This window comes from Parasphingorhabdus sp. W113 (genome assembly GCF_055693205.1).
Genome location: NZ_CM146328.1, coordinates 2,287,755 through 2,345,425, shown reverse-complemented (window position 1 = coordinate 2,345,425; position 57,671 = coordinate 2,287,755). Strand labels below are relative to the sequence as shown.

Sequence of the window (57,671 nt, the reverse complement as noted above, 5' to 3'; positions counted from 1 at the left end):
ATTTTCTACCGCTTCCTTGTCGGAGCTTCGCCTGGTTGTCCAGAATTGTTACGGATTGCTATTGGAAAAACGGATATCGCGACCGCGGCCAGATTACCGACGCCGGCCTTTGTTGCGCTCAAATTCGCTTTTCGCGATCAACGAGATATCCTGTGCCCGAATCCAGTCGGGCGTGTTTTCCTTGATCCCGGCCATCGCGACTTGCGAGCTGCGGATGGCTCCGCCATAATTGCGCTGCAAAAGCGCGCTTTCCGCCGTGGCGAGCTGCGCGCGGGCGGTGTCGCCGCGTTGTGAATAGACGAGTCCCAGTTGATACCAGGCGAAGGGATTGCGGTTATCCTTGATGACCGCCGATTTGAGCACCCGTTCGGCTTCCTCGAAATGGGTTTCGTCTTCCGTTGCAATCAGCGCGTGGCCGAAGAGACTGGCGATAAGCGGTTGATTGTTGGTCAGGCGAACCGCCTTGCGCAGCGAGTCCAGCGCCTTACGCGGTTGACCGGATTCGAGCAGGATCTGGCCATGAAGCTCCAGGAAATAGGGGTCGTTGGGATCGTCCTTGAGCAGGTTGTTCACTTCCATCAGCGCCCGGTCGGGATAGGCGCTCTTGTGCCATGCATAAGCGCGGGCATAGCGCGCCGGAACGGTTTGATCACGCTCCGGAAATTCCCGCAATGTCGTCGCCGGTTCGCTGGTAAAGCCGAGCAGCTTTGCCTTGACCCTTTGAAAGCGTCGCTCGATTTCAGGATCCGGGGGATTGTCCCACGCCGGATCAGCCTGATAAACGTCGCGCAGCAAGGTAACCCGTTCGCCCGACAGGGGGTGGGTTCGACCATAGCTGTCTTCCTGCGGAATGCCGAGACGGAATTCGTAATTTTGCAGCTTCTTGAAAAAATCGATGGAGCCTTTTCCGGAGATTCCGGCGGCCGACAAATAGCGCGCGCCGGCAGAGTCCGCGCTGCGTTCCTGGACTCGGCTGAAAGCGAGGAACTTGCCGGTTGCGGCCTGTTGCCCTGCCGCCAATATGCCTGCGCCGGCTTCTCCGGCACCAGCGGCAATCGCCGCCGCGCCAAGGATCAGGCTTAAAATAGTGACGCCGGTCGCGGTTTCGAGACCCTCGTTGAAACGAATGATATGGCCGCCGGTAATATGACCGAGCTCATGGGCCATAATGCCCTGTATCTCGATCGCACTGTCCGCCGCGGCGATGGTACCGGAATAGAAAAACATCCGTTGCCCGCCAGCGACAAAGGCGTTGATTTGCTTGTCGTTGATCAGGATGACTTCAACATCATCGGCATCGAGCTCGGAAACCGCCACCAGCGGGGCGACCATGTCGCTGAACAGGGCTTCGGTTTCAGCATCGCGCAAGATGGATTGCGCAGCAACCGGTTGAACGGCGATCGCAAACATCGCGAGCAATGTCGCGAATGACCGGATCAGAACCGCTGGATTGAGCCGGTTCAGGAGAGCAAATGGCAGATCAAGGGCAGGCGACATGAAGGTCCTTTAAATGTGGCTCTGTATAATCGAGACAGTGTCAGATTAAGGCTGAACCTGTGATGAAAATCCCCCTTCGGAAGGCTTCTGGCCTGTGCGACGAGGGCGGGTTTTGCTTTGCGCCAAACTCGCCCGTCTCGTCATCATCCAAATGTGCGTTGCCACCAGCCCTGCCGCGGCTTGCCGTCAGCGGTGGTCTCGGCACCTTCGGCAGCGCCATCCGCTTTTTCGGCTTTGTCAGCCTTGGCCTTGGCCGCAGGCTTTTTGGCTGCGGTCTTGCGGGCTGCCGGCTTGGCCGCTTTTTTGGGTTTGTCGTCGCTGGTCTCGGCGTCGGCATCAACCTTCTTGGTGCGGGTTCGCGGTGCCTTTTTGGCTACGGTCTTTTCCGCGGTTTCAGCATCGCCTGAAGCTGCAGTCTCGGCTTTCGCCTTGCGCGGGGCGCGGCGCCGTTTGGGTTTTTCTTCCGCATCGGCTGCTGGTTGTTCCGCGTCCGCTTCTGCTTCCGGTTCCACCTTCTTGCGCGACCGGCTGGCCCGTTTGGGTTTTTCCGCCGGTTCGTCGGCCTTTGCTTCGCCGTCAGGGCTTGCTTCGCCGTCATCAGCGGCCTTCGGCTTGCGATTGCTGCCGCCGCGAGACCGACGCTTCGGTTTGTCTTCGTCGGTCTTTTCCGCGTCGCTATTGTCATCCGGAGCGGCATTGCTGGCCGCTTTGCCGGAGTCCGCTTGGTCGGATTCGTCCGCAGCTTTTGCATTGCCGCGCTCCGTATTTTCGGAACGATCGCTGCCGCGACCCCGGCGACCACGCCGCCGCCGGCGTTTGCGGGGACGCTCTTCGCCATCGTCTTCCTGCGCAGTGTCGATGATATCATCATCGTCATCTTCATCGACAATCGGCTCGAATTTGGGTGCATTTTTGGGAGGACCGCCGGAGCCTTTGACTTCCATGCGGGCGCCTTCATCCTGGCCATCAGGAGTGATTTCAACCGAAACGGCATAGCGCTTTTCGATATCGTCAATCTCATGCCGTTTGCTGTTCAGCACGTAGATGGTTGCTTCCTGGCTGGCCGTCAATGTGATCTTGCTGGCTTTGCCCTTGGCGGCTTCTTCCTCGATCAGACGGAGCGCGGAAAGCGCAGAGGACGAAGCCGTCCGCACCAGGCCGGTGCCTTCGCAATGCGGACAAACCCGGGTCGAGGCCTCGAGAACACCGGTGCGCAGCCGCTGGCGGCTCATCTCGAGCAGCCCAAAGCTGGAGATCCGACCAACCTGAATGCGGGCACGGTCATTTTTCAACGCATCGCGCATCGCCCGTTCGACTTTGCGAATATTGCTGTGGCGATCCATGTCGATAAAGTCGATCACCACGAGCCCCGCCATGTCGCGCAAGCGCAACTGCCGAGCGATTTCCGCCGCGGCTTCAAGATTGGTTTTTACCGCAGTCGCTTCGATGCCATGTTCGCGTGTCGAGCGACCGGAGTTAATGTCGATCGAAACCAGCGCTTCGGTCGGATTGATCACCAGATAACCGCCGGATTTCAGCTGTACTTCAGGTTGATACATGGCCGATAGCTGATCTTCGACGCCATAGCGCTGGAATAGCGATACCGGATCGGCATAGCTTTTGACCCGCCGGCTGTGGCTTGGCATAAGCAGCTTCATGAAGTTCTTCGCCGCCGCATAGCCATCGGCGCCTTCGACCAGCACCTCTTCGATTTCGCGGTTGTAGATATCGCGAATGGCGCGTTTGACCAGATCGCTGTCGCTGTGGATCAGACTCGGAGCAACCGCGCCGAGAGTGTTCTCCCGAATTTCATCCCACAATCGTGCGAGATAATCGAAGTCGCGCTTGATTTCAGGCTTGGTGCGGGACAGGCCGGCGGTCCGTACGATACAGCCCATGGTGTTGGGCAGCTTGAGATCGGCGATAATCGATTTCAACCGTTTGCGGTCACCGGCATTGTTGATCTTGCGGCTGATACCCCCGCCATGGGAGGTGTTTGGCATCAGGACACAATAGCGACCGGCGAGGCTGAGATAGGTGGTGAGGGCAGCGCCTTTATTGCCGCGCTCTTCCTTGACCACCTGGACCAGCACGACTTGCCGCCGCTGGATAACGTCCTGAATCTTGTAGCGCTTGCGCAAGGCCATGCGTTTTTGCCGGGCCTGGTCGCTGGCTTTGGCTACATTGCCTTTGCCGCCACGGCCATTGCGACCACGATTGCGGCCTTTGCCGCGGCGTCCGCGGCCTTTATTGTCCGATTTGTCAGAGGCTTTGGACTCGTCGTCATCCGCTTCGGATTCGTCATTGTCGTCGTCCGCATCATCGTCGCTGTCGTCGTCGGCTTCTTCAGCCGGCACTTCGCCTTCGGTGACGTCGATCGTGTCTACGCTGTCGTCTTTCTCGACATCCTCGACGACATCGTCGAGCTCTTCCGTTGCCTCGGATGCGATGACATCGGCCGGGCCGTCGCCTTCTTCCTCTTCGCGTTCGCGCAATTCCGCCTCTTCAGCGGCATGCTCGGCCTCTTCCGCCAGCAACCGCTCGCGGTCTTCTTTCGGGATCTGATAGTAATCAGGGTGAATTTCGCTGAACGCCAAAAAGCCGTGCCGGTTGCCGCCATAGTCGACAAAGGCAGCTTGCAATGAGGGTTCTACGCGGGTGACTTTGGCAAGGTAGATATTGCCTTTTAGCTGTTTATGCTCCGAAGATTCAAAATCGAATTCCTCAATTTTGTTCCCTTTTACGACCGCCACTCGGGTTTCTTCCTGGTGGCGCGCGTCGATTAACATGCGCGTTGTCATTCAATATACTCCTGGCACGTCGCATCACCAGATTATCTGAGAGAGCATCTGGCGGGGACGTGCTATGTGAAAGGGATGACGTCTTCTTCCCGCGAAGGGCGGGCGGCGTCATCCGGTTTAATTCCAAATTATTCGAAAAAAATGCGTCTGCAGCAAATGCATGGCCCGGGCCGGTAGCCTGGGTCTTTCCGCTCAGATAATCGTTCCGCCAGATAATATGCTGGGGAACGGTTTCTGAACCGGAGATGTCATGTCTCATGCTGCTTCAACCTGTATAGTCCGGAATATGCCGGATCTTTTGTGCCGATTTGAGTATCGATTCAAACCGTAACGCGATGGTGCTAGCACCGCGAAGGCAGATCGGCAACACAAACTATCGTGCTTTCTGCAATGCGGGACACCGCGGCCCATGCTCTGCCTGTAACATGGTAAAAATGCCATTAACCCTGTCGTTTTACGCCTGCTTACGAAATTATCCTTAATAGCGTTTTTACCGTGAAGGATACCGAATTGCCGGGGGTAATGCGCTGATGAAATTTGACTGGACCGATGGCGCAGCTGCGTTGCATAAGGCGATCATGCCGTTTGCATCCCTCTTGGCGTCGTCCCTTTTGGCGTTGAATCCGGTTTCTGCCGGGTCGGTCAGTCGCATCGACGCGGGTGATCGCCAGATTACCGTCTCGTTCGACGATGTGGTCGAGGGCGCTTCGGCCTTTTCGCTGGTTGGTCCAGACCGGATTGCAGTCGACATAAAGGGCGGTAAAGCCGGGCGCGGTGGCCGGGCTTCGGGCATGATAAAATCGGTTCGCCAGGGTCAGTTCAATCCCAACACGGCGCGGATTGTGTTCGACCTTGACCGCCCCGCCATCGTGACAGGCGGCCGTTTTTCTGCTGATGGCCGAAGCCTCCAGCTCAACCTGCAAACCGTTGGAAAGCCGGGAATCAAGGCCAGCCGCAAATCCTTCTTGCCGCCAGCGCGGTTTCGGGCCGAGCCGCCCAAAAATCCTACAGCGTCAAAGTGCCGCTCGGCAAGCCGCAGGATTCAGTTGCCTTGCCCAAAATCTATGGCCCCAAGGATCCGAGCCGGCCGCTGGTCGTGATCGATGCCGGTCATGGCGGCCATGATCCCGGCTCGATATCTCCCCACGGCGGCAAATACGAGAAAAGCGTGGTTCTGGCGATCGCAAAGGAAGTGCGTGACCAGCTCGTGGCCAGTGGGCGGGTCCGGGTTGCGCTGACCCGGGAGACAGACAAATATCTGGTTCTCGAAGAGCGCTATGGCATTGCCCGGCGGCTCGATGCAGATCTGTTCATTTCGATCCATGCCGATGCGGCAGGCAATCAGTCGGCATCCGGCGCAACGGTCTATACGCTCTCCGAAGTGGCGTCCGACCGCGAAGCGGCCAAGTTGGCCGCCCGGGAGAACCGGTCGAACATCATCAATGGCGTCAACCTTGGTGGCGCCAATCAGGAGGTTTCCTCAATCCTCATCGACCTGACGCAGCGAGAAACGATGAACGTGTCCGCTGATTTTGCGAAACTGTTGATCCGCGAGGGGAGTCAGGCGATCAAGTTCCGGGCCAATCCGCATCGCTTTGCCTCGCTGGTCGTGCTCAAGGCGCCGGATACCCCTTCGGTTCTGTTCGAGAGCGGCTATCTCACCAACAAGGAAGATGTTGCGCTGCTCAGCTCGCGCGCTGGCCAATCAAGGGTGGCGATCGGAATATCCAATGCCGTTGAAGCCCATTTTGCGCGCAAGCTCGCCGCGCGATAGGCTAGCCAGCGCGTGGCTTCCCGGCGGGAGCAGGCCGATATTCGGCGCGAGATTGATGGCGCTTTGGTTGCGGGCTGTAGGATAAAAAAATTCGTCGATATTGTCTGGAATATCCGCGGGATAATGCTAGATACCCGAAGTTATGAGTGACAACATGCCAGACAGTGACGGCAACACAGCCGCAGAAAGCCTTGCCTACAAGCTTGAGCGCAACACCGGTGGATTTTTCGACCGGGTTGAGAAACTGTGGCAAAAGAAATGGTTCCGGCTGTTTCTGGCGTTGATCGCACTGGCGCTTATCGGCTGGTTGCTGATCTGGGTTATTTTCGCGCGCGACCTTCCGGATGCCAAGACGCTCCAGCAATATGAGCCGCCCTTGCCGACGATGGTGCGCGCCTATGACGGCGAGCCGGTGCACAGCTATGCCAGAGAACGGCGCGTGCAGCTGGAATTTGCCGAATTGCCACCGCTGCTGGTGCGGGCCTATCTTGCGGCTGAAGACCGCACCTTTTTCGAACATGGCGGACTCGACTATCCCGGCATTGCCACGGCCATTGTTACCAACATATCGAACAGCGGTCGCCCGGTTGGGGCATCGACGATTACCCAGCAAGTGGCCAAGAACCTGCTGCTGACCAACGAAGTGTCCTATCGCCGCAAGGTCCGGGAAGCCTTGCTGGCTTACCGGATCGAGGAAGTGCTGACCAAGGAAGAAATTCTCGAACTCTATCTCAACCAGATTTTCCTCGGCCGTAATGCCTATGGCGTACAGGCCGCCGCGCAAGCCTATTTTGGCAAGGATGTCGACGAGCTGGCTCTGCATCAGATGGCCTATCTCGCAATTCTGCCAAAGGGACCGTCCAACTATCGGCCCGAAACCAACGAGCAGCGGGCGATTAATCGCCGGGACTGGGCTTTGGGTGAAATGCTGGAAAATGACTGGATTACGCAGGAGCAGCACGACCTGGCCGTGGCGCAACCCCTGGGAGCCATTCGGTCTTCCGGTGCCCGGTTTGAACGGGTCGGCGGCTATTTTATCGAAGAAGTCCGGCGCGAATTGATTGAGCGTTTCGGCGAGAATGAAGAAGCCGGACCTTATAGCGTCTATTCCGGCGGATTGTGGGTGCGCACGTCGCTGAATCCCGAGCTGCAACGGATGACCAAGGAAGCGCTGCGGACCGGTCTGCTGCGCTATAGTCGCGGCAAAGGCTGGTCGGGACCGATTAACACCATCGAAATTGATGACCAATGGTCGAAGCGGCTGGCATCCACGTTCATCAGCACCGATCATGCCGACTGGCGCATCGCAGTGGCGCTGAGCCGCAGTGGCAATGGCGCGGAAATCGGGTTCAAGGATGGAACCACCGGCAGTCTTGGCAGTGCGCCATCCAAATTGAAGGCTGGCGATATTATCGCGGTCAGTCCTGCGGGAGGCAGCCGTTATGTGCTGCGCAACGTTCCGAAAGTATCCGGCGGCATGGTTGTGCAAAATCCGCATAATGGCCGGATATGGGCGATGCAGGGCGGGTTTGATGACCGGATGAGCGCGTTCAACCGTGCCACCCAGGCTGAACGTCAGCCAGGATCAACGATCAAACCCTTTGTTTATGCGACCGCGCTGGACCAGGGCATGACCCCGGCGACGATCATCGTCGACAGCCCGTTTTGTGTGTATCAGTCGGCCGCTTTGGGGCGCAAATGTTTCCGCAACTTCGGCGGATCGCGCGGTGCCGGACCGCAAACCTTGCGCTGGGGTGTGGAGCAATCGCGCAACCTGATGACGGTGCGCGCGGCCAATGATGCTGGCATGGATAATGTTGTCGAAACGATCAAGCGGATGGGGATTGGTGACTATAAGCCTTATCTTTCCTTCGCATTGGGCGCGGGGGATACGACCGTAGCCAAGCTGACCAATGCCTATTCAATGCTGGTCAATCATGGCCGCGAACTGGAGCCGACGGTCATTGATTTCGTCCAGGATCGCAAGGGAAAAGTGATTTTCCGCGCCGACAAACGCAATTGTGACAATTGCAATCAGGCCGAATGGAATGGCGAGCCGATGCCGCGTCCGCGTCCCGCCGGCAAGCAGCTGCTCGATCCGATGACCGCCTATCAAATGGTGAATATTCTTGAGGGTGTGATCACCCGCGGTACGGCTCAGAATTTGAAAAGCCTAGACCGGCCGCTGTTTGGCAAAACCGGGACCGCCAGCGGACCGACCAATGTCTGGTTTGTTGGGGGCTCGCCTGACCTGGTAGCGGGCGTTTACATGGGCTTTGACCAGCCCTCGAACATGGGCGGCTATGCGCAAGGCGGCACATTAGCAGCGCCGATATTTCGGCAATTTGCCCAGGAAGCCATGGCCGGCATGCCCAAAAAGCCGTTTGTCGCTCCGCGCGGTATCCGGATGGTCAAGGTGGATCGCAAGAGCGGCAAGCGGGTGTTCGGCGGCTGGCCTTCGGATGATCCCAAGGCATCGGTGATCTGGGATGTGTTCAAGCCGGAAACCGAGCCCAAACGCTCCATTCGCAAGGAAGAATTACTCGCTCGTCTGGAAGCGAAAAAAGCCCAGATCAGGGCCGCAAAAATCGCCGCACGCAATGCCGCGGCCGAACGCGCCAGTCAGCGCAACAGCGGCCCGGCGCGCAATGACAATGATTTCCTGCAGGATGAAGGTGGCATTTACTAAAGTGCTGATGGCGCAGCCCGAGCCGGCATTTTGCCGCTAACTGCCTCGGATATCGGCTCGGCAGAGGGCATTCGAACGGTCGGTCTCGATTCTGTCCACCAGCTGGCGGCGATTACCGCTGATGCCTTTCGTGAGGATCCGTTCAACGCCTGGCTGTTCGACGGGCAAACCGCCTTGCACCGGACCTTTTTCAATCTTGCACGGCATGTTTATGCGCCGCAGGGCTTTTGTCAGTTGCTGCAGGAAGACGGGCAGGATCTGGCGGCGACCATGTGGTTGATGCCGGGAGACAAGTCTGCGCCTTCGCTGAAAGGCATGCTGGCGATATATTGGGGATTGCTCGCCTCGGGTGGCGCCGGCGTGTTGCAGCGCGGGAAAGCCGCGGAGGATGCCATGGCCCGCCACCATCCGACCGAACCTCATGCGTATCTGTTCACCGTTGGCGTCAGTAGTGCCGGGCGCGGGCGGGGTCTCGGGCGGCGGTTGCTGACGCCGGTTCTGGAAGCCTGTGACCGCACGGGAACAATGGCCTATCTGGAAAATTCCAATCCTGCCAATCAGCGCTTTTACGCCAGTCTCGGTTTTGAGCGGCTCGCGCTGTTTCATGCGGTGCCGGGATGTCCGCCGCTCGAGGCGATGCGCCGCGAACCGCGCTGATTTCAGCCTCTTTACAGATATGTAAACTGGCAGAAATTCCCGCAATCCATCGCAAAGAGCCCCCCGGTCGGCTCTGTTTCTATTGAAAAATGGGCAGGGGTGATCAATTCGCTCGGCGGGGCAGCACCAAACAGGGGTTTGGAGTTGACTATGCGTAAACCTCTCATATTTTTTGCCATCACGGCGGTCGCTGCAGTGCCTTCTGTAGCCCATGCCGGTGAACCCTATGTCGGAGCCTCGGCAGGCATTGCCTTGCCCAGCGATTCCGAGAATCGCGGCGAATTTACCGAAGAAGTCGCCGCGACGGCCGATTTCCCCGCCATCCCGGTGGATACCTCACTGGACTGGACAACCGAGCTGGACAATGGCCTCGACCTCAATCTGCTGGCCGGTTACCGTTTCGACAATGGCGTTCGGCTGGAATTGCAGGGCTTTTATAACAAGGCCAATGTTGACCTGCATCGCGACCTCGCCGTTGGTGGCGCGGTGATTGATGGTCTGGATTCCGCTGTTCTGACCCGCGGCGCAGCCGACCCGGCCAATCCGCTGGTGGGTACCGTGCTCAGCACCGATGACGGTCAGATCAAGAATTTCGGGGCGCTGGCAAATGCCTATTATGATTTTCAGATCAGTGAGTCCTTTGTGCCTTATGTCGGCGCTGGTGTCGGCTTCACCCGTCAGGATGTCGAATATGCGCCGTCGGGCGTGGACGTTGTTGATGACAAAAAGACCCTGTTCACTTACCAGGCGATGGCAGGGGCGACCTATAAGCTCAGTCCGTCTTTCGAGATATTTGGTCAATATACCTATCGTCGGGCCAACCGCGGCGACTATGACGTCAATCTGTTGCCAGCCGATCTCGGTATCAGGAGCGAACAGTCACTGTTCAACGTCGGATTCCGGATACCGCTGGGCGGCTAGAGCGGCTGTTTTGCCATAGCGCATAATTCACAAGAGCATGCCGCTTGTCCTCCGGGAACAGGCGGCATGCTTTTTTGCGTGTTTCCCTGCTGACAGCGAGGGTAACCCCTGCTATCGGCGCGCATATGACTGAACGTTCCCTTATCCGAAATTTTTCCATCATTGCGCATATTGATCACGGCAAATCGACGCTGGCCGATCGCCTGATCCAATATACCGGCGGGCTGACCGAACGCGAAATGAGCGAGCAGGTGCTCGACAATATGGATATTGAGCGCGAACGCGGGATCACGATCAAGGCCCAGACCGTCCGGCTCAACTATCCCGCCAAGGACGGAAACACCTACGAGCTGAGCCTGATGGACACGCCGGGTCATGTTGACTTTGCCTATGAAGTTTCGCGCAGTCTCGCCGCCTGTGAAGGCGCGTTGCTGGTCGTTGATGCGGCGCAAGGGGTGGAAGCGCAGACGCTGGCCAATGTCTATCAGTCGATCGAGCATGATCACGAAATCGTGCCGGTCCTCAACAAGGTGGATCTTCCGGCAGCGGAACCGGAGCGGGTGCGCAACGAGATTGAAGAAATTATCGGGCTCGACGCATCCGAAGCAGTTCTGGCTTCCGCAAAATCCGGGATTGGCATCGAAGAAATCCTCGAACAGATTGTCACCAAAATCCCGCCACCGGGCGGCGACCGCGACGCACCGCTCAAGGCGATGCTGGTCGACAGCTGGTATGACCCCTATCTGGGCGTGGTGATCCTCGTGCGGGTCGTTGACGGCGTGCTGACCAAGGGCCAGCGGATCAAGTTCATGGCGCAGGGGACCGAACATCTTGTCGACCGCGTCGGGTGCATGCGTCCGAAGATCGAGCAATTGCCGGAACTGGCCGCCGGCGAGATCGGATTCATTACAGCGCAGATCAAGGAAGTCTCACAGACCGCCGTCGGTGACACGATCACCACCGTCAAGGGCGGCGCTGCGGAACCGCTGGACGGGTTCAAGGAAGTGCAATCGGTCGTCTTCTGTGGCCTGTTTCCGGTCGATGCCGCCGATTTTGAAAAATTGCGGGAAAGCATTGGAAAATTGCGGCTCAATGACGCGAGCTTTACCTATGAAATGGAGACCAGCGCTGCGCTGGGCCAGGGTTTCCGTTGTGGTTTTCTGGGGCTATTGCATCTTGAAATCATTCAGGAACGGCTCAGCCGGGAATATGATCTCGATCTCATCACCACGGCGCCGTCGGTGGTCTATCGGATGGTCATGAATGATGGCAGCGAGCAGTTTCTGCATAACCCGGCGGACATGCCGGATGTCGTCAAGATCGCCCATATCGAAGAGCCCTGGATCGAGGCGACAATCTATTGCCCGGACGAATATCTCGGCGGGATCCTGAAATTATGTCAGGATCGACGGGGGGTTCAGAAGAACCTGACCTATGTCGGGGATCGGGCGCAGGTGGTCTATGACTTGCCGCTCAACGAAGTGGTGTTCGATTTTTATGATCGGCTGAAGAGCATTTCGCGCGGCTATGCGAGTTTTGACTATCATCAAATCGGGTTGCGCACCGGTGAGCTCGTCAAGATGAACATCCTCGTCAACGGGGATCCGGTCGATGCGCTGAGCATGATCGTCCACCGGGACGCTGCCGAAGTGCGCGGCCGCCATATGTGTGAACGGCTCAAAGACCTGATCCCGCGGCACCTGTTCAAAATTCCGGTCCAGGCTGCGATTGGCGGCAAAGTCATTGCTCGTGAAACCATTGCCGCGATGCGCAAGGATGTGACCGCCAAATGCTATGGCGGTGATATCAGCCGCAAGAAAAAGCTGCTCGACAAGCAGAAAAAGGGCAAGGCGAAGATGCGCGAATATGGCAATGTCAGCATTCCCCAGGAAGCGTTTATCGCCGCCCTGAAAATGGGTGACGAAAGTTAGCGCATCCGGCTTTTTCAACGGGCGCTAAGGCTCGCCGATACGCTGAAGCTGGCGGAATGCCTCAAAATTCCGTCTGCGCATCGCAATGCCATTCTCATTCTGGCAGAAATCACCCATATGGTTCTCAGGGACGATGTTGTGGGTAGCGAGCCATGCTGTCATTTTTTGAGTCCAGATCCCGCCGCGAACGCGACGCGATGGAAGTGCGCCGGTTGTTTCGGCAATATGGCGACAAGGCCCTTGGCGTCTTGAACGCGCGCATCAGGGATCCCAGTCTTTCGCGCCGGGATCGCCGTCATTGGCGGCGGTTGCTGCGCAAGGCAAAGCATCGCAAGCATGAATCTCTAACCCAGTCGTGATCCTCGCGATTCCGGCTCGGTATCTTTCAAATGCTGGGAATTACTCGTCCATCGGGCAGGGTTCGATCTTGCCGGGCAGGGGGGCTTTGCCAACCGGGCGGAACCGTGCAAAATAGCCGCCCAGTTCCGGTCGCTCCATGAATCCGATCAGCTGATAGCCTACTGCCTCAAACTCGCAAAATAGCTGTTTCGGAGGAATGCCGTGCTGAGCGAACGGACGATCGACATCCACCACAATGACCTCTCCGCCATCATAGCTGCCGCCGTCGCGATCCGCCCGGATGGACGGCCGCAGACGCGACAGAAAAGCATAGGGTTCGCGGACTTCATGATACATGTGGACCAGGAAAATCCGGTCAAAGCTGTCTTCCGGCATGCGCGGATCATCCGGCGCGCCAAGTTTGATCGAGACATTGTCGAGCTCGTCCCGCGCTACACGATCGGCCAGGCGCTTGATCACGTCCTCGTCAATATCCTGTGCAAGAACGCGGCCGTTTTCGCCGACCCGATCCGCCAGTCTGACGGTATAATAGCCTTCGCCTGCACCGATATCCGCAACTGTCATGCCGGGCTCCAGGCCCGCCGCTTTCATGATTTCCTCCGCCTCACCACGCTTGTCGCGGGCGGTTTCGGTCGACCACTGATTGCCCGCGAGATCCGATACCGGCCGCGACGCGGGCGGATAGGCCAGCGCGGTTTCCGGTCGCCCGGCATCTTCGTCCGGCACCCGCTTGCAGGCCGTGAGCGGTGTCAGGGTGAGGCCCAGCAGGGCGGGGAACAGAATAGCTGTCTTCAGGGAAGGAATAGGATGGGCGCGCAACAGAAGTCTCATAGTGGCAAGACTAGGCGAGCGTGGCGGCAGGGGCAATGGGCTTTATCGGGTTCACCACGGTGCCGGCGCCATCAATCGACGTCGTCAACTTCGACCGTTTCGCCCGTAACCCGCTGGGCCAGAGCGGCGGCGATAAACGGATCAATGGCGCCATCCAGAACGTCCGATGGAGCGGTGGAGGTGGTCCCGGTCCGGAGATCTTTGACTTGCTGATAGGGTTGCAAGACATAGGATCGGATCTGGTGGCCCCAGCCAATTTCGGTCTTGGCCTGATATTCCCCGCTGGCCTCCGCTTCCCGGCGCTGCAGCTCGGCTTCGAACAGGCGCGCCTTCAGCATGCCCATCGCTGTTGCCCGGTTCTTGTGCTGGCTGCGATCATTTTGCGATGCCACCACAATGCCCGTTGGCTGGTGGGTGATGCGCACGGCGCTATCGGTCGTGTTGACATGCTGCCCGCCGGAACCCGAGGCGCGATAGGTATCGATCTTGAGATCCCCTTCGTTGATCTCGACCTCGAAACTGTCATCAATCACCGGATAGACCCAGACGCTGGAAAAGCTCGTGTGGCGCTTCGCGGCGCTGTCATAGGGGGAAATACGGACCAACCGGTGGACACCGCTTTCGGTCTTGGCAAATCCATAGGCATTCTCGCCCTTGATTTCCAACGTGGCGGATTTGATGCCAGCCTGATCCCCGGCCTGATAGTCGACCATCTGAACTTTATAGCCGCGCGCTTCCGCCCAGCGCTGGTACATGCGCAACAGCATTTCCGCCCAGTCCTGGCTTTCGGTGCCACCAGCGCCCGCATGAATTTCGAGATAGGCATCGAGATTGTCCGCTTCACCGGACAGCAGCGCTTGCACCTTGTCGCGATCAGCGCGATCGGCCAGTTTTTCCAGCGTTGCTACTCCTTCTTCGGCGAGGGCGTCATCACCTTCCTCGTCCGCCATCTCGATAAAATCGAGCGCGTCCTGCATTTCCTGCTGGATTTCATTCGCGGCCGTGATCGACTCGTCCAGCCGTCGCCGTTCGGTCATCACCGCCTGCGCGGAGGCCTGATCGTCCCACAGGGTCGGATCTTCAACCCGCGCGTTCAATTCGTCGAGACGCCGCAAAGCCACATCCCAGTTCAGCGATGTTTTTAGCAAATCGATGGCCGCATTGATCCGGTCGACATGCGTTTGAGCTTCCGCCCGCATTATCAGTCTCCAACTAGTCTTGCGCTGGGATTAGACGATGTGGCGGTGATGTAAATAGCCCAGAGGCGGCGAACGGCTGGAAGACGGGGAAGCCTGCGAGATTAGCGGATCAAATCGCCAGCATGATAGATAATATCTATTGAAATACCTATTTGCTTTAGTATTTCCTTTCTGTGCAAAGTCGGTAAACGACACTCATCACAACAACCGGCACAGGTTCTGTGCTGCCACGATTATTTAGGGGTTTACTGATGAAACTACGTTATTCTTCCGCCTGTATCGCTATTGCTGCCTTGATGGCGGTTCCGGCTGCTGCCGCTGATGGCCACGGGGCCTATGACTATGGCGCTGAAAAAGGCCCTGAAAAATGGGGGCAGCTGCACAGCGACTATGCGATCTGTGAAAGTGGCAACATGCAGTCGCCGATCGATCTTGCTGGTGCGAACGCAATGGGCAACGTAGCCCTCTCGGTTGACTATAAAACGGGCCCATTGACGGTTTCCAACAAGGGCCTGACGGTCCAGGCCGATTTCGCATCGGGTTCGACCATGACCAGCGGTGGAACGACGTTCAACCTGATTCAGATCCATTTTCATACCCCGTCCGAGCACGCTGTGTCCGGTAAGCGCTATCCGCTGACGGGCCATTTCGTGCACGCAACCGCTGATGGCAAGCTGGGTGTTCTGGGCGTGATGTTTGAAGAAGGCGCGGCCAATTCCGAACTGGCCAAAATTCTTGATGCAGCACCGGCTGGCAAATCTGATCCACAAACGGTTGCGGGGACGATGATCGATCCGAATGCCATGCTGCCTGCGGAAAAATCCGTATATCGCTACATGGGTTCTCTGACGACCCCGCCCTGCAGCGAAGGCGTCAACTGGCATGTGCTGAACACACCGGTGACAGCCAGCAAAGCGCAGATCGAAGCGTTTGAAAAATTGATGGGCGACAGCGCGCGTCCGGTGCGGGCCCTTAACAACCGTCTGGTTGTCGCACCAAACTAAAACCTGTCGGCGCCCTGGCGATCCTATCTCGCTGCGGCGCCGTCATTTTTACCCAAATCGATTTTTACCGGCCATGGCACGATGTGCCATGGCCATTGTCGTGAGCTGAGCATTGACGCGGATACAGCTCGGCATGACGCTGGCATCGGCCACATAGACATTGCCGGTGCCATGCACCCGCTGGTCCATATCAACCACGCCCTTGTCCGGATCCACATTAATCGCATTGCCACCATGCGGGTGAGAGCTCGACAGCACGACATCGTCCGGTTCCACGATCGCGCTCTGATAAAAGGCGTCAATTTCTGCGTCGGTCATCCCGCGGCGCAGGGTCTGCCCTTTCAGCAAGGCCGGATAGACTTCCACCGCGCCATTGAGAAAATGAACCTTGGTCATGGTCGCAAGGGCGCGGCGGAGCAGCGCCAGTTCAGGCTCGCCCACCTTTAACTTGAGCTTGCCATTTTTCATTTTGCCAAGCCGGTCAGCCGGGAACAGCACACCTGCTGACACCAGCCGGTTATAATTCAGCATGCGGCGGAAATGCTCGTCAAACCAGCCGGGTACCAGAGTTGCCATGCTCATTGGTGGCTGGAAATGGCTTTCGATCAGATAATCGCCGCGATCGACATAGGTCGCCATCTGGTCTTCGTTCCAGACATCCATGTTCTGTCCCTCGGGCATCAGCGCCACAACCGGACAAGCGATGTTCAGGGAGATGCCATCGCCGGATTTATCGATCCCGCTATTCTTCAGCAGTCGGCTGGAAGCGAGTGCGCCGGCCGCAACCACCACGCCCTTGCGGGCGGAAATGCGGCGCTCGCGGCCATCTCTCAGGCGAATATCGATTGCGGTTGCGACGCGCGGCGTGGCATCCTCGTCTTCCCAAATAATCCTGGTGACTTCCGCGCTATCCAGGATCCGCGCGGGCTTGTCCCGGTCGGGGCTGGTGGCATGGGTCAGGAAGCTTTCGGGCATCGCTTTTTTGCGGCCATAGGGACAGCCAGTATTGCAATAACCGCAATAGACGCATTCCGTCGTCGGGGTCTTGGGGCCATAATTTTTGGTGAACCATGCGGTGATCGCCTGCTGATCCATCGGATCACCCGACTGGGCCGCATATTTGTTCCAGCCATCAATCAGATGCGGACCGTTATTGCGGCCGGCGATGGTCGACATTTCCGACACTTCCAGCTTGGCTTCGACCGCGGTGTAGCTCACCGCCAGTTCGGCTTCGGTGACCGGCGCGCCGAGACTGGCCCAGGTTTCGAAAACATCCTCGGCTTGCGGATGGACCAGACCCGCCTGTTTCATTCGCAGGCAGATCCCGTTGTTGATCACGGTCGAACCACCAACAACGCGGCCCTGAAAGATAATCACATCCCGGTCGCGGGTGGACTGTAAGGCCCCATCCTTGAACAGCCGGGCGGTCATCCGCGCTTCCTGATGGGTGATCTGGGAAGACGGATAATTGGATCCGGCTTCGACAATCAGAACCTCATGCCCTTCATCAGCCACAGCCGACGCTGCAACCGCGCCGCCAGCCCCGGAGCCAATCACGATCACGTCGGTTTCTTCCGGAATGGCTTCATGTCCGACAAAAACTGTCGACTTGAGATCACGATCGGTCTGGCGACTGACCGGCAGCTCTCCGGGCGCTGACCGGTCTCTTTGTCCGGGCAGCTGATAGCGCAAGCGCTGATAGACCGGATTGGCAAAATTGCTTTCTTCGTCGCCGGGTTCCCAATGACCATAATAGCCTGCCAGAATAACGCCTTTGGTTCGCGCAATATCCTGAAACAGATCGACGCGGGAGTTTTGTAGGCGCCGGCGGATCATGGTTTGGCGCAGCTTTGGCGAAGCGAAGAAGAAAAACGGACCGCCGAGAATCAAGAACAGCCCATAGAGCGCAAAGCCGATTTCTTTGGGTTTATCGCCGTCCATATGAGAAAAATGGTCTTGCAGATTTTCCACGACCTGATCCGGCGAAATCGCCATGGGGGTGTCATGGAACAGGGCCTGGGTGAGGGCCTTCAACATCCGCGCTTGCAGCGCATTAAATGGTTTCTGCATCACAATGTTCCTCAGTGCGACCCGGGAAACTCATGTATCTATGCCCAGTATAGGCGGTCAGCCGCCGCTCATGCCATGCGATTTCGCAATACCCAGACCGTCCCCATTGGTGCCGCCGGCCAACCGGCCGATCAGCTTGCCCGAAACCATGTCAATTTCGGCGATCCTGTTTAACCCGGTTTCGGCGACATAGAGCCGGCTGCCATCCGGTGAAAATAATATCGTCACTTGCCCGGCCTGTTGCACACCGCTGACCTGGATTTCGCCCTTTGGCTCGCGCGATGCGACGTCAAACAGGCTGAGGGCTCCGTCGACAAGATTGGAGGTGACGGCGGTTTTGCCATCGGGGCTGATCGCAACACGGATCGGAAATTTGCCGGTCTTGAGAATGGCCAGTTGCTCGAAACTGGCAGTATCGAAAACATAAAGCGCATCGCTTTTGCGATCGGCCACCCATAGCGACTTGCCATCCGGTGTAATGGCAAGGCCTTCCGGTTCCGTACCGGCCGCTAGATCTGCCAATTTGGTTTGCTTCTCGAGATCGATCACACTGACCGTTCCGGACTGCATGTTGGTCACGAAGGCGCGGGTTGTATCAGGGCTGACCACCAGCATATGGCTGCCTTTTTGACCGGTTGCGATATTGGCAACCGTGCGGCTTTGCGTTTCACCGGTTGGCGGTGAAACCACCGTGATGCTGTCGCTGCCTTCGGTGGTGGCGACGATCCGACCGTCGTTCAACCAGACAATGCCGTGTGGATTCTTGCCCGGTGTCAGCGCGATGGTTTCGATTTTTTCGTGTCTCGCAATGTCGAAAATATCGATATGTTCAGCACCATAGGAAACTATGGCTGCCAGGCGCTGGTCGGGGGAAATCGCCACTTCATGCGGGTTCTTGCCAGTATTGCGTCGGGCGATTTCCCGTCCGGTTGCCAGATTGATGAAGCTTACCGTGTCTTCACCTTTGTTGCCGACAAGCAGAACGGCATCGGTCTGGGTGGCAATTTCGGTCGGCTGCTCGGCTGCCACCGAACATGACACAAATGACAATCCAAATAACAGACTCCAGGCGAATCGTTTCATCATTGTCCCTTCCAAAAAAATCCCCGACGGACCTTATCGATCAGCCGGGGATGTTCCTAAAATATTTCGCGTGCGTTTGTCACTCGGCTTGGGGCGCGGCGGCGCTTGGGTCTTCAGGAAGACCGCCGAGCTGTGTCACCATTTTGGTATAGGCGTCGAGATAGGCGAGGGCCATCACCCGGCCAATCTGTGTGTCGGTGTAACCACCACCGGCTGCACCAGCAAGAACGCCGCCAAAAAAGCCGCCACCGCCGCCGCCGAACTTCACGTCCGATTTCCGTGCATAGCCTTCGGTAATGCGTTCCATTTCCGTGGTCCGGACGTTGACCAGCGACAAGGTGACATTGGCTTCTTTCTTGTTAACGCGCAGCCCGCCGAACAGACCGCCAATGGTCCGCCCACCCAGCGCACCCGCAATACCGCCGAGCGCGCCGCCGCCGCCCGACCGGTTATTGGCCGAGATAATGTCCGGAACGATCACATAGTCAGCGGCTTTGACCTGGCGTTTGCCGATATTGGACCCGCGTTGCAATTCCCCGGAATCAGCCAGTGCGCGTTCGACCGCACGGCTCGCGAGACCGCGGCCCCGATCAACCAGTCCGAAACAGCCGGAGCGGGCAACAAATGTCTTGATCAAGGCTTCCGGTGATCCGAGCTTGTAGCTGACCCACCAGCGTTGTTCCGGTTCGACAATCGCAATCGTCCCCAGCTTCTTGTAGCAGACCGGAATTTCGGCAACGCCTCTGTCCTGGGCCTTCTGACCCTTTGATTTGCCAGCGGCCAGCGCCGTGCCACTCGATAGTGCCAATGACGAAACAGCCAATACGGCGAAAAATTTCTTCAACATGGGATTCCCTCCGGTTCGTGATTTCAAGCTGAGAACTTATTAGAACGCTTAGTTTGTTTGTGTTGTGAGCTATAGCATAATTTGGACATTTTCTGGCTAACACTTTAATTTATTGGCGAAAGGCAATGGTTGCGTTGCTCTTTCCTTTTGCAAAATTGCCGCTAGCATGACGATCTCACGAACGGCGCGGCGAGTCTGGGGAGGAAAATCGATGCGGCATATTGCAATAATCGGGTCGGGGCCTGCTGGCTATTATTCCGCCGAAGCCGCTCAGAAAAAATATGGTGATGATGTTACCGTCGACATTATCGACCGGCTGCCGGTTCCATTCGGCCTGATCAGAACCGGCGTTGCGCCCGATCATCAGTCGATCAAGGCGGTGTCCCGGCGCTACGAGAAAACTGCTCTGGGTGACCAGGTTCATTTCATTGGCAATGTCAGTGTTGGCGATGATGTCAGCGTGGCTGAACTGCAGACGCTCTATGATGCGGTCATTCTGGCGACGGGTGCGCCCAATGATCGCAAGCTGGAAATTGAAGGCAACGCACTTCCCGGTGTCATCGGCAGCGCGGCCTTTGTCGGCTGGTATAACGGCCATCCGGATTATGCCGATCTCGATCCGGATCTGAGCGGCGAATCCGTTGCGATCATCGGCAACGGCAATGTAGCGCTGGATGTTGCGCGCATTTTGGCCAAGACCGAAGCAGAATTTGTCGGAAGCGATATTGTCGCCGACGCGCTCGACCAGCTCAAGCAAAGCAACGTCAAAACGATTACTTTGCTGGGCCGCCGTGGCCCGCATCAAATAGCCATGACACCCAAAGAACTGGGCGAACTGGGGCAGCTCGAACGCGCTGGTCCGCGCGTTGATATGCGCGATTTTCCTGATGAAGGCGCCGATGCGATGCTCGAACCGGGGATGCGCAAATCGGTGACTCATTTGCGGCAGTTTTTTGCCCGCGCCGGAGAGCTGCGCACCAAGCCGGTGACGATTGATTTCGACTTTTTTGCGATGCCGGTGGCGATTGAAGGTGAGGGCAAGGTCGAAAAGCTTGTGGTTGAAAAGACCCAACTTGACAACAGCTTACGGTCCATCGGAACCGGGGAGAGCTATGATCTCGCTTGTTCTCTGGTGATCAGCTGTATCGGCTATCGCACGCCGCCGATTGAAGGCGTACCCTATGAGCATGGCCGCGGCCGTTTTGCGAATGTCGATGGCCGAATCTTGCCGGGCCTCTATTGCGTCGGTTGGGCTCGCCGCGGTCCCAGTGGGACGATTGGCACCAACAAGCCGGATGGTTTTGCTATTATCGACACGGTTGCCGAGGATATCGGGGCGGGGGACAACAAGGAAGGCCGCCGCGGTCTCGACCGACTGTTTGAACGGCGGGGTGTGGATGCGGTGACGTTCCGGGACTGGAAAAAGATCGAAGAGGCGGAAATCGCCAATGCCCGTGAAGGGGCGCCGCGCGAGAAATTTACCGATGTGGCGGATATGATCGCGGCCCGCACGCGCTGAACGCTCAGGCGCTCCGGGTCAGCCAGTCAGCCAGAATCCTATTCACCTTTTCCGGTGCTTCCTGTTGAACCCAATGGGAGACGCTGGGCAATTTGCGGAGCGTGAAATCCGAAACCCATTCTTCGGTGCCTTCGGTGCAACGGATATTGAGCGCGGTGTCTTCCTCTCCCCAGACCATCAATGTCGGAATATCCACGCGGGCATCGCCATAGTCGAAACGGTGACGCAACAACGCCCGATAATAGTTGATCATCGCGGTCAATGCTCCGGGGCGGGAGGCCGCTTTTGCATAGATGTCGAGATCCTGCTCGCGGAAATTGGTCTGGTCGACCGCCATTTTGGCGAAGGCCTGCTTGATCGGCTCGCCTTTGCGGCGCGCGAGCAGAAATTCGGGCAATTTGGGAATCTGGAAAAAGAATATGTACCAGCTCCGACGCAACTGGCGCCAATGCCGGATTTCGCGCCGGCCCACCTCAGGGTGCGGGACGTTCATGATAATGAGTTTCTTCAGCGGTCGGACCTTGCGGATGGCAAAGGCCCACGCGATGATGGCACCCCAGTCATGGGCGATAAGGGTGATCTCTTTCGCCCCGCTTGCGTCGATAAGGGCAGCGACATCCGCACAGAGCGTTTCGATCGCATAAGATGCTACGCCGTCTGGTTTGCTCGATCCGCCATAGCCGCGCAAATTCGGGGCCCAAACGCGATAGCCCTGATCGACCAGCAACGAAATCTGAAATCGCCATGAATAGTGCAACTCGGGAAAACCATGCAAACATAGCGCGAGCTTGTCGCCGCTGCCGGCCTGGGCCACTTCAAACCGTTGCCCGTTTGCTTCCACCCAATTCACGGAAATGCCGCTTTCCGGTTCGGGCTGCCAAGAAACCTGATCTGTCATGCAAATATGATAGCAGCACTGCTCTTTAATCATACAGTTAAATCTGCTATTCGGTCCGAAAGTCTAACAGGAGAGAAATCATGCATGATCTGGTCATTCGCGGAGGAACTGTCGTCGATGGAAGCGGTGGTGCGCCATTCGTTGGGGATGTCGCCATTGATGGTGACCAGATTTCCCTGGTGGGCACGGTCGCCGAACAGGGGCGCGAGGAAATTGATGCGTCTGGTCGGATCGTGACCCCGGGCTTTGTCGATATTCATACTCATTATGACGGTCAGGCAACATGGGATGATGAAATGTCGCCTTCCAGCTGGCATGGCGTTACGACGGTGGTGATGGGCAATTGCGGTGTTGGCTTTGCCCCGGCCAAACCGGACAAGCATGAATGGTTGATCGGACTGATGGAAGGGGTGGAGGACATTCCCGGCACGGCGCTGGCCGAGGGCATGACCTGGAACTGGGAAACCTTCCCCGAATATATGGATGCGCTGGAGGCCATGCCGCGGACAATTGATGTTGCCACCCATGTTCCACATGGCGCGATCCGGGCCTATGTGCTGGGTGACCGAGAAAAACCGGGCGCGGTGCCGACCGAGGATGATATCGCGCAAATGTCGCAAATTGTTGAAGATGGCCTAAAAGCGGGTGCGCTGGGATTCTCGACGTCCCGGACGATATTGCACCGATCCGTTGACGGTGAACTGGTGCCAGGCACCACGGCCACCAAGGAAGAGTTGATCGGCATTGGCCGGGCGATGGGCCGGGTCGGACACGGGGTGTTTGAAATGGCCAGCGATCTCAACCGCGAATGGGACGAATTTGGCTGGATGGGCGATCTCAGCCGCGAAACCGGCATGCCGGTAACATTCGCCGCATTGCAGTCGATCGCCAAGGATCTGCCGCTCGACGAGCAGATCGCCAATATGCGCGCAGAGAATGACAATGGTGCCAATATCGTCGCGCAGATTGCGTTGCGCGGCAATGGCATCGTCATGGCCTGGCAGGGTACGGTGCATCCGTTTGTCCGAAAGCCGAGCTGGGAGACGATTGCCGAGCTGAGCTGGGAAGAGCAGCGGGCGCATTTGCTGGATCCCGCATTCAAGGCAAAGCTGATTGCCGAGGCCAGCCTGCCGGCCGAGAATGTCGATATGGCGCCGGTCCAGTTCATCGTGACCGACGGTTGGGCAATGCAGTTCCAGATGGACGACGGGTTCAACTATGAACCCACTGCCGAGGAGAGCATTGCGAGCCGGGCTGCTGCCGCCGGAGTCAGCGCGGCCGAATATGCCTATGATCTGCTGATGGAAGACGACGGCAAAGGGTTTATCTATCTGCCGATCCTCAACTATATTGACGGCAATCTCGATTTTCTCGAGCCGCTGCAAAATGCCGATGACACGGTCAATTCACTATCGGATGGCGGTGCCCATTGCGGAACAATTTGCGATGCCGCGTCGCCAACCTTCATGCTTGAGCACTGGGTGAAAAACCGCGCGCGCGGAACCATCACGCTGGAAAATGCGATCAAGCGGCAATGCCTGGATACCGCGCGGCTCTATGGCCTGAATGATCGCGGCTTGCTCAAACCCGGCTATCTCGCCGACGTGAATATTATCGATATGGACCGGATCAAGCTGGAAAAACCATGGCTGGCCTTTGATCTGCCTGCTGGCGGCAAGCGGTTGCTGCAAAAGGCACAAGGCTATGATTACACGATCAAGTCCGGGCAGGTGACGTTCAAGGGCGGTGTGGTCACCGACAAGCGGCCGGGCGGTCTGATCCGCGGTCCGCAACATGTCGAGATGCTCGAAGCAGCGGAATAGAGCCATGCTCGATGGTGCGGGCCTGCTGCGGCTGGCCTATCTCGCCAATATCGTGATTTTGGTGCCGATCTGCTGGTCGATGCTCTTCGGGACCGGAGTCAGCGGTGTGTTTGAAGGAACGGTGACCGAGTCCGCCGGATTGCGTCTGCTGGTCGGTAGCCTTTGGCTGGCGATCCTTTTGGGATCATTTGCAGGGCTTTATGCGCCCGGATTTTTTGCCCCGATCATTCTCATCCAGATCGTTTACAAGGCCACGTGGCTGCTGGCCTTTGTGGCGCCGCTGATCCTGGCCGGCAAATCCGATGTCGTGCCCTGGGGCATAACCACAACATTCATTCTGATCGTTGCGATCTATCCAGCGCTGTTCTGGTTTTCACAGGTCGGACGACGCGCGGCTTTGGAATAGAGAACAGAACTGGCGGGCACGGGACTGGTTCTGGCCAGCCCCGCACCCGAACGCTGTTCAAAACGCCTTTTGCCATCCGATCGTGACCATCCAGTCACCGGTCATTTGCGGCCCGTTGAGGTCCTGATAGATGGGAGCGCCCAGTTCGATGCCCAACCGATGTCCGGCAAGCGGGCCATGGGTGCCCACCAGATTGACGCCGCCGATCAAATCGACACGATCTCCACCCTGAAAATCCGGATTGGCGGTCTGCACTGGACCACGGATCAGGCCATCAATGCCTTGAACGCGGCCGGTCGTTCGTCCCTTGACCCGGCCGGATAGAGCAATCCACTGGGCCGGGCTGTAGCTAATCCAGCTTGTCAGTTCATGGATATCACCAAAGCGGTAACCCTGATCATTGGTGCCGGTGCGGACGGTTCCCGCATATTGCGATCCTAGACCAAATGCGCCGTGCCAGCTTTTGTAGGTTACTGTCGGTTTGAGATCCCAGGTGCCCGAACCGATCTGCATCATATAGGGGACGCGCACGGTTGGAGTCCCGCCCATCGGGGTCAGGATCTCTGCGGTTTCGGAGGTGGAACCGGTCGGGATCGAAACCGCAGCCCGGACATTCAGTTCCCGCTGTTGGTCGCCTTTACGATCGGCAACCCCGAGAATCGGAAAAACCCCGCCAATGGTAATGTCGCCAAAACCTTCCGGGCTGGTGGTAAAATCACCGGCGACTGTCGTTCCCATACCGCCTGCAAAGGTCGTATGTTCCATTTCTTTCTGGATATAGCTGCCCATTGCAACCAGCGTGACCCAGTCGGTGGGTGCATACATGGCCCCGACCATGGTCATGTCCGTCCGCATTGATGTCGGAACGATGCGCAAGGTTGGCGGCTGACCGGGGGCACCGAAAAACCGATTGGGCACGGTGGTGACGATCTGTTCTGGCGAGACGCTGTCGGTCCCAATTTGATTGCCGCTCATCTCCATATGCATATGGCGGACCGAGACCATGATCTCCCCCTTTTTATGGGCGTGATCGGCCATGACGCCGATCGGCGCATGGTCGTCCGCCCTTACGTCGTGGGCGAGGGCAGTGGAAGCAAAGGAACAGGCGACCAGCGCCGTTCCCGCGAAGAGAATTGGTTTCATTGAATTTTCCTGTCATTGTCTGATGAACTTGGTCGGCGGGATATCCGCACCAAATCGTGGGGGTGTTCAGACGAAGGCAGGCGGGCCTGTAGCCGGCGGAATATTGATCCGGTTGCGGACCGCGAACAGGCGCGGTGCAGCAAAGCCATGCTGGGCCATCATGGGATCATTCAGCGCCAGGGTTGGCGCTGATGCCAACAGACTGATATTGCTGGAGGCGGCAAAACTACAGGCTGCGCTTTCCGCGTCCTCGTTAGGCGCATCTTGCTCTTCGGGGCCGCCATAGACCATGGCCAGCAGCGCATAGTCCGGATGATCGGGCGTGATGGCGACTTTGCTATCCGCATGGCCGGAGCAAAGGGTGATTGCAAAGCCATTGGCTGATGATGTCGGCATGAAGCCTTGCGGCGTCACAGCCATCAGAATGACCGCGAAAAACGCGATTACCTGCATGGCAAGCCTGCCGTTCAAGGGCCGAGAAGAAGAGCTTTGATCGCGCATATCTGTGGTCGCAGCCTATAATTAGGCCGTTTGGAATTGGCTATCGCAAAGCAACAGACGACGGAAAAAAGGCGAGGAAAATCGGCACGAACGCCGGGCGCCAAACGGGAATTACACCCGCATCGGCATCAGGACATAGAGAGCCGGTGACTTGTCATTCTCGCGGATCAGGGTCGGTGCGCTGGCATCGGCGAGATGCAATTCGACATTGTCGCCTTCGATCTCGCTAAGAATATCCAGCAAGTAGCGCGAGTTGAAGCCGATTTCGAACGCGTCTTCCTTATAGGCACCCGGTACTTCTTCAGCGGCGGTGCCGTTTTCCGGCGATGTCACCGAAAGCGTGATCTTGTCGTCGCCGAGCGCCATTTTGACCGCACGGGTCTTTTCCGTGGCAATGGTGGAAACCCGATCGACACCCTGCGCGAAGCTTTTCGGGTCGATTTTCAAAATCTTGTCATTGCCGGTCGGGATGACACGGGTATAATCCGGGAACGTCCCGTCGATCAGCTTGCTGGTCAGGATTGCGGTGCCCAAAGTGAACCGGACTTTGCTCGCCGAAAGGTCGATCTGGACCGAGGCCTCGATATTCTCGTCGAGCAGTTTGCGCAGCTCATTCACGCATTTGCGCGGAACAATCACATCCGGCATGCCTTCGGCGCCCGCTGGGCGGGGCAGTGTTACGCGGGCGAGACGGTGTCCGTCGGTAGCCGCCGCTTTGAGAACCGGCTTGTCCTCATCCTGCACGTGTAGGAAGATACCGTTGAGATAATAACGGGTTTCTTCGGTGGAAATCGCGAATTTGGTCTTGTCGATAATCTGCACGAGCGAGGCGGCAGGCAATTCAAAACTGGTGGGCAGATCGCCTTCAGCGATGATCGGAAAATCATCACGGGGCAGCGTCTGCAAATTGAACCGCGCGCGGCCGGCATTGACTTTCATCTTGCCGTCAGCGGCATCCAGCTGCACTTGCGCTCCATCGGGCAATTTGCGGGCAATGTCGAACAGGGTGTGGGCCGATACGGTAATCGATCCGGCGGTCTCGACCTGCGCATCAACGGTCTCGACAACCTGCAGATCAAGGTCGGTGGCCATCAACTTGATGCCGCCGCCTTCACTGGCTTCGATCAGCACGTTGGACAGGATCGGGATGGTATTGCGTCGCTCGACCACCGACTGGACATGGCCCAGACTTTTCAGCAGCGCTGCGCGTTCGATTGTCGCTTTCATATACCATCCTTCATCTCTTGATCCGGCCGGCCTGGCATGGTCCGGATTCGGTGCCGGCAGCGGATCATTTGTGCAAGGGCGGAATGCAGACTCCGCCCGGTTCACCAATAACTCCCCGCTTCATTAACAATATCGTTCAATAGGGCAAGCCTGTTACGAAGGCACAGAACCATATTGCGGTGAAAATCTGTGGAAAAAACACACAATCGGGTTAAAGCCGAATGATCAGGTCCAAAATCAGTGCTGTCGGGGGTCAAATAGATCGTAATATGAGCGGGTTAAGTACCAACGGAAAGCGGCTGTTCATCGCCCGGCACGGAGAAACCATCTTCAACCTTGCCGGTCGGATCCAGGGCAATGAAGCCCATACACCCTTGACCCAGCGCGGATTTGCGCAGGCTGACGAGATGGGACGGGCGCTGGCGCGGCACTTAAGCGATCCGGTCCCGCTGACATTGACCGCCTCGGATACCGGACGCGCGCTGCAAACATTGTCGGTTGTCTGCGAACATATCGGGCTCGACTGGCATGAAACAATTGCCGATACCCGGTTGCGGGAAATCGACATGGGGCGTTGGGAAGGCGTGTATTATCGCGATCTGGATGGCCAGTTGCGGATCGATCACGAGCGCGGCCTGTTTCTGACCACCGCTCCGGGCGGCGAAGATTATGCCGATATTGCGGTTCGTTTGCAGGATTGGATCGCGGAACAGCGCTTTGATCGCGACATGCTGATCATCAGTCACGGCATGACGAGCCGCGTTTTGCGGGGTCTGTTGACGGGGCAGGATCCATTGTCCGCTATTGGCGCGCCGATGGCAGCAAGCTTGCCGCAGGGATCGATGGTGGCGATTGCCGATGGTGTCGAAACCATTGTGCATCTGGGCGTGGGCGAGGGCGAAAAGGCGTGATCCGGAAATCGGGCCTGCTCGCACTTTTGCTGTTACTCACCGCTACGCCTCTGGCGGCGAAAGACTCGCTGGGTATCTTTAACAGCTGGGGCGCTTTTCGCGATCCAGCGGTGCCACGCTGCTATGCGATCGCGGAATCAGAGGAAATTACCGGCAAGGCGGAGCGTAAATCCTATGTGTCGGTCGGTTTCTGGCCCAAGCGCGGGATCAGGGCCCAGTTTCATGCCCGCCTCAGCCGCGATCGATCCACCAATAGCCGGGTCAATCTCAGCATCGGAGGGCGCCGGTTTCAGCTCACCGCCACCCGATCAGACGGCTGGTCGCAGGACAAGCGGATGGATGCCGCGATCATCGCTGCGCTGCGGTCTTCGACCAGCATGACGATCGAAAGCGTGGGCCGCGATGGCAAGCCGATTGTCGATGCCTATCTGCTGCGCGGAGCCGCGACGGCGATTGATGCGGCGTCACTGGGCTGTTCACGACTACGCTAGCGCCGCGCTGGAATGACAGCGCTGGATTTATGCTGCAACGCACCCTATATGCCGGCCCATGCAGATTCCCGGCCATATTGATCCCGTACCCTTGCCCGCCAAGGTCACCCCGCGTCCGGATGGGCGGGCTGATCTTATTGGTTTGAGCCAGCTGGAAATTCGTGATCTGTTGAGCGCGGCAGGGCAGGATGACAAACAGGCCAAATTGCGCTCAAAACAGCTGTTCCACTGGATTTATCATCGCGGTGTTGTCGATTTTCACGAGATGACCGATCTCGGCAAAGCGTTGCGGGCCTGGATGGAAGAACGATTTGTCGTCGGGCGCCCCGAAATTGTCGAAGCCCATGTGTCCACCGACGGGACGCGCAAATGGTTGCTGCGCTCGGCCGATGGCCAGGACTATGAAATGGTCTTCATCCCGGACGCGGATCGCGGAACTTTGTGTATTTCCAGCCAGGTGGGCTGCACGCTGAATTGCCGGTTTTGCCATACCGGCACCATGCGGCTGGTGCGCAATCTGACGCCGGGTGAGATTGTCGGTCAGGTCATGCTGGCCCGCGACGCGCTCGGCGAATGGCCCAAGGGCGCGATGGATGCGCTGGATGACGAGGAAAGCGCGACCGCCTATGAAAGCGACGGGCGTTTGCTGACCAATATTGTCCTGATGGGCATGGGCGAACCGCTTTATAATTTCGACAATGTCCGCGATGCGATGAAGGTTGTCATGGATGGCGCCGGGCTCGCGCTTTCGCGTCGCCGTATCACCCTGTCGACCAGCGGTGTGGTTCCAATGATCGCGCGGGCAGGGGAAGAGATCAACGTCAACCTCGCCATCTCCTTGCACGCGGTCAACAAGGAAATCCGCGATGAAATCGTGCCGCTGAACCGCAAATATAGCATCGAAGAGCTGCTCCAGGCCTGTGCCGATTATCCCGGTGCCAGCAACGCGCGGCGGATTACCTTTGAATATGTGATGCTCAAGGGCAAGAATGACAGTGATCAGGATGCGCGGGAACTGGTCAACCTGCTGCGCAAATATGATTTGCCGGCAAAGGTCAACCTGATCCCGTTCAACCCCTGGCCCGGTTCCGCCTATGAATGCTCCGAGCCGGCGCGGATCAAGAGCTTTTCCAAAATTATTTTCGATGCCGGCATCAGCGCCCCGGTGCGGACGCCGCGCGGGCGCGACATCATGGCCGCGTGCGGTCAGCTGAAATCAGACAGCGAAAAGAAAAGCCGTGCGGAACTGGATCGGCTTGCCGAAGAAAAACAGGCGGCCCTGGGCTAGAGCAACCCGGATTCCACGCCTCAGACCGTTGCAATCACGTCGATCTCGACCATCAGGTCCGGGAGCGCCAGTGCCTTCACTTCCACAATCGTGTCTGCGGGATAAGGCTCTGAAAAATAGCGCTTTCGTGCGGCAACAATTTGCGAGAAATGCGCCATGTCGGTGAGATAGATCGTCACTTTGACAATCTTGTCCCGGCTGCTGCCACCGGCGGCCAGAACCGTATCGATATTGGTAAAGGTCTGTTCCACTTGCCGATCAAAATTGCCCATGCCGACAATATTCCCCGCTGGATCAATCGCCGCCTGACCCGACAGAAACAGCAAATCCCCAACCCGCCAGCCGGGGGAAATCGCATAGGGAGCGAGCGGATCGGGATTGATCGTGATGACATGGCGTTGGGTCAAAGCATATTCTCCTCAGTTGGGCCGATTTTCGCGTCTGTGTAACGACCGGCTTTCTTTTGCCGAATAGCAGCCTAGAATGCACGCACATATGACAGCAATTTCCGATCAGAAACAGCCGCGTCATCGGTTGAGTACCCGGCTGTGGCATGGCGTGAACGCGCTGTGCCTGCTGGTGCTGGTGATGAGCGGTCTAACGATCTTCAACGCCCATCCCCGGCTATACTGGGGTGAATATGGGGCCAATGATGATTATGCCTGGGCGGCGGTCGGATCGTCCCAGACTCTCGGATATGTGCGGGTTGGGGAAACGAAAATCGAAACAACCGGATGGATCGGCAACTGGCGGGATGCCGATGGCGCCATCCAGACCTGGGCTTTTCCGGGGTGGGCGACGATACCGTCCTATTATAGCCTGGCCGAAGGGCGGCGCTGGCATTTTTCTTCGCCTGGATTTTCAGCATCGGTCTCGGTTTTTTCATGATCCGGTCCTTGTGGAATCGCCATATTCAGTCTGATTTGCACGTTCGCCGGGCGGAATGGCGGCCGTCTGCAATCTGGGCGGATATAAAGAGTCATATCGGGTTTCGGTTGCGGTCGGATCCTGATCGGCAAGGCTATAATATTCTTCAGAAACTCACCTATATCGCGGTCATTTTCCTGCTCTTGCCGATGATGATCCTCTCTGGTTTGGCGATGTCACCGGCGATGGATGCGAACTGGCCATGGCTGACGGATATTTTCGGTGGCCGGCAATCGGCCCGTTCCGCTCATTTTATCGGGATGCTGCTCCTGTTGTTGTTCTTTGTTGTGCACATGCTGGCCCTGTTATTGGCCGGACCGTTGAAGAAAAGCTGGGCGATGATCGCCGGCGGCCGAAAACTGGAGCAAGCTGATGACTAAGCTGCTGACTCGAAGAACTTTGGTGACAAGCGCTGCCCTTGGGGCGGGGACGCTGCTCAGCGGCTGCGATGCACTAAGCCGCAATCCGGCGTTTCAGAACCTGTTGTCGAGTGCAGAAACGGCGAACTTCGCGGTTCAGCGCGCGCTCGGTGATCGGATGGAGCTGGCAAGCGAATATCAGATCGCCGATCTTTCTCCCAAATTTCGCGCCAACGGAACCCGCGATCCGGGCACAAAAGACTATCAGGCCAGCGCCAATCAGGGCTTTGCCAATTGGCAGCTTCGGCTGACCGGCCTGTTCGCAAAGCCGCAGAATTTCTCACTCGCAGCCCTGCAATCCATGCCGCAAAGAACCCAGATCACCCGGCATGATTGCGTCGAGGGATGGAGCGCGATTGGCCAGTGGACCGGTGTGCCGTTGAAGCTGTTGCTTGATCTCGCAGAGCTGACCAAAGAGGCACGTTATCTGGTGTTTCATTGCGCCGACCGGCTCGGCGGACGCCCCTATTACGAGAGTATCGACTTGCTCGATGGGTTCCATCCGCAGACGATGTTGGCCCATCGGCTGAACGGAGAGCCGCTGCCGATCGAAAATGGCGCGCCGCTGCGCCTGCGTGTGGAACGGCAACTGGGCTACAAGCACGCAAAATATGTCCACGGCGTGGAAGCGGTGGCCAGTCTGGACGGCATCGGATCGGGGAAGGGCGGCTATTGGGAAGATGTCGCCAATTATGAATGGTATGCGGGCATTTGATTGAAACCGGGGGACGAGAACTGTTGAGGAGTAGTTGATGTCCATATTGGGTAAATTTCTTGGAAGCGTGATCACTCAGGGATCACTCGAAGTTCTGCATGCCGATGGCACAACGGAAAAATTCGGCCAACCGACAGAAGGTTTTCCGGATGTTGCGGTCCGACTGACCGACAAGTCCGCCATGCGGCAAATTTTGCTCGACCCGCGCCTTGGCGCTGCTGAAGCCTATATGGATGGACAGCTGGTGGTAGAGCGCGGGGATATCATGGAGCTGATCCAGCTGCTCCGCGCCAACCGGCCATGGGAACGGGGCGGCAAACTCAAGGAACCGGGCAGACTGAAGAAAGCCAAGGATTTTGTTGTGGGGCGCCTCGACCGGCTGAACTGGGAAAGCCGGGCCAAGGCCAATGTCGCGCATCACTATGATCTGAAGCGGGAATTATACGCGCTGTTTCTTGATGATGACCTTCAATATAGCTGCGCCTATTGGCAAAGCCCGGATATTTCCCTGGAGCAGGCGCAGCGGGACAAAAAAGCCCATATCGCGGCGAAGCTGGCTCTGGAGCCCAAACAACAGGTGCTCGATATCGGATGCGGTTGGGGCGGCATGGCGCTGTATCTGCATGAGCAATTTGACGTTGATGTGCTGGGTATCACGTTGAGCGCCGAGCAGCTCGCGGTGGCTCAGGAACGCGCGGCTTCGGCTGGTGTAGCGGATCGCGTGCGGTTTGAATTGATCGACTATCGGGATCTCGCGAAACGGGACGCCGGGCGGTTTGACCGGATCGTTTCGGTCGGGATGTTCGAACATGTCGGCAGCCCCTATTTCAAGACCTTCTTCCGCTGTGCGGCCAATCTGATGACCAGCGACGGGGTGATGCTGTTGCACACGATTGGTCGGATGGGAAAACCGGGATCTACGGATGCGTTCACACGAAAATATATCTTCCCGGGTGGCTATATCCCGGCGCTGAGCGAAACGCTGGTCGCCAGCGAACAGTCGCGGTTGATCGCCAGCGATGTCGAAACATTGCGCCTCCATTACGCGCTGACATTGCGCGAGTGGTACAAGCGCACCTTGGCCAATCGGGACGCGATTGTGGCGATGTATGACGAGCGGTTCTTTCGCATGTGGGCCTTCTATCTAGCCGGAGCGACCGCCGCGTTTGAAAGTGGTGGCATGTGCAATTACCAGATCCAGTTTACCCGCAACCGTCGGGCCCTGCCGCTGACCCGCGACTATATTGGTGAAACCGAAAAAGGCCTGCGCTGATCCGCAAAATGACGCCTTATTCTGGGTAGGTTTCCGCCATATAGGCAAGATCCTTGCTGATAATCTGTTCGAGAACAGATTCATCAACCTGCTCTAGTCTTTTGATATACAGGCAGGATTTCCCAATCCGATGCTTGCCCAGCTTGTCCAGCAAGGCGTCTTTTTCCTTGAAGCCACCAATGCAGTAGAGCGTGATATCCTGTTTGCGCGGGCTGAACCCGGTGCGCATCATGTCGCCTTCCCGGCCGCTGTCATATTTATAGTGATATTGCCCGAAGCCAATCATGCTGGGCCCCCACATTTTCGGTTTGTGCCCCGAGAGACGTTCCATCATTTTGCAGATTTTTCGGGCATCGGCCTGTTTCCATTCCGGTTCCACCTTGCTCAGAAATTGCTCGACACTGGCATCGGTTGCCTTGGTCTTGTTCTCTGCTTTTGCCATACTGATCTCCTCCGATTGGGAACATATCATATTGCGCGGAATTTTGGAGCCTGTTAGGCGCGGCGCTTAATTCATCGAAAGACAATAGCATGACTGATTCTGTCAAACGTGTCGTACTGGCCTTTTCCGGCGGGCTGGATACCAGCGTCATCCTGAAATGGCTGCAACAGGAATATGGTTGCGAGGTGGTCACGTTTACCGCCGATCTGGGGCAGGGCGAAGAGCTCGGCCCGGCGCGCAAGACCGCGGAAATGTTGGGCGTGAAGCCAGAGCATATTTTTATCGACGATCTGCGCGAAGAATTTGTCAAAGATTATGTCTTCCCGATGATGCGCGCCAATGCGCTTTATGAAGGGCTGTATCTGCTCGGCACGTCGATTGCCCGGCCGCTGATATCCAAGCGGCAGATCGAAATTGCGGCGCAGACCGGCGCCGACGCGGTGGCCCACGGGGCAACCGGCAAGGGCAATGACCAGATCCGCTTTGAACTGGGCTATTACGGCCTGAATCCGGACGTGAAAGTCATCGCGCCGTGGCGGGAATGGGATCTGACCAGCCGGACCCGGTTGATCGAATTTGCCGAGAAACATCAGATACCGGTGCCGAAAGACAAGCGCGGTGAAGCGCCGTTTTCGACCGATGCCAATATGTTGCACACCTCTTCCGAAGGCAAGATTCTCGAAGATCCGTGGGAAGAAGTGCCGGACTATGTCTATTCCCGCACCAACCATCCCGAAGATGCGCCGGACACGCCCGAATATATCACGATCGATTTCGAACATGGCGATGGCGTCGCGATTAACGGCGAAGGCATGTCACCGGCAACTTTGCTCGAAAAGCTGAATGACTATGGCCGCGAGCACGGCATCGGGCGTCTGGACCTGGTCGAAAACCGGTTTGTCGGCATGAAGTCCCGCGGGATGTATGAAACCCCCGGCGGCACCATCTATCACGCCGCCCATCGGGGCATCGAGCAACTGACCCTGGACAGCGGCGCCGCGCATATGAAGGATGAGCTGGCACCGCGCTATGCCGAGCTGGTCTATAACGGTTTCTGGTTCGCACCGGAGCGCGAAATGCTGCAGGCGGCGATTGACAAGAGCCAGGAGCGGGTCACCGGAACCGTCCGGCTGAAATTGTACAAGGGGTCGGTCAATGTTGTCGGCCGGAAGGCTGATGTTGACTTCAATCTGTATAGCGAAGATGTGGTGACTTTTGAAGATGATGCCGGCGCCTATGACCAGAAAGATGCGGAAGGCTTTATCAAACTCAACGCCTTGCGCCTGCGGTTGCTCGGCAAGCGTCGGGGCTAGGGCTTGCTCTCCGCCATTTTGATATTGTTGCTCGGGTTCATCGTCCTTATCGGCGGTGGCGAGTTGCTGGTTCGTGGCGCGGTTCGGGTGGCGGAGCGGGCCGGCATGTCGCAATTGCTGATTGGCCTGACAATTGTCGGATTCGGCACGTCAGCCCCGGAACTGGTGGCCAGTGTCGAGGCGGCGAGGGCCGGGTCGCCCGGCATCGCCTGGGGTAATGTCGTCGGTTCGAACCTTGCGAACAGCTTGCTGATTCTCGGCGCGGCATCGCTGATACTGCCGATGGTCGTTCCGCGCGGGCCGCTATGGCGCGACGGCGGACTGGCGCTGATCGCCACGATTGTGCTGTGGTTGGTTGCGACATCGACCGGCACGACCATCTTGTTCGGATCCGCAATGCTGGCCCTGCTGTGCGGCTATCTCGGCTATGCCTATTGGGCGGAGCGCACCCAGCCGGTTGGCGCCAGCGCGCTGCATGAAAAGGCGGAAAGCCTTGAGGTGACCGACACCCATTTGCATGATGAACAACCGCTCTGGCGGTCGATACTGGTGCTGCTTGGCGGAATCGTGCTGATCGTTGCCGGCGGCCGCTGGCTGGTCGAGGGCGCGGTCGATCTCGCGCGGTTGATCGGGATGAGCGAAGCGGTGATCGGTTTGACGGTCATTGCGATCGGTACCTCTTTGCCGGAACTGGTGACCTCGGTGATCGCCGCCTACAAAGGCGCGAGCGCTGTCGCCTTGGGCAATGTGCTGGGGTCTAACATCTTCAATCTCTTGCTAATCGGCGGCGTGACGGCGGTGATTGCGCCGGGAACCATCCCGCATGAAATCGCCAATTATGGTTTGCCTTTGCTGATTGTGGCTTCGGTCATTCTGATGATTTTTGCGATTACCGGCCGCAGAATCAGTCGTTGGGAAGGCGCGGTTTTGCTGGTGCTCTACCTCGCCCAGCTGATCTACAATGTGGTGGCGGTCTAGGCCGGGGCAGGGTTTCGAAAGTGTCGAAGGACCCGCGCAGGGTTGACATCGATCTTATAATTCGATAATACTAGAAATATGGAAATGATTGATTCTCCCACAGCCGTTCAGGCGCTGTCTGCGCTGGCCCAGGATCACCGGCTCGCCATTTTCCGGCTGCTGGTGCGGGCCGGGCAGTCGGGTTTGCCGGCCGGGGCGATTGCCGAGAAGCTCGATATCCCGGCCAGCTCGCTATCCTTTCACCTGTCGCATCTCAAAAATGGCGGGATGGTCCGCGATGAGCGGGATGGGCGATCGATCATCTATCGCGCCGATTTTCAGGCGATGAACGGGCTGATGGCGTTTCTCATGGAAAATTGCTGCGAAGGGGACAGATGTGCACCCGACGCGGCCCTTAACGAAACAAAGGAATGTCTGTCATGAACCGATTTCATCTCAATTTGAAGGTCGCCGACCTCCAGATATCCCGCGCCTATTATGCCCGTCTGTTCGGTGCACCGCCAACAGTCGAAAAGCCGGATTACATCAAATGGATGCTCGACGATCCGTATATCAATTTCTCGATCGAGCCGACATCGGGCGAAACCGGCATTGCGCATGTCGGCATCGAGGCTTCGGATCCAGCCGCGCTGCAGACCGTCTATGGCCGAATCCAGGACGCGGCCGGCCCCCGGTTTGAGGAAGGCGAAACCACTTGCTGCTACGCCCATTCGGAGAAGAACTGGACCAGCGATCCGGACGGAATCATCTGGGAGGCTTTTCATACTGACGGCGAAACCACCGACTATGACAAGGTGCCGGACCTGGCCGGTGCGGAAGGCAAGGCGCGCGCGCCGGAACTATGCTGCAACTGACCCGGATTGAATAATGTCAGGCTATTCGATGGCCCAGCGGCTGAGTGCCGAGGCCCTGGGCTCTTTCTTCCTGTTCGCCACCGTGATCGGTTCGGGTATCATGGGTGATACGCTCTCCGGCGGTAATGTGGCCATCGCGCTGCTGGGCAATACGCTGGCCACCGGGGCGATCCTGTTCGTGCTGATCACGCTGTTCGGGCCGGTGTCCGGCGCGCATTTCAATCCGGCGGTTTCGCTGGTGATGGTGCTCCGCAAGGATCTGAGTGCGCGAGAAGGGCTTTGGTTCCTGCTGGCGCAGCTGGCGGGCGGCATTTTGGGGGTGTGGGCGGCGCATGTGATGTTTGACTGGACAGTCTTCGAGCTCAGCCAGAAAGCGCGCAGCGGAACCGGTCAGTGGCTCGGGGAAGCCATTGCCACATTCGGGCTGATCCTCACGATCCTCGGCACATTGCGATCACGACCCGATTGGGTGGCCCCTGCGGTCGGGCTCTATATTTCGGCCGGCTACTGGTTCACCAGCTCGACCAGCTTTGCCAATCCGGCAATTACGGTCGCGCGATCCCTGTCCAACAGTTTTGCCGGCATCGCTCCGCTCGATGTTGCGGGTTTTGTGCTTGCCCAGCTGACCGGAGCGGTGCTCGCCTGGTGGATTGCCCGCTGGATATTCGAAGTCCCGCAAAAGGCCGCAGAATAAGAGATTGCAAATTCGGGAATCAGTCCTTAAGTACAGCCCATCCCAACATTGTGAGATTTGACGGGGCTGGCGCCGAACGGGGCCGGTGGCCAAAGGTCTTGCAGCAATAATGGAACTGATTTGAGCGATCTGAATGCCATCATCAAGCTGATTGAGCCCGAGGCTACGGCCCTGGACTTTGCCTTGGTGCGCGTGCAGTTCGTTTCCGGCGCGGACGAGCCGACCTTGCAGGTCATGGCAGAGCGTCCGGAAACCGGTCAGTTGAATATCGATGATTGCGCCGCGCTGTCGCGCCGCATTTCTGCGGTATTTGATGCGCTCGAGGAAGAAGGCCGTGATCCGATTGATCATGCCTACCGGCTCGAAGTCAGCTCGCCGGGCATTGATCGGCCGCTGACCCGGGCACAGGATTATGTGAACTGGGTCGGTCACGAGGCGCGGATCAATCTGATTGACGCCGTCTCGGGCAAAAAACAGCTGCGCGGCTTGCTTGCCGGCCTCGAAGGTGAGATGATACAGATTGAGGACAGGAAGAACGGGCGACAGGAAACTCCAATCTCCAATGTCCACAGCGCAAAGCTTATTTTGACCGACGCCCTGATCGCAGCATCCATCCCGGTTTCAGCGGACGGCGCCGACGAGATTGAAGAAGATACTCTAGTAGAAGAACAGGAAGACTAATCATGGCCAGTGCTATTTCAGCCAATAAAGCCGAGTTGCTCGCAATTGCCAATGCCGTTGCCACGGAGAAGATGATCGACAAGGCGATCGTCGTCGAGGCGCTCGAAGAGGCAATTCAGAAAGCCGCCCGCGCGCGCTATGGCGCTGAAAATGACATCCGCGCGAAGCTGGATGTGCAGACCGGTGATCTCCGGCTGTGGCGGGTTGTTGAAGTCGTCGAAGAAGTTGAAGACTATTTCAAGCAGGTCGACCTCAAGCAGGCCGAGAAGCTCGAAAAAGGTTCGAAAGTGGGTGACTTTATCGTTGACCCGCTACCGCCGGTTGATCTCGGCCGGATCGATGCCCAGTCCGCCAAGCAGGTGATTTTCCAGAAAGTGCGGGATGCCGAGCGCGAGCGCCAGTTTGAAGAATTTAAGGACCGGGCGGGTGAAATCATCACCGGCGTGGTGAAGTCGGTGGAATTTGGCCATGTCGTCGTCGATCTTGGCCGCGCCGAAGGCGTGATCCGCCGCGACCAGCAAATCCCGCGGGAAGCCGCCCGCGTCGGTGACCGCGTCCGCTCGCTGATCATGAACGTCCGCCGCGAAAATCGCGGCCCGCAGATTTTCCTGTCGCGCGCCCATCCCGATTTCATGAAGCTTCTGTTCGCGCAGGAAGTCCCTGAAATTTACGACGGCATTATCGAGATCAAGGCCGCAGCCCGCGATCCGGGCAGCCGCGCCAAAATTGGTGTGATCAGCCAGGACAGCTCGATCGATCCGGTTGGCGCTTGTGTCGGCATGAAGGGTAGCCGAGTGCAGGCTGTCGTGCAGGAAATGCAGGGCGAGAAAATCGACATCATTCCCTGGTCCGACGATATTGCGACCTTCGTGGTCAACGCGTTGCAGCCAGCAACGGTCAGCCGCGTGCTGATCGACGAAGAGGAAGGCCGCATCGAAGTGGTTGTTCCGGACGATCAGCTCAGCCTCGCCATTGGTCGTCGCGGCCAGAATGTCCGTCTCGCGTCGCAGCTGACCGGTCTCGCGATCGATATCATGACCGAAGCCGACAGCAGCGAAAAGCGTCAGGCAGAATTCGCCCTGCGCACCGCAATGTTCCAGGAAGATCTGGACGTCGATGAAACCCTGTCGCAGCTGCTGGTTGCCGAAGGTTTCAGCGAGATGGAAGAAGTCGCCTATGTTGCGCCGGAAGAGCTTTCGAGCATTGAAGGCTTTGACGAAGAGCTGGCCGCCGAACTGCAAAGCCGGGCGCTGGAAGCGCTGGAGCGCCGGGAAGCGGCGGCCAAGGCGGAACGCATCGAACTGGGCGTTGAAGACGCGATTGCGGAATTGCCGCACATGACCGAAGCGATGCTGGTCACGCTCGGCAAGGCAGGACTGAAAACGCTCGACGATGTGGCCGATCTGGCGACCGACGAGCTGGTCCTGAAACGCAAATCGGAACCGCGCCGTCGCAATGACAATCGCAAGCCCGAGCCGGATGGTGTTCTCGCCCAATATGGTCTGACCGAAGACCAGGGCAACGAGATCATCATGGCCGCGCGGGCCCACTGGTTCGAAGATGAAGACGACGCGCCGGCTCCGGCCGCTGCAGCAGAAGACGGGGAGGACGCAAATGCGGAAGCTCCCCAATGAGACGCCTGCTCAATCAGTAGAAGGCGTACCGCACCGTAAATGTATTCTGACTGGGGATTCCAATCCCCAGCAGGATCTGGTGCGTCTGGCACTCGGTCCCGATGGGCAAATTGCACCGGACGTGCGCGCCAAGGCGCCGGGTCGCGGCGCGTGGATTGGCGTCGACCGGCGCGCACTGGAAGCCGCGCAGGGGAAAGGCCAGCTCAAGGGCGCTTTGTCTCGGGCGTTCAAATCCGGGCAGCTCGATATTCCCGATGACCTGCCATTGCGGGTTGAATTGGCGCTGGAACGCGCCACATTAGACAGGCTTGGCCTGGAAGCTCGTGGCGGGACCTTGCTAACCGGCTCCGAAAAAATCGAAACAGCGGCGCGCCAGGGCGATCTCGTCATGTTGCTGCACGCAGCGGATGCCGGTCGCGATGGCAATGCCAAGCTGGACCAGGCGTGGCGGGTCGGCAGCGACCGGGAAGGTCAGGATGTCCGCGGAATGATATTGCCGGTAGACCGGCAGGGGCTTTCTGTGGCATTGGGCCGGCAGAATGTCGTGCATATCGGAATAACCGACAAGCGCGCAGCGGGGCGAATTTCGCATAGCCTGGAGAGATGGCGCCACTTTATCGGTTCTGGTAAAGGGAACGATGAAGACGAGAAGAAAGTTGCCTGAGCGGGATTAAGTACGTGAGGCAACAGTTTGAAGTATATATATTTTAAGGATTAAGTCTGTTCGATGAGTGAAGATACAAAAGATACGCCAAAACCCGCACGCAAGCCCTTGGGGTTAAAGCGTTCGGTCGAGCCTGGCGAAGTCAAACAGACGTTTAGCCATGGGCGCACCAACAAGGTGGTCGTCGAGGTCAAGCGCCGCAAACTGGTGGGCAAGCCCGGTGCACAGGAAGCGGCCAAGGAAGTCGTGCCGGAAACCCCGGCCCCGGCCCCTGCGCCGGTTGAAGCCAAAAAACCGGCACCGGCACCCAAGCCGAAACAGGAAGACGTGCTGACGCGTCAGGAAAAACAGGCCCAGCTGCTGCGGGAAGCCGAAGAAGCGCGCCTGCAGGCGATGGAAGAAGCGCGCAAACGCGATACCAAAGCCAAGAAAGATCAGTCCGCGGAAGAGAAAAAGCGCGCGGAAGAAAATCGCAAGGCTGAAGAAGAGGCCGCGAAAAAGGCACAGGAAGAAATCAAGGCTGCCGAAGAAGCCGCGGCCGCATCGGTGGCAGAGGCTGCGGAAGCGGCTGAAGCCGCAGAAGCAAAGCCGGCAGCGACAGCAGACAAACATCCGCCCGCGCGCAAATTCACGCCTGTGGAAGCGCCCAAACGGCCGGATACAAAAGCCAAGCCGAAAACCGGACGCAGCGATCGCAATGACCGCCGCCAGTCGGGCAAGCTGACCGTCAACCGCGCGTTGCGCGGCGAAGACGGTGCGGCGCGTGCCCGGTCTCTGGCCGCTCTGAAACGGGCGCGCGAGAAGGAAAAGCGGGCTCAGATGTCAGGTCAGCCGCGCGAACCGCGTGAGAAGCAGATTCGCGACGTCATCGTTCCGGAAGCGATTACCGTGCAGGAACTGTCGAAGCGGATGGGTGAAAAAGGCGCGGATCTGGTCAAATCCCTGTTCAACATGGGATCCATGGTCACCGTCAACCAGACGATTGACCAGGATACGGCAGAATTGCTGGTCGAGGAATTTGGCCACAATATCCAGCGCGTTTCCGAAGCGGATGTCGAAATCGATACCGAGAAAGATGTCGATCCGATCGAAACCCAGAAACCGCGCCCGCCAGTGGTGACGATCATGGGTCATGTCGATCATGGCAAGACGTCGCTGCTCGATGCCTTGCGCGGGACGGATGTCGTCGGCGGCGAAGCCGGCGGCATTACCCAGCATATCGGCGCCTATCAGGTCAAAATGAAAAATGGTGAAAAGATCACCTTCCTCGATACGCCGGGCCATGAAGCCTTTACCAGCATGCGGCTGCGCGGTGCCAATGCCACGGATATCGTGATCCTGGTGGTGGCAGCGGATGATGGTTTGATGCCGCAGACGATTGAAGCGATCAACCACACCAAGGCGGCGGGCGTGCCGATGATTGTGGCGATCAACAAGATCGACAAGGATGGCGCGGATCCGACCACCGTCCGCACCCGCTTGCTCGAACATGAGGTCATTGTTGAGGCGATGTCCGGTGACGTGCAGGATGTCGAGGTTTCGGCGCTCAAGAAAACCAATCTCGAAGAATTGATCGAGAAAATCCATCTCCAGTCCGAATTGCTTGAACTCAAGGCCCGCCCGGATCGTCCGGCCGAAGGCATTGTGATCGAAGCCAAGCTGGACAAGGGACGCGGACCGGTTGCCACTGTTCTCGTTCAGCGCGGCACGCTGAAGCGCGGTGATATTTTTGTTGTGGGTTCTCAAACCGGTAAAGTCCGGGCGATGATCGACGACAAGGGCAGCCAGCCCAAGGAAGCGGGACCGTCGGTTCCGGTTGAAGTCCTTGGTCTTTCCGGTGTGCCCTCGGCTGGTGACAAGCTGACCGTGGTCGAAAATGAAAGTCGGGCACGGGAAGTGGCGTCCTATCGGGCCGAGCAGGAAAAGCTGCAACGCACGACCCAGGCGCCAACCTCGCTCGAGAATATGTTCTCTGCGGCGGCCGACAGCGCGGTGGAATTCCCGCTGCTGGTCAAGGCCGATGTCCAGGGCAGCACCGAAGCAATTGTGCAGGCGCTGAACAAGATTTCGAACGACGATATCAAGGTTCGCATATTGCACAGCGGTGTCGGCGCGATTACCGAGTCCGACGTCACCCTGGCCAGTGCCAGCAAGGCGCCGATTATCGGCTTTAATGTGCGCCCCAATGCCAAGGCGCGCGAAATTGCCAAGCGCGATGGCGTGCGGCTGAAATATTTCGATATCATCTATGATCTGACCGACGATATCCGGGCGGAAATGGCCGGAGAACTCGGTCCCGAGAAGATCGAGAATGTCATGGGCCGGGCCGAGGTCAAGGAAGTGTTCAAGTCCGGCAAGAAGGACAAGGCGGCCGGTCTGCTGGTTACCGAAGGATCGCTCCGCAAAGGGCTGTTCGCGCGGCTTACCCGCGAGGACGTCATTGTCAGCGCCACGACCATCGCGTCGTTGCGCCGATTCAAGGATGATGTCGAGGAAGTCCGCGCCGGCATGGAATGTGGTGCGGTGCTGGAAGACACCAATGACATCAAACCCGGTGATATGCTCGAAGTCTTTGAAGTCGAAGAGAAAGAACGCATTCTTTAGCCAGAAATGATGACCAGAGATCACAAGTTGACCAGCGAACAATCACAGCCGGAGCAGGAGAGGACTCGCCCTCCGTGTTCTGAATCCCTTGATGCAGAAGTGACTGAGGCTGATTTTGAAACCGGATCCATAAAAATCAAGTTTGTGGCTCCGGTTGAATTTACCAGTCCGCGTGGCTCTATTCAGGGGGATTCGTCGCGGCGATGATTGACGAAGCCATAGGCGTTCCCGTTCTAGTCAAGTCCAATGGAAAACTGGCACCGCTCACTCTCGAACTTAACTTGACGTATCTTCAGCCAGTTATGCCTGGCAGGGTTTTCGGAGCAGGGCAGATAGTAAAAATGGGACGCAATATCGCATTTACTGAAGCGCAGCTTTTTAACGAGGAAGGGGATTTGTTGGTCAAAGCTACTGCAACATCCAAATTGACCCCAATATCTGAATAATGGCGAAATATAACGACACATCTCCTGAAGGCCGGTCGGTGCGGTTGCTCCGCGTCGGCGAGCAGGTGCGGCATATCCTGTCCGAACTGCTGATGCGCGGGGAGGTTCACGATGACGTGCTGACATCCCATAGCGTTAGCGTGACCGAGGTGCGCATGTCCCCGGATTTGCGCCATGCGACGGTGTTCGTGAAGCCCTTGCTCGGCGCCAATGAGGCGGATGTGCTCCAGGCGCTGAAGACCAACACCGCCTATTTCCAGAAGGAAGTGGCGGGCCGGGTGAAGATGAAATATGCCGCGAAGCTCAAATTTCTCGCCGACGAAAGCTTCGACGAAGCGGCGCATATCGAAAATCTGCTGAGCAATCCAAAGGTTGCCCAGGATCTGGATGACCGCGAGAGCGGGGAATAGCATTTTCACCCTTTCGCCATCCTGTTCTTGATTCAGGATCTTATTGCGGCTCTTATGGCTGCCGGAGATCCTGAAAGCCGTTCAGGATGACGGGTGCAAAGACGGAACATGGCCAAACTCTATTTCTACTACAGCTCGATGAATGCGGGCAAATCGACCACCTTGCTGCAAGCCGATTTCAACTATCGCGAGCGCGGCATGCACACGATGTTGTGGACGGCGGTGCTGGACGACCGGGAAGATGCCGGCTGGATCAATTCGCGGATCGGGCTGAAAAAGAAAGCGCATCTGTTTGACGGATCGACCGACATGCTGGTGGCGATCAGCCAGGAGCATGAGGCGAATAAGCTCGATTGCGTGCTGATCGACGAAGCGCAGTTCATGACCAAGGATCAGGTGTTCCAGCTGGCGCTGGTGGCCGACCAGCTCCGCATTCCGGTGCTGGCTTATGGTCTGCGCACGGATTTTCAGGCGGCCCTGTTTTCCGGCAGCGCCCAGTTGCTCGCCATCGCGGATGAACTGGTCGAGCTGAAGGCGGTGTGCGAATGCGGCAGCAAGTCGACGATGAACATGCGGGTCGACAGCGAAGGCAATCCCGTTCTCGCCGGACAGCAGACCGAAATTGGCGGCAATGAACTTTATGTTGCGCTGTGCCGCAAGCATTTCATGGAAAAGCTCAATGGCTAGAGGGTTTCCGGATCTGGAAACGGTTCTGGAAGAAACACCGGTGCGGCTCGAGCCTCTGGCCGCACAGCATATCGAACCGCTGCGCGCGGCCTGTGCCGAAGATCAGGACATCTGGGATATTTATCCGGTTTCAATGCTCGACGCGCATTTCGACAAGGCAATGAAAGCCTTTCACAGCACCGATAGCTGGGTGCAATTTGCGGTCATCGACATGACCAGCGAAAAACTGGTCGGGATGAGCAATTATATCAATCCCGACCCCCAGACCAAAGTCACCGAAATTGGCGGCACCTATATCGCGCCTTCAGTTCGCGGCAGCGGCTTTAACGATGTCATGAAGAAACTGATGATCGATCATGCTTTTGCCTGCGGCTACACCCGGATCGAATTCCGGGTCGATACCCGCAACAAGCGATCCATGGCGGCGGTCCTGAAGCTGGGCGCCAAGCATGAAGGCACGCTGCGCAAGAACCGCATAACATGGACTGGCTATGTTCGTGATACGGCTGTATTCGGGCTCCTCAAAGAGGAATGGACGGGCTGATTATGGCAGACGATGTGAATGGCTGGGTGCAGTCTGCTGACGCGTGGATGGCATCCATGGGCGACACCGGCGACTGGGCGCGACGGACGTTTCTCGATGCCGCGATGGTCGAGCGCGCCACGGCCATCGGCGGCCGGTTTCTCGACGTCGGGTGCGGGGAAGGACGGTTCGTCCGCATGCTTCAGGACCGTGCCATGTCCGGGACCGGCATTGACCCGGTCCCCGGATTGATCGCTGCGGCGCAGAGCCGTGATCCCGCTGGTGACTATGCCATCGGCTATGGCGAAGACCTGTCCTTTGCCGATTCCAGTTTTGACTTGGTTATCAGCTATTTATCGTTGATTGATATCGAAGATTATCGCGCTGCAATAGCGGAAATGACCCGGGTGACAAAACCCGGCGGTGCCATCCTGATTGCCAATCTGACCAGTTTTTTCACCGCTGGCCGGTGGAACCGCGGTCTGACTGGTGCGGCGAAAAGCTTTCAGTTGGATCATTATGCTGAAGAGCGCGCAACACGAGAACAATGGGCCGGGATCGATATTCTCAACTGGCATCGGCCGCTCAGCGCCTATTTTGAAGCTTTTTTGGGCCACGGCTTGCAGCTGACGCATTTTTCGGAGCCTACGCCGCCACCGATCGACGATCCGAAACATGACCGCTACACGCGCGTCCCCGGTTTTCTGGTGATGGAATGGAAAAAGCCGCTGTGACCAGACCCCATGGCTGGATCATCCTCGACAAGCCGCTGGAGCTGGGGTCGACGCAAGCGGTTGGCGCAGTCAAACGCAATCTGCGCGAAGCGGGGTTGCTCGGCAAAGGCAAAAACAAGCTGAAAGTCGGCCATGGCGGGACGCTCGATCCGCTGGCAACCGGGGTTTTGCCGATTGCGCTCGGAGAGGCGACCAAACTGTGCGGGCGGATGCTGGATGCATCCAAAATCTACACCTTCACCATTGCGTTCGGCGCAGAAACCGAAACGCTGGATGTCGAAGGGGCGGTGACCGAAACGTCCGATCATCGGCCCAGCCTTGCCAAAATCGAGGCGATATTGTCGCAGTTTACCGGGCCGATCGAGCAGATTCCGCCAAAATATTCGGCGCTGAAGATTGATGGTAAGCGGGCCTATGATCTGGCGCGGGCGGGTGAAGAGGTCGAGATGACAAAGCGGGCAGTGGAGATATATTCCCTGGAAATTCGTCATCCTGAACTTGGTTCAGGATCCAGAGCATCAAGCACAACCGGTAGCGAAACATCACCCCGGATTCCGGATCAAGTCCGGAAAGACGTGGTGCAAGAAGTGACCCTCACCGCCAATGTTTCCAAAGGCACCTATATTCGCTCTCTCGCCCGCGATATTGCGCGGGCTTTGGGCACTGTCGGGCATGTGTCGATGCTGCGGCGAACAAAAGCCGGTCCATTCTCGCTAAAACAGGCGATTTCGCTGGACAAACTCAATGAAATTGGTAAGGGCGCGGACATTGAAGATTATCTCTTGCCACTCGAGGCAGGGCTGGACGACATCCCGGCTTTTGACCTCACTTCTGATCAGGCGAGACTGCTTCGGCAAGGCCAAGTGCTGGACGAACGGGAAATGATCGGGAACCCCGCTATCAACGGGACGTTTCTGGCTACTGAGGATGGTTCCCCGGTAGCATTGGCAGAATCTGTTGATGGGATCGTCAAGGTCGTTCGCGGGTTTAACTTGTAAGATGTTCGAAGGAAAAAAAGACTATGACTATTACCGCTGAAAAAAAGCAGGAACTGATCAAGAAATTCGCGCAGAGCGAAGGTGATACCGGTTCCCCGGAAGTCCAGGTTGCTGTGCTGACAGAGCGCATCGTGAACCTGACAGAGCATTTCAAAGGCCATCACAAAGACAACCACTCACGCCGTGGCTTGCTGATGATGGTGAACAAGCGCCGGTCTTTGCTGGACTATCTCCGCAAGAAAGACGCTGGTCGCTATTCGAAGTTGATTAAAGACCTTGGTCTTCGGAAGTGACGCAATCGTTCGGCCCGCTTTTGCGGGCCGATTACGTATTGGGTCATCCCCGCGCAGGCGGGGATCCATCTCTAGCTGGTACCGATAGGCGCTAGTTCAGGAGATAGGCCCCCGCCTTCGCGGGGGCACGAGTAAGGCATATTTTCACAATAAGGTGAGGATGGCCAAGAAAAGGAAGCGCTAATAGCTTCCAACCGCTGTTCAGCCGGATTGCTGGACAAACAAGAAAGCCCCCGCACTGCATAGGGCAGGCGGGACAAAGGAAAACAAGAATGTTTGATGTAAAGAAAGTTGAAATGGAGTGGGGCGGAGAAACCCTCACCCTCGAAACGGGCCGTATTGCCCGTCAGGCTGATGGCGCGGTTCTCGCGACCCTCGGCGAAACGGTTGTGCTCTGTGCAGTCACCGCCGCCAAATCGGTACGCGAAGGACAGGATTTCTTTCCGCTGACCGTCCACTATCAGGAAAAATTCTCAGCCGCCGGTCGTATTCCAGGCGGCTTTTTCAAGCGCGAAGGCCGTGCGACGGAAAAGGAAACGCTGACATCGCGTTTGATTGACCGTCCTTGCCGTCCGCTGTTCCCGGAAGGGTTCTACAACGAAATCAACGTCATCTGTCAGGTGCTGAGCTATGACGGTGTCAACGAACCCGATATCCTGGCAATGGTTGCAGCATCAGCTGCTTTGACCATCTCCGGTGTGCCGTTCATGGGCCCGATTGGGGCCGCTCGCGTTGGTTACAGCGAAGGCGAATATCAGTTGAACCCGTCGATGGACGAAGTCGCTGAAGGCGAACTCGACCTGGTTGTTGCCGGCACGCCTGGTGCGGTGATGATGGTGGAATCGGAAGCACAAGAGCTGTCCGAAGACGTCATGCTTGGCGCCGTTCAGTTTGCCCATGACGCCTGCAAGGACGTTGCTGGTCTGATTATCGATCTCGCCGAACAAGCCGCCAAGGAACCTTGGCAGCTCGACGCCGGCGACGACAATAGCGATATCAAGGAAGACCTGCGCAAGCTGGTTGGCGACGATATTGCCGCCGCCTACAAGCTGACCGACAAATCAGAGCGTAGCGACGCGCTGAATACGGTCCGCGAGAAAGCCAAAGAAAAATATGCCGAAGAAGATGGCCAAACCCAGATGACCGCCGGCAAGATGGTCAAGAAGCTGGAAGCGGAAATCGTACGCGGCGCGATCATCAAGGACGGTACCCGTATTGATGGCCGTAAGCTGGATCAGGTTCGCCCGATCGAAGCCATGGTTGGTCTGCTGCCCCGGACCCACGGGTCTTCGCTGTTCACCCGCGGTGAAACGCAGGCGATCGTGACCACCACTTTGGGTACCAAAGATGCCGAGCAGATGATCGACGGTCTCGACGGTCTCAGCTACAGCAACTTCATGCTGCACTATAACTTCCCGCCTTATTCGGTTGGTGAAGTGGGTCGCTTCGGCTTTACCAGCCGCCGCGAAACCGGTCACGGCAAGCTCGCTTTCCGTGCGCTGCGCCCGGTATTGCCAACGGTTGAGGACTTTCCTTACACCATCCGCGTGCTGAGTGACATTACCGAGTCCAACGGTTCGTCTTCGATGGCAACCGTTTGTGGCGGTTCACTGGCGATGATGGATGCCGGTGTGCCGCTGGCGCGTCCGGTTTCCGGTATTGCCATGGGTCTGATCCTCGAAGGTGAAGATTTCGCTGTTTTGTCCGACATTCTCGGCGACGAAGATCATCTCGGCGACATGGACTTCAAGGTTGCGGGTACCGAAAAAGGTATCACCTCCCTGCAGATGGACATCAAGGTTGCGGGTATCACCCAGGAAATCATGAAGTCTGCTCTGGAACAGGCGAGTGGCGGTCGTGCGCACATCCTTGGCGAAATGTCCAAGGCGCTGAGCGGTGTCCGGACGGAAATGTCGGAACATGCCCCCCGGATCGAAACGATGCAGATCAACAAAGAGAAGATCCGCGACGTTATCGGAACCGGCGGCAAGGTCATTCGCGAGATTGTTGCGGAAACCGGTGCGAAGGTCGACATTGATGACGAAGGCCTGATCAAGGTTTCCTCTTCGGACAAATCCCAAATTGCTGCAGCCCTGAAATGGATTGAAGGCATTGTGGAAGAAGCCGAAGTTGGCAAAATCTACGACGGCAAGGTCGTCAATCTCGTCGACTTTGGCGCATTTGTGAATTTCATGGGCGGCAAGGACGGTCTCGTCCACGTCTCTGAAATCAAGAATGAGCGGGTCGAGAAAGTCGCGGACGAACTGAGCGAAGGACAGGAAGTCAAGGTCAAGGTTCTCGAGATCGACCAGCGCGGCAAGGTGCGCCTGTCGATGCGGGTCGTCGATCAGGAAACCGGTGAAGAGCTGGAAGACACCCGTCCTCCACGCGAAAGCAAACCACGCGGCCCACGTCGTGATGGCGGCGGTGGCGGTCGTGGTCGTGGTCGTGACGGCGGTGGACGCGGTCGTGGTCGCAACAATGACGGCGGCGGCGACAACCAGGGCGGCGGCGATATTCCGTTGCCGGGTTCGATCACCGAAGACTAGGTTCGGATCGCTTCAGATAAAGAAAGGGCCTCGGGAAACCGGGGCCCTTTTTTGTGGCTAACCGGCGTCCTGGGCCGTTTCCTTTTCCGCGAGGCGGGCGAGATAGCCGTGGACCGCCTGGATCACCACCGATCCTTCGCCGACGCCGGATGCCACGCGCTTGACCGAGCCGGAACGGACATCGCCAACCGCGACAATGCCCGGACGACTGGTCATATAGGGGCTTTCCGTCGGTTCCCCCTGACAGTCGCTGCCGGTGCGGATAAATCCGCCTTCATCGAGTTGCAGGCAATCGCCAATCCAATCGGTATTGGGCACGGCGCCAATCATCACGAAAACATTCCGGATCGCGCGATCCTCGATGCCGTCCGGACCTTTCCAGCGCAGGGACTCCAGGTGGGTATCCCCGATCAGCTCGGTAATCGCCGTGCCAAATCGGATGGCAACCTTGGGCGAGGCTTCGAGCCGGTCGATCAGATAGCTCGACATGCTGGCGGCCAGCGAGTCGCTGCGGATCAGCAGGTGGACATGTTTGGCGGTTTGGGCGAGGAACATCGCCGCTTGTCCGGCGCTGTTGCCGCCGCCGACCACGGCAACCTCTTCGCCTTCGCAAAGCTTCGATTCCATCGCGGTCGCCGCATAATGAATGCCTTGCCCCTCAAATTTTTCGTCATTTTCAAGATTCAGTTTTCGGTAGCTGGCGCCGGTGGCGATGACCAGCGCCCGGGCGCAGACCGCTTCATCGCCTTCCAGTCTGATCTTGTTATAGGTGCCGTCGCAATCCAGACCGGTCGCGTTGCGCGAGATGGCCAGTTTGGCACCGAATTTCTGCGCTTGAATCTGCGCCCGTCCGGCGAGGGCCTGGCCTGAAATGCCGGTCGGAAAGCCCAGATAATTCTCGATCTTGGAGCTGGTGCCGGCTTGTCCGCCCGGCGCCAGTTTCTCGATGATGATCGTTTCGAGCCCTTCTGATGCGCCGTAGACCGCCGCCGCCAGTCCGGATGGTCCCGCCCCGATGACCGCCAGATCATAGACATGATCCGGGTGCAATTCCTCGGTCAGGCCCAGCGCGTCGGCGAGCTGTTTGTCGGTTGGCGCTTTCAGCAGATCCCCGGACGGCAGAATTACCACTGGCAGATCGGCGCGCTCGATGCTGAAGCCTTCCATCGCGGCGGCGCTGTCCTCGTCGGCGTCGATATCGATCATCCGGTGCGGATAGCCGTTGCGGGTCAGGAAGCGGTCGATTTGCAGGCTGGCGCCGTCCTGTTTCCGGCCGACCACGGTGACGCCGCCTTGAACATGCTGGATCAATCCGACGCGGCGCAATATGAACGCCCGCATGATGATCTCGCCGATATCCGGCTCCGCGACAACCATTTTGCGAAAGTCGGGGCGCTTGAACCGCAGCACTTCGGTTTGGCCCGAAGCGCGGCCGCTAACCAGAATCTCCCGGTCGTTGAACAGATCGAGCTCGCCGGTAAACTGGTGGCGCTTGTGCGTCGTGAAGACATTGGCCTCGCCATTGTCATTGGTATCGAATATCTCCACCGCGCCGGACAGGATGATGAAAAAATCGACGCTGCGCTGCCCGCGTTCGAACAGCAATGCGCCGTCCCGAAAAGTTTCCGCATCACAAAAGGGCTGGATTCGCGCCAGTTGTTCGTCGGTCAACGTCGGGAACGTCTGTTGCTCGCGTTCATAGGGATCCGCGCCATCGACACGGGGCACGCCGCTGTTGTTCTCTGCGGGGAGCGGGGGAGATGAGGTCATTGGATCATTCTGATCGTTCATCCTGCAGATAGCAAGGCCCCGCTATTCTCGCGACGAATTTAGGCTTTTGGTGCTATCGCCCGGAAACAACTATTGGCGTGCCGGAGATAAGCGGTTAAGGGAACAGCTATGAAAAACACGATCATTCGAGCCGCTCTGCTGGGCGTGTGCCTGACTTCACTCTCTGCCTGCGCCGCTTTGGGCGGCGGCGGCAACCGGGGAGCCGATACGCGCTATGTCGCGCGCGACGTCAACACCCTGTACAATGCCGCCAAGGATCGCCTCGACCGCGGCCAGTACAAGATCGCGGCCGCCCTGTTCGACGAGGTCGAGCGGCAGCATCCCTATTCGCCCTGGGCCCGCCGGGCGCAGCAGATGAGTGCGTTCAGCTATTATGTCGCTGGCGACTATAACAAGGCGATCGAATCCTCGCGCCGGTTCCTGTCGATCCATCCGGGCAACAAGGATGCGCCTTATGCCTATTATCTGATTGCGCTCAGCTACTATGAGCAGATCAGCGATGTCACCCGGGATCAGAAGATTACCGAACAGGCGCTGGCCACGCTGGGCGAAGTGGCCCGGCGCTATCCGAACACGCGCTACGCCGCCGACGCGACGCTGAAGATGGATCTCGTCAACGACCATCTTGCCGGCAAGGAAATGGAAATTGGCCGCTTCTATCAGCGGCGCGGCAAATGGCTCGCAGCGACGATCCGGTTCCGGACGGTGATCGACAAATATGACACCACCACCCATAGCGCCGAGGCGCTGATGCGCCTGACCGAATGCTATCTGGCTTTGGGAATTCCTGCAGAAGCGAAGAAATCCGCGGCCGTGCTCGGCGCCAATTATCCGGGTTCGAAATGGTATGAGCGCGCCTATGATCTGGTGAAGAAACACGGCGCGACCTGATCCGCTTCTCACCAGCCGGGAAATAGTGCCAGCCAAAGCGCTTTGTAGCGTTGCAGCCGGAACTATCGTCATTTAAGAGAGGGCTGTGCTGCAGTCCTTATCCATTCGCGACATTGTATTGATCGAAGCGCTCGACCTCGAGTTCGGGTCCGGCTTGTCGGTGCTGACCGGCGAAACCGGTGCGGGCAAGTCGATCCTGCTGGACTCGCTCGGCCTGGCCCTGGGCAGCCGGGCCGATAGCGGCCTGGTGCGCCAAGGCACCGCCAAGGCGCAGGTCATAGCGAGCTTCGACCCGCCGCCACCGGGCAGCAATCTGGCGCGGCGCTGGATGATAATGATATTGCGATTGATCCGGGCGAACCGCTGATCATCAAGCGATCGGTCAAGGCCGACGGGGGCAGCCGGGCGCATATCAATGACCAGCCCTGTTCCGCCGCTTTGCTGCGGGAAATCGGCGGCCAGCTGATCGAGATTCATGGCCAGCATGATGACCGCGGCCTGATCAATCCGAAGGGCCACCGCGCCTTGCTTGATAGCTTTGCCGGCGTGGATCCGGCGCCAACCCGCCAGGCCTTTGCCGAATGGAAAGCCGCCGCAGATGCGCTGGAACAGGCGAAGGACGATCAGGAGGCCGCCGAACGGGATCGCGATTTTCTCGAGCATAGTGTTGCCGAGCTGTCAAAATTTGCACCGCAACCGGGGGAAGAACAGGAACTGGCGCTGGAACGCGCCACCATGATGAAGGGCGAAAAGCTGACCGGTGATCTCGAAGCGATCCGTTCGGCCTTTGACGGATCCAATGGCGGGCTCGCCTCGTTGCGCGCGGCGGCGCGCCGTCTCGACCGGATTGGCGACGAACATCCGATGCTGGCCGAGGCCTTGGGCGCGCTGGATCGGGCGATTATCGAAGCCAGCGATGCCGAGGAAAAGCTGACCGATGCGGCGCATGCGCTGAGCTTTGACCCGCAGCGGCTCGACGATATGGAAACCCGCTTGTTCGATCTGCGCGGTCTTGCCCGCAAACACCGGGTCGAGGCTGAACAATTGCCGGAATTGCTGGCGACGCTGGAAAAACGCTTGCTGGCGATCAGCGATGGCGGCCAGTCGCTCAAACAACTGGAGGCAGATCTGGGGCAAGCCAAAGCCGCCTATGTGTCGACCGCCACCGCGCTACGCGACCGGCGCGTGAAAGCGGCCAAGGCGCTGGACAAAGCGGTGGCCGGCGAGCTGGTGCCGCTCAAACTGGATGCCGCCAGCTTCAAGACCCTGATTGAAGAAGTGCCCGAAGAGCGTTGGAATCAAAACGGAATGGACCGGATTGAATTTCTGATCTCGACCAATCCCGGTGCCCCGCTGGCGCCGCTCGGCAAGATTGCTTCGGGTGGCGAGCTGTCGCGTTTCATCCTCGCGCTCAAGGTTGCGCTGGCGGAAGAAGGCGGCGCCAAGACGATTATTTTCGACGAGGTTGATCGCGGTGTCGGCGGCGCGGTCGCGGCCGCGATTGGCGACCGGCTGGCCCGGCTCTCCGATGGCGCGCAATTGCTGGTTGTCACCCACAGCCCGCAAGTCGCGTCCAAGGGCAAGGCGCATATGCTGATTAACAAAAGCTCCGACGGCACGGTATCGCGCACCGATGTCAACGCGCTCGACAAGGACGGCCGCCGCCAGGAAATCGCGCGGATGCTGTCGGGCACCGATGTCACCGATGAAGCGCGGGCCCAGGCGGATCGTTTGCTGGAGGGGGTTTGATGGACATCTCCGAAGCGGAAGCGGCCAACGAACTTATGCGCCTCGCGCGCACCATCGCGAAACATAACACGCTCTATCACGCCGAAGACACGCCGGAAATAACGGACGCGGACTATGACGCTTTGGTGCGCCGGAACACCGCTCTGGAAGAGGCTTTCCCGCATCTGGTGCGGGACGACAGTCCCAACAAACTCGTCGGCGCCGCGGTCGCGGCCTCGCCGCTGTCCAAGGTCACCCACGAGCAGCGGATGATGAGTCTCGACAACGGCTTTTCGGACGAAGATATCGCCGAATGGCTGGCGCGGGTGCGGCGTTATCTCAATCTGCCGGAGGACGCGGAAGTCGCGGTGACCGCAGAGGACAAGATTGACGGCCTGTCTTGCGCGTTGCGCTATGAAAAGGGCGAACTGGTGCTCGCCGCCACCCGCGGCGATGGCCAGATCGGGGAAGATGTGACCGCCAATGTGCGGATGATCGCGGATATTCCGCAAACGCTGTGCTCCCGCGAAGGCGGGGACCCATCTCCCGGCGGTTCTGTCGACGCGCCGACAGGAGATAGACTCCCGCCTTCGCGGGAGCACAATGTTCCCGATGTCTTCGAAATTCGCGGCGAGGTCTATATGGCCAAGGCCGATTTTGATGGCCTCAACACGCGCCTGATGGAAGAAGGCAGGGCGGATGCAGCGGCGAAAGGGATCGATTTCGATCCTGAAAAAATCCGCCAATTTGCCAATCCGCGCAATGCGGCCGCGGGATCCTTGCGGCAAAAAGATGCGCAGGTCACCGCGCAGCGGCCGCTGAAATTCTGGGCCCATGGCTGGGGCGTGGCCAGCGCCTTGCCGGCCGATACCGCCTATGGGGTGATGCAGGCCATTGCGCGCTGGGGGCTGCCGCTATCACCGCTGGTGCAGCGGTTCCAATCGCTGGATACCATGCTCGCCCATTACCGTCATATCGAAACCGAACGGGCCGACCTGCCTTATGATATTGACGGCGTGGTCTACAAGGTCGACCGGCTCGACTGGCAACAGCGTCTTGGTTTTGTCGCCAAGGCACCGCGCTGGGCGCTGGCCCACAAATTTCCCGCCGAACAGGCGCAGACAACGCTCGAAAGCATTGATATTCAGGTTGGCCGCACCGGCAAGCTGACGCCGGTCGGACGGCTCAAGCCGGTGACCGTCGGCGGAGTGGTGGTGTCGAATGTCACGCTCCATAATCGCGACGAGATTGAACGGCTGGGTGTTCGTCCTGGCGACCGTGTGGTGATTCAGCGGGCCGGGGACGTGATACCGCAGGTGGTTGAAAACCTGACCCGCGATGAAAAGCGCGAGGCCTATATCTTTCCCGAAAAATGCCCGGAATGTGACAGCGAAGCGGTGGCCGAGGAAGGCGAGGTCGATGTCCGCTGCACCGGCGGCCTGATCTGTCCGGCGCAGCGGTTCCAGCGTCTGGCCCATTTTGTGTCGCGCCCGGCGCTGGATATTGATGGTCTCGGCGAAAAAAGCATCGCCGAATTTATCGCTGCCGGCCTGATCGAAAGTCCGGCCGATATTTTTCGCCTGAAAAACCACCGCGCAACGATATTGGCGCGCGAAGGCTGGCAGGAAAAGTCTGTGGATAATCTGTTGGCGGCTGTGGAAAACAAGCGTTCGGCTGACGCGGCACGGTTCCTCTTCGGTCTGGGTATCCGGCATATCGGCGCGGTCACCGCGCGGGATTTGCTCAAGAATTTCGTCACTTTGGCGCGTGTGGCGGAAATCGGTATCGCCGCCCGGGACGACGAAGCCGTGCGCGACGAGATTACCGCCATTGATGGTGTCGGTCCGACGGTCGCCCAGGCGCTGGCCGACTTCTTTCATGAACCTCATAACCGCGCGGTCTGGGATGATTTGCTCGGCGAGATCATGCCGCCCGATTACATCGTTGAAACCAGAGACAGCGCAGTCGCTGGAAAAACCGTCGTGTTTACTGGCAAGCTCGAAACGATGAGCCGGGACGAAGCCAAGGCCCAGGCCGAAGCTTTGGGGGCGAAGGCCTCGGGCTCGGTAAGTGCGAAGACCGACTTGCTGGTGGCCGGGCCGGGGGCCGGGTCGAAAATGAAAAAAGCCGCCGATCTCGGCATTGAAGTGATCGATGAAGCCGCCTGGGCGGACATTGTGAAAGCGGCGGGTTAAAAGGCTTTGCGGGGGTAATGGTGGCGAAGAAAAGTAACATATTGAAACAGCTCGCCAAGGATCTCGAGGCGCCGCCGGAAGTGCGCCGCTTTGGCAGCGGTTGGCTCGCGGGTTTTTTCGCCGTGGTGATGGCAATCGCTGGCCTCGGCATGGTCATTACCTTGCGCTTCCCCGAATGGTTTGCGACACCGGAATTGCAGGCAGTCAAGGACTGGTCGGGCTTTCGCGGCGCGGTGCATCTGTTGCTGCTCGGGTCTTATGCGCTGGCCTTGCTCAGCTTGCTGTTGCGGCCACGCAAGGCGTTGGGTTTTGTGGCGCTGGCCATCGGGATTACCGCTGCTTTTCTTGGCGGTGCCAACGTCCAGCCAGAGGATACGCGCAGCTGGGGCATATTTTTCGGGCTCGATTTTTTCATTGTCAACATGGTGGTGACGGGTCTGATGTTCGCACCGCTCGAACGGCTGGTGCCGCACAAGCGCGCCCAGCGGCTGTTCCGGATCGAATGGCGGGAAGACCTGTTCTATTATCTGATCAGTTCGATGATGGTGCAGGCGCTAACCTTTCTCGCGCTCGCGCCGTCCAATGCGCTGGTCGCCAATACCAACAGCTGGGATGCCTTCCGCGCCGCGGTTGCCGGGATACCATGGCTCTTGCAGTTCATCATCGTGCTGATCCTCACCGACCTGGTCCAATATTTCTTTCACCGCACATTTCACCGCTGGCCGTTTCTCTGGGGGTTCCATGCAGTCCATCACTCGTCCAAGTCGATGGACTGGCTGGCCGGTGCGCGGATGCACTTTATCGAGATCATCCTGCTGCGCGGGATCACGTCGCTGCCGATGATGACGCTGGGCTTCAGTCCGTCGGTGCTGCAAGCCTATATCGCCTTCGTCTATATCTACTCGTCCCTGCTGCACGCCAATATCAAGGGGGATTTCAACTGGCTCGGCCACTGGATTGCGACGCCGCGCTTTCACCACTGGCATCATGGCCTGGAGCGCGAAGCCTTTGATGTGAATTTCGCGATCCATTTTCCGTGGATCGACAAGTTATTTGGCACCTTCTACCTGCCGCCATCAAAATGGCCGGCGGGCTATGGGATCCCCGAAGACGTGCCAAAAGGTTATCTCAAGCAATTCGCCTATCCGTTGACCCGCAAGAAACCGGATTATGGCGCGGATGACAGCCTTGGGTGATCCGGGCAATAATGACGCTAGCTGGCGCAGCGCGTTGATCGTTTAATAATCAGGACGGTTGACGAGATCCCCCAATCCGTCAACCGCCCTGATCTTTCCCCCCGGAACTCAATCTCAGTCAGCTTTTGCAGCAGCTTCTCGCTGCGCTAGCTCTGTTACAC

51 protein-coding genes and 2 pseudogenes (1 of these 53 only partly in view) are annotated in these 57,671 nt (G+C 58.0%); 38 read left to right on the top strand and 15 right to left on the bottom strand.

Translation table 11 applies throughout. From position 1 onward, the window contains the following. Window positions 1-93 precede the first annotated feature (93 nt). The gene (locus tag ACZ1GS_RS11270; protein ID WP_472695283.1) at window positions 94-1,497 is read right to left on the bottom strand and encodes a M48 family metalloprotease; all 1,404 of its coding nucleotides are present in this window, start codon (window positions 1,495-1,497) and stop codon (window positions 94-96) included. 143 nt (window positions 1,498-1,640) lie between these two features. Continuing rightward, window positions 1,641-4,298, bottom strand: a complete 2,658-nt coding sequence (locus ACZ1GS_RS11265; protein WP_472695282.1) for an Rne/Rng family ribonuclease — start codon at window positions 4,296-4,298, stop codon at window positions 1,641-1,643. 530 nt (window positions 4,299-4,828) lie between these two features. Here ACZ1GS_RS11265 and ACZ1GS_RS11260 point away from each other — a divergent pair. The 7 genes from ACZ1GS_RS11260 (at window position 4,829) to ACZ1GS_RS11230 (ending at window position 12,629) form a co-directional block, all read left to right on the top strand. Further along, window positions 4,829-5,398 carry an AMIN domain-containing protein gene (locus ACZ1GS_RS11260; protein WP_472695281.1) on the top strand — a complete coding sequence of 190 codons (570 nt, stop codon included), beginning with the start codon at window positions 4,829-4,831 and terminating at the stop codon, window positions 5,396-5,398. After that, on the top strand, window positions 5,350-6,072 hold the full coding sequence (locus ACZ1GS_RS11255; RefSeq protein ID WP_472695280.1) for an N-acetylmuramoyl-L-alanine amidase family protein: 723 nt from the start codon (window positions 5,350-5,352) through the stop codon (window positions 6,070-6,072). Before ACZ1GS_RS11260 ends, ACZ1GS_RS11255 begins: the two co-directional genes overlap by 49 nt. Window positions 6,073-6,226: 154 nt before the next feature. Continuing rightward, complete coding sequence (locus ACZ1GS_RS11250) at window positions 6,227-8,761, top strand: penicillin-binding protein 1A (protein ID WP_472695279.1); 2,535 nt, start codon at window positions 6,227-6,229, stop codon at window positions 8,759-8,761. 30 nt (window positions 8,762-8,791) lie between these two features. Further along, window positions 8,792-9,418 carry a GNAT family N-acetyltransferase gene (locus ACZ1GS_RS11245; RefSeq protein WP_472695278.1) on the top strand — a complete coding sequence of 209 codons (627 nt, stop codon included), beginning with the start codon at window positions 8,792-8,794 and terminating at the stop codon, window positions 9,416-9,418. 150 nt (window positions 9,419-9,568) lie between these two features. Then, window positions 9,569-10,339, top strand: coding sequence for an outer membrane protein (locus tag ACZ1GS_RS11240; protein WP_472695277.1), 771 nt, complete (start codon window positions 9,569-9,571; stop codon window positions 10,337-10,339). A gap of 125 nt (window positions 10,340-10,464) precedes the next feature. Further along, window positions 10,465-12,270: a translation elongation factor 4 gene (lepA, locus tag ACZ1GS_RS11235; protein ID WP_472695276.1), complete on the top strand. Its 1,806-nt coding sequence runs from the start codon at window positions 10,465-10,467 to the stop codon at window positions 12,268-12,270. A gap of 152 nt (window positions 12,271-12,422) precedes the next feature. After that, the gene (locus tag ACZ1GS_RS11230; protein ID WP_472695275.1) at window positions 12,423-12,629 is read left to right on the top strand and encodes a hypothetical protein; all 207 of its coding nucleotides are present in this window, start codon (window positions 12,423-12,425) and stop codon (window positions 12,627-12,629) included. 40 nt (window positions 12,630-12,669) lie between these two features. Here ACZ1GS_RS11230 and ACZ1GS_RS11225 read toward each other — a convergent pair whose 3' ends face one another. Further along, the gene (locus ACZ1GS_RS11225) at window positions 12,670-13,449 is read right to left on the bottom strand and encodes a class I SAM-dependent methyltransferase (RefSeq protein ID WP_472695274.1); all 780 of its coding nucleotides are present in this window, start codon (window positions 13,447-13,449) and stop codon (window positions 12,670-12,672) included. 83 nt (window positions 13,450-13,532) lie between these two features. After that, on the bottom strand, window positions 13,533-14,660 hold the full coding sequence (gene prfB, locus ACZ1GS_RS11220; protein ID WP_472695273.1) for a peptide chain release factor 2: 1,128 nt from the start codon (window positions 14,658-14,660) through the stop codon (window positions 13,533-13,535). Window positions 14,661-14,911: 251 nt separating this feature from the next. On the opposite strand from prfB, the gene ACZ1GS_RS11215 reads away from it, so the two are divergent. After that, complete coding sequence (locus ACZ1GS_RS11215) at window positions 14,912-15,664, top strand: carbonic anhydrase (RefSeq protein ID WP_472695272.1); 753 nt, start codon at window positions 14,912-14,914, stop codon at window positions 15,662-15,664. 48 nt (window positions 15,665-15,712) lie between these two features. Here the strand turns inward: ACZ1GS_RS11215 and ACZ1GS_RS11210 are convergent, their stop codons facing one another. The 3 genes from ACZ1GS_RS11210 to ACZ1GS_RS11200 form a co-directional block, all read right to left on the bottom strand. Then, complete coding sequence (locus tag ACZ1GS_RS11210; RefSeq protein WP_472695271.1) at window positions 15,713-17,734, bottom strand: GMC family oxidoreductase N-terminal domain-containing protein; 2,022 nt, start codon at window positions 17,732-17,734, stop codon at window positions 15,713-15,715. Between the two features lie 57 nt (window positions 17,735-17,791). Next, window positions 17,792-18,820 carry a beta-propeller fold lactonase family protein gene (locus tag ACZ1GS_RS11205; RefSeq protein WP_472695270.1) on the bottom strand — a complete coding sequence of 343 codons (1,029 nt, stop codon included), beginning with the start codon at window positions 18,818-18,820 and terminating at the stop codon, window positions 17,792-17,794. Between the two features lie 76 nt (window positions 18,821-18,896). After that, window positions 18,897-19,664 carry a CsgG/HfaB family protein gene (locus ACZ1GS_RS11200; protein ID WP_472695269.1) on the bottom strand — a complete coding sequence of 256 codons (768 nt, stop codon included), beginning with the start codon at window positions 19,662-19,664 and terminating at the stop codon, window positions 18,897-18,899. Between the two features lie 211 nt (window positions 19,665-19,875). On the opposite strand from ACZ1GS_RS11200, the gene ACZ1GS_RS11195 reads away from it, so the two are divergent. Beyond that, window positions 19,876-21,183, top strand: coding sequence for an FAD-dependent oxidoreductase (locus tag ACZ1GS_RS11195; RefSeq protein WP_472695268.1), 1,308 nt, complete (start codon window positions 19,876-19,878; stop codon window positions 21,181-21,183). 4 nt (window positions 21,184-21,187) lie between these two features. On the opposite strand, the gene ACZ1GS_RS11190 is transcribed toward ACZ1GS_RS11195, so the two are convergent. Further along, a complete protein-coding gene (locus ACZ1GS_RS11190; protein WP_472695267.1) occupies window positions 21,188-22,081 on the bottom strand; it encodes an alpha/beta fold hydrolase in 894 nt (297 codons plus the stop codon). Window positions 22,082-22,161: 80 nt separating this feature from the next. Between ACZ1GS_RS11190 and ACZ1GS_RS11185 the strand changes: the two genes are divergently transcribed. Beyond that, entirely contained in the window at window positions 22,162-23,904 is a 1,743-nt protein-coding gene (locus tag ACZ1GS_RS11185; protein ID WP_472695266.1) for an N-acyl-D-amino-acid deacylase family protein, read from the top strand. Window positions 23,905-23,908: 4 nt separating this feature from the next. Next, a complete protein-coding gene (locus ACZ1GS_RS11180) occupies window positions 23,909-24,310 on the top strand; it encodes a hypothetical protein (protein ID WP_472695265.1) in 402 nt (133 codons plus the stop codon). A 57-nt stretch (window positions 24,311-24,367) separates the two neighbouring features. Here the strand turns inward: ACZ1GS_RS11180 and ACZ1GS_RS11175 are convergent, their stop codons facing one another. From ACZ1GS_RS11175 to dnaN, 3 genes are all read right to left on the bottom strand, one after another. Then, entirely contained in the window at window positions 24,368-25,453 is a 1,086-nt protein-coding gene (locus ACZ1GS_RS11175) for a transporter (RefSeq protein ID WP_472695264.1), read from the bottom strand. Window positions 25,454-25,519: 66 nt separating this feature from the next. After that, window positions 25,520-25,906 carry a hypothetical protein gene (locus tag ACZ1GS_RS11170; RefSeq protein ID WP_472695263.1) on the bottom strand — a complete coding sequence of 129 codons (387 nt, stop codon included), beginning with the start codon at window positions 25,904-25,906 and terminating at the stop codon, window positions 25,520-25,522. Between the two features lie 159 nt (window positions 25,907-26,065). After that, window positions 26,066-27,181: a DNA polymerase III subunit beta gene (gene dnaN, locus ACZ1GS_RS11165; protein WP_472695262.1), complete on the bottom strand. Its 1,116-nt coding sequence runs from the start codon at window positions 27,179-27,181 to the stop codon at window positions 26,066-26,068. 269 nt (window positions 27,182-27,450) lie between these two features. On the opposite strand from dnaN, the gene ACZ1GS_RS11160 reads away from it, so the two are divergent. From ACZ1GS_RS11160 to rlmN, 3 genes are read left to right on the top strand one after another with little or no spacing between them, the layout of a single operon-like run. After that, the gene (locus ACZ1GS_RS11160) at window positions 27,451-28,092 is read left to right on the top strand and encodes a histidine phosphatase family protein (RefSeq protein WP_472695261.1); all 642 of its coding nucleotides are present in this window, start codon (window positions 27,451-27,453) and stop codon (window positions 28,090-28,092) included. Next, window positions 28,089-28,583, top strand: a complete 495-nt coding sequence (locus tag ACZ1GS_RS11155) for an invasion associated locus B family protein (RefSeq protein ID WP_472695260.1) — start codon at window positions 28,089-28,091, stop codon at window positions 28,581-28,583. The genes ACZ1GS_RS11160 and ACZ1GS_RS11155 overlap by 4 nt, the downstream gene beginning before the upstream one ends. A 58-nt stretch (window positions 28,584-28,641) precedes the next feature. Continuing rightward, entirely contained in the window at window positions 28,642-29,871 is a 1,230-nt protein-coding gene (gene rlmN / locus ACZ1GS_RS11150) for a dual-specificity RNA methyltransferase RlmN (RefSeq protein ID WP_472695259.1), read from the top strand. Between the two features lie 20 nt (window positions 29,872-29,891). Here the strand turns inward: rlmN and ACZ1GS_RS11145 are convergent, their stop codons facing one another. Further along, entirely contained in the window at window positions 29,892-30,278 is a 387-nt protein-coding gene (locus ACZ1GS_RS11145) for a RidA family protein (RefSeq protein WP_472695258.1), read from the bottom strand. Window positions 30,279-30,366: 88 nt separating this feature from the next. Here ACZ1GS_RS11145 and ACZ1GS_RS11140 point away from each other — a divergent pair. The 3 genes and pseudogenes from ACZ1GS_RS11140 (at window position 30,367) to ACZ1GS_RS11130 (ending at window position 33,205) form a co-directional block, all read left to right on the top strand. Next, window positions 30,367-31,178 (top strand): annotated as a pseudogene (locus tag ACZ1GS_RS11140) (cytochrome b/b6 domain-containing protein). After that, the gene (locus ACZ1GS_RS11135; protein WP_472695257.1) at window positions 31,171-31,932 is read left to right on the top strand and encodes a molybdopterin-dependent oxidoreductase; all 762 of its coding nucleotides are present in this window, start codon (window positions 31,171-31,173) and stop codon (window positions 31,930-31,932) included. The pseudogene ACZ1GS_RS11140 and the gene ACZ1GS_RS11135 overlap by 8 nt, the downstream one beginning before the upstream one ends. Window positions 31,933-31,969: 37 nt before the next feature. After that, window positions 31,970-33,205, top strand: a complete 1,236-nt coding sequence (locus ACZ1GS_RS11130) for a class I SAM-dependent methyltransferase (protein ID WP_472695256.1) — start codon at window positions 31,970-31,972, stop codon at window positions 33,203-33,205. Between the two features lie 16 nt (window positions 33,206-33,221). Here ACZ1GS_RS11130 and ACZ1GS_RS11125 read toward each other — a convergent pair whose 3' ends face one another. Beyond that, window positions 33,222-33,647 (bottom strand): DUF1801 domain-containing protein, encoded by a 426-nt coding sequence (locus ACZ1GS_RS11125; protein ID WP_472695255.1) that lies wholly within the window; start codon window positions 33,645-33,647, stop codon window positions 33,222-33,224. Window positions 33,648-33,736: 89 nt separating this feature from the next. Here ACZ1GS_RS11125 and ACZ1GS_RS11120 point away from each other — a divergent pair, with 89 nt between their 5' ends. From ACZ1GS_RS11120 to pnp, 17 genes are all read left to right on the top strand, one after another. After that, on the top strand, window positions 33,737-34,960 hold the full coding sequence (locus ACZ1GS_RS11120; RefSeq protein ID WP_472695254.1) for an argininosuccinate synthase: 1,224 nt from the start codon (window positions 33,737-33,739) through the stop codon (window positions 34,958-34,960). 3 nt (window positions 34,961-34,963) lie between these two features. Continuing rightward, window positions 34,964-35,938 carry a calcium/sodium antiporter gene (locus ACZ1GS_RS11115; RefSeq protein WP_472695253.1) on the top strand — a complete coding sequence of 325 codons (975 nt, stop codon included), beginning with the start codon at window positions 34,964-34,966 and terminating at the stop codon, window positions 35,936-35,938. A gap of 84 nt (window positions 35,939-36,022) precedes the next feature. Beyond that, a complete protein-coding gene (locus ACZ1GS_RS11110; RefSeq protein WP_472695252.1) occupies window positions 36,023-36,361 on the top strand; it encodes an ArsR/SmtB family transcription factor in 339 nt (112 codons plus the stop codon). Beyond that, on the top strand, window positions 36,358-36,792 hold the full coding sequence (locus ACZ1GS_RS11105; RefSeq protein WP_472695251.1) for a VOC family protein: 435 nt from the start codon (window positions 36,358-36,360) through the stop codon (window positions 36,790-36,792). The genes ACZ1GS_RS11110 and ACZ1GS_RS11105 overlap by 4 nt, the downstream gene beginning before the upstream one ends. A gap of 13 nt (window positions 36,793-36,805) precedes the next feature. Continuing rightward, on the top strand, window positions 36,806-37,486 hold the full coding sequence (locus tag ACZ1GS_RS11100) for an aquaporin (protein ID WP_472695250.1): 681 nt from the start codon (window positions 36,806-36,808) through the stop codon (window positions 37,484-37,486). 120 nt (window positions 37,487-37,606) lie between these two features. Beyond that, window positions 37,607-38,167 carry a ribosome maturation protein RimP gene (gene rimP, locus ACZ1GS_RS11095; protein WP_472695249.1) on the top strand — a complete coding sequence of 187 codons (561 nt, stop codon included), beginning with the start codon at window positions 37,607-37,609 and terminating at the stop codon, window positions 38,165-38,167. Between the two features lie 2 nt (window positions 38,168-38,169). Next, window positions 38,170-39,801 (top strand): transcription termination factor NusA, encoded by a 1,632-nt coding sequence (nusA, locus tag ACZ1GS_RS11090; protein WP_472695248.1) that lies wholly within the window; start codon window positions 38,170-38,172, stop codon window positions 39,799-39,801. Then, window positions 39,782-40,465, top strand: a complete 684-nt coding sequence (locus tag ACZ1GS_RS11085; protein WP_472695247.1) for a DUF448 domain-containing protein — start codon at window positions 39,782-39,784, stop codon at window positions 40,463-40,465. The genes nusA and ACZ1GS_RS11085 overlap by 20 nt, the downstream gene beginning before the upstream one ends. Before the next feature lie 63 nt (window positions 40,466-40,528). Beyond that, a complete protein-coding gene (gene infB / locus ACZ1GS_RS11080) occupies window positions 40,529-43,069 on the top strand; it encodes a translation initiation factor IF-2 (RefSeq protein ID WP_472695246.1) in 2,541 nt (846 codons plus the stop codon). A 203-nt stretch (window positions 43,070-43,272) separates the two neighbouring features. Then, window positions 43,273-43,515, top strand: coding sequence for a PaaI family thioesterase (locus ACZ1GS_RS11075; RefSeq protein ID WP_472695245.1), 243 nt, complete (start codon window positions 43,273-43,275; stop codon window positions 43,513-43,515). Then, window positions 43,515-43,925, top strand: a complete 411-nt coding sequence (gene rbfA, locus ACZ1GS_RS11070) for a 30S ribosome-binding factor RbfA (RefSeq protein ID WP_472695244.1) — start codon at window positions 43,515-43,517, stop codon at window positions 43,923-43,925. Before ACZ1GS_RS11075 ends, rbfA begins: the two co-directional genes overlap by 1 nt. A 108-nt stretch (window positions 43,926-44,033) precedes the next feature. Next, the gene (locus tag ACZ1GS_RS11065) at window positions 44,034-44,612 is read left to right on the top strand and encodes a thymidine kinase (protein ID WP_472695243.1); all 579 of its coding nucleotides are present in this window, start codon (window positions 44,034-44,036) and stop codon (window positions 44,610-44,612) included. After that, window positions 44,605-45,156 carry a GNAT family N-acetyltransferase gene (locus ACZ1GS_RS11060; RefSeq protein ID WP_472695242.1) on the top strand — a complete coding sequence of 184 codons (552 nt, stop codon included), beginning with the start codon at window positions 44,605-44,607 and terminating at the stop codon, window positions 45,154-45,156. The genes ACZ1GS_RS11065 and ACZ1GS_RS11060 overlap by 8 nt, the downstream gene beginning before the upstream one ends. 2 nt (window positions 45,157-45,158) lie before the next feature. After that, complete coding sequence (locus tag ACZ1GS_RS11055) at window positions 45,159-45,869, top strand: class I SAM-dependent methyltransferase (RefSeq protein ID WP_472695241.1); 711 nt, start codon at window positions 45,159-45,161, stop codon at window positions 45,867-45,869. After that, the gene (gene truB, locus ACZ1GS_RS11050) at window positions 45,866-46,867 is read left to right on the top strand and encodes a tRNA pseudouridine(55) synthase TruB (RefSeq protein WP_472695240.1); all 1,002 of its coding nucleotides are present in this window, start codon (window positions 45,866-45,868) and stop codon (window positions 46,865-46,867) included. Before ACZ1GS_RS11055 ends, truB begins: the two co-directional genes overlap by 4 nt. Before the next feature lie 23 nt (window positions 46,868-46,890). Beyond that, window positions 46,891-47,160 (top strand): 30S ribosomal protein S15, encoded by a 270-nt coding sequence (gene rpsO, locus ACZ1GS_RS11045; RefSeq protein ID WP_472695239.1) that lies wholly within the window; start codon window positions 46,891-46,893, stop codon window positions 47,158-47,160. 272 nt (window positions 47,161-47,432) lie between these two features. Further along, window positions 47,433-49,709 carry a polyribonucleotide nucleotidyltransferase gene (gene pnp, locus ACZ1GS_RS11040; protein WP_472695238.1) on the top strand — a complete coding sequence of 759 codons (2,277 nt, stop codon included), beginning with the start codon at window positions 47,433-47,435 and terminating at the stop codon, window positions 49,707-49,709. 57 nt (window positions 49,710-49,766) lie between these two features. Here pnp and ACZ1GS_RS11035 read toward each other — a convergent pair whose 3' ends face one another. After that, complete coding sequence (locus ACZ1GS_RS11035; protein WP_472695237.1) at window positions 49,767-51,479, bottom strand: FAD-dependent oxidoreductase; 1,713 nt, start codon at window positions 51,477-51,479, stop codon at window positions 49,767-49,769. 129 nt (window positions 51,480-51,608) lie between these two features. On the opposite strand from ACZ1GS_RS11035, the gene ACZ1GS_RS11030 reads away from it, so the two are divergent. The 4 genes and pseudogenes from ACZ1GS_RS11030 (at window position 51,609) to ACZ1GS_RS11015 (ending at window position 57,510) form a co-directional block, all read left to right on the top strand. Beyond that, window positions 51,609-52,391: an outer membrane protein assembly factor BamD gene (locus ACZ1GS_RS11030; RefSeq protein WP_472695236.1), complete on the top strand. Its 783-nt coding sequence runs from the start codon at window positions 51,609-51,611 to the stop codon at window positions 52,389-52,391. 85 nt (window positions 52,392-52,476) lie between these two features. Continuing rightward, window positions 52,477-54,140, top strand: a pseudogene (gene recN, locus ACZ1GS_RS11025) (DNA repair protein RecN). Beyond that, window positions 54,140-56,314 carry an NAD-dependent DNA ligase LigA gene (gene ligA / locus ACZ1GS_RS11020; protein WP_472695235.1) on the top strand — a complete coding sequence of 725 codons (2,175 nt, stop codon included), beginning with the start codon at window positions 54,140-54,142 and terminating at the stop codon, window positions 56,312-56,314. Before recN ends, ligA begins: the two are co-directional and overlap by 1 nt. A 17-nt stretch (window positions 56,315-56,331) precedes the next feature. After that, window positions 56,332-57,510 carry a sterol desaturase family protein gene (locus ACZ1GS_RS11015; protein ID WP_472695234.1) on the top strand — a complete coding sequence of 393 codons (1,179 nt, stop codon included), beginning with the start codon at window positions 56,332-56,334 and terminating at the stop codon, window positions 57,508-57,510. A 114-nt stretch (window positions 57,511-57,624) separates the two neighbouring features. Here ACZ1GS_RS11015 and ACZ1GS_RS11010 read toward each other — a convergent pair whose 3' ends face one another. Further along, window positions 57,625-57,671, bottom strand: partial view of a sterol desaturase family protein gene (locus ACZ1GS_RS11010; RefSeq protein ID WP_472695233.1) — the 3' end only. Its footprint extends 811 nt past the window's final position; the window shows 47 of its 858 coding nt (coding positions 812-858); its start codon lies beyond the right edge, outside the window; it ends in the stop codon at window positions 57,625-57,627.

Coding starts and splice junctions, on each gene's coding strand:
- ACZ1GS_RS11270 (WP_472695283.1), bottom strand. CDS start 1,497: ATGTCGCCTGCCCTTGATCTGCCATTTGCTCTCCTGAACCGGCTCAAT.
- ACZ1GS_RS11265 (WP_472695282.1), bottom strand. CDS start 4,298: ATGACAACGCGCATGTTAATCGACGCGCGCCACCAGGAAGAAACCCGA.
- ACZ1GS_RS11260 (WP_472695281.1), top strand. CDS start 4,829: ATGAAATTTGACTGGACCGATGGCGCAGCTGCGTTGCATAAGGCGATC.
- ACZ1GS_RS11250 (WP_472695279.1), top strand. CDS start 6,227: ATGCCAGACAGTGACGGCAACACAGCCGCAGAAAGCCTTGCCTACAAG.
- ACZ1GS_RS11240 (WP_472695277.1), top strand. CDS start 9,569: ATGCGTAAACCTCTCATATTTTTTGCCATCACGGCGGTCGCTGCAGTG.
- lepA (WP_472695276.1), top strand. CDS start 10,465: ATGACTGAACGTTCCCTTATCCGAAATTTTTCCATCATTGCGCATATT.
- ACZ1GS_RS11230 (WP_472695275.1), top strand. CDS start 12,423: ATGCTGTCATTTTTTGAGTCCAGATCCCGCCGCGAACGCGACGCGATG.
- prfB (WP_472695273.1), bottom strand. CDS start 14,660: ATGCGGGCGGAAGCTCAAACGCATGTCGACCGGATCAATGCGGCCATC.
- ACZ1GS_RS11215 (WP_472695272.1), top strand. CDS start 14,912: ATGAAACTACGTTATTCTTCCGCCTGTATCGCTATTGCTGCCTTGATG.
- ACZ1GS_RS11210 (WP_472695271.1), bottom strand. CDS start 17,734: ATGCAGAAACCATTTAATGCGCTGCAAGCGCGGATGTTGAAGGCCCTC.
- ACZ1GS_RS11205 (WP_472695270.1), bottom strand. CDS start 18,820: ATGATGAAACGATTCGCCTGGAGTCTGTTATTTGGATTGTCATTTGTG.
- ACZ1GS_RS11200 (WP_472695269.1), bottom strand. CDS start 19,664: ATGTTGAAGAAATTTTTCGCCGTATTGGCTGTTTCGTCATTGGCACTA.
- ACZ1GS_RS11195 (WP_472695268.1), top strand. CDS start 19,876: ATGCGGCATATTGCAATAATCGGGTCGGGGCCTGCTGGCTATTATTCC.
- ACZ1GS_RS11190 (WP_472695267.1), bottom strand. CDS start 22,081: ATGACAGATCAGGTTTCTTGGCAGCCCGAACCGGAAAGCGGCATTTCC.
- ACZ1GS_RS11185 (WP_472695266.1), top strand. CDS start 22,162: ATGCATGATCTGGTCATTCGCGGAGGAACTGTCGTCGATGGAAGCGGT.
- ACZ1GS_RS11180 (WP_472695265.1), top strand. CDS start 23,909: ATGCTCGATGGTGCGGGCCTGCTGCGGCTGGCCTATCTCGCCAATATC.
- ACZ1GS_RS11175 (WP_472695264.1), bottom strand. CDS start 25,453: ATGAAACCAATTCTCTTCGCGGGAACGGCGCTGGTCGCCTGTTCCTTT.
- ACZ1GS_RS11170 (WP_472695263.1), bottom strand. CDS start 25,906: ATGCAGGTAATCGCGTTTTTCGCGGTCATTCTGATGGCTGTGACGCCG.
- dnaN (WP_472695262.1), bottom strand. CDS start 27,181: ATGAAAGCGACAATCGAACGCGCAGCGCTGCTGAAAAGTCTGGGCCAT.
- ACZ1GS_RS11160 (WP_472695261.1), top strand. CDS start 27,451: ATGAGCGGGTTAAGTACCAACGGAAAGCGGCTGTTCATCGCCCGGCAC.
- rlmN (WP_472695259.1), top strand. CDS start 28,642: ATGCAGATTCCCGGCCATATTGATCCCGTACCCTTGCCCGCCAAGGTC.
- ACZ1GS_RS11135 (WP_472695257.1), top strand. CDS start 31,171: ATGACTAAGCTGCTGACTCGAAGAACTTTGGTGACAAGCGCTGCCCTT.
- ACZ1GS_RS11130 (WP_472695256.1), top strand. CDS start 31,970: ATGTCCATATTGGGTAAATTTCTTGGAAGCGTGATCACTCAGGGATCA.
- ACZ1GS_RS11125 (WP_472695255.1), bottom strand. CDS start 33,647: ATGGCAAAAGCAGAGAACAAGACCAAGGCAACCGATGCCAGTGTCGAG.
- ACZ1GS_RS11120 (WP_472695254.1), top strand. CDS start 33,737: ATGACTGATTCTGTCAAACGTGTCGTACTGGCCTTTTCCGGCGGGCTG.
- ACZ1GS_RS11110 (WP_472695252.1), top strand. CDS start 36,023: ATGATTGATTCTCCCACAGCCGTTCAGGCGCTGTCTGCGCTGGCCCAG.
- ACZ1GS_RS11105 (WP_472695251.1), top strand. CDS start 36,358: ATGAACCGATTTCATCTCAATTTGAAGGTCGCCGACCTCCAGATATCC.
- ACZ1GS_RS11100 (WP_472695250.1), top strand. CDS start 36,806: ATGTCAGGCTATTCGATGGCCCAGCGGCTGAGTGCCGAGGCCCTGGGC.
- nusA (WP_472695248.1), top strand. CDS start 38,170: ATGGCCAGTGCTATTTCAGCCAATAAAGCCGAGTTGCTCGCAATTGCC.
- ACZ1GS_RS11085 (WP_472695247.1), top strand. CDS start 39,782: ATGCGGAAGCTCCCCAATGAGACGCCTGCTCAATCAGTAGAAGGCGTA.
- infB (WP_472695246.1), top strand. CDS start 40,529: ATGAGTGAAGATACAAAAGATACGCCAAAACCCGCACGCAAGCCCTTG.
- ACZ1GS_RS11075 (WP_472695245.1), top strand. CDS start 43,273: ATGATTGACGAAGCCATAGGCGTTCCCGTTCTAGTCAAGTCCAATGGA.
- rbfA (WP_472695244.1), top strand. CDS start 43,515: ATGGCGAAATATAACGACACATCTCCTGAAGGCCGGTCGGTGCGGTTG.
- ACZ1GS_RS11065 (WP_472695243.1), top strand. CDS start 44,034: ATGGCCAAACTCTATTTCTACTACAGCTCGATGAATGCGGGCAAATCG.
- ACZ1GS_RS11060 (WP_472695242.1), top strand. CDS start 44,605: ATGGCTAGAGGGTTTCCGGATCTGGAAACGGTTCTGGAAGAAACACCG.
- ACZ1GS_RS11055 (WP_472695241.1), top strand. CDS start 45,159: ATGGCAGACGATGTGAATGGCTGGGTGCAGTCTGCTGACGCGTGGATG.
- rpsO (WP_472695239.1), top strand. CDS start 46,891: ATGACTATTACCGCTGAAAAAAAGCAGGAACTGATCAAGAAATTCGCG.
- pnp (WP_472695238.1), top strand. CDS start 47,433: ATGTTTGATGTAAAGAAAGTTGAAATGGAGTGGGGCGGAGAAACCCTC.
- ACZ1GS_RS11035 (WP_472695237.1), bottom strand. CDS start 51,479: ATGACCTCATCTCCCCCGCTCCCCGCAGAGAACAACAGCGGCGTGCCC.
- ACZ1GS_RS11030 (WP_472695236.1), top strand. CDS start 51,609: ATGAAAAACACGATCATTCGAGCCGCTCTGCTGGGCGTGTGCCTGACT.
- ligA (WP_472695235.1), top strand. CDS start 54,140: ATGGACATCTCCGAAGCGGAAGCGGCCAACGAACTTATGCGCCTCGCG.
- ACZ1GS_RS11015 (WP_472695234.1), top strand. CDS start 56,332: ATGGTGGCGAAGAAAAGTAACATATTGAAACAGCTCGCCAAGGATCTC.